This is a genomic window from Pseudomonas sp. Fl4BN1 (assembly GCF_009908285.1).
Taxonomy (GTDB): Bacteria; Pseudomonadota; Gammaproteobacteria; order Pseudomonadales; family Pseudomonadaceae; genus Aquipseudomonas.
In genome coordinates, this window is record NZ_JAAARM010000023.1 from 57672 (window position 1) to 111021 (window position 53350).

Here is a 53350-nt window from a genome sequence, read left to right on the forward strand (position 1 = left end):
CACTTCCTTCTGGAAAGCGAGGATTTCCTCGGCATGGGCCAGCTCATCGCCACGGTGGGCACGCCCACTCTGTTCGTGATGGAAGGCGGCTACATGGTGGATGAGATCGGCATCAACGCGGTCAATGTGCTGCACGGCCATGCCAACCGCTAGCGCGCGACCGGCGCGCTCCCACACAGTGTTCAACGTTCCGACCGAGAGGGAAATCAACATGACCTTGTTTATCGATGTGGATCAGGCCGCGGCGCTGTACTCGCGCCTAGGGGTCGCCCGGGCGATCCGTGAAATGGCCGGCTATATCCAGGCCGACTACCTGCGCTGGCAGGCCTTCGAAAAGTCCCCGCGCACCGCCAACCATTCGCCCACCGGGGTCATCGAACTGATGCCCGCCGACGATGGCCAGCAGTACGCGTTCAAGTACGTCAACGGCCACCCCGGCAACCCCGCCCAACAGTTGCTGACGGTCATGGCCTTCGGCGTGCTGGCCGAGGTGGACAGCGGCTACCCGGTGCTGCTCAGCGAACTGACCCTGACCACCGCGGTGCGCACCGCCGCCACCTCGGCCCTGGTGGCCCGGGCCCTGGCGCGCCCGGACAGCCGCAGCATGGCGCTGATCGGCAATGGCGCCCAGAGCGAGTTCCAGGCCATCGCCTTCCACGACATGCTCGGCATCGACGAGTTGCGGATCTTCGACATCGACCCGGCCGCCTCGCGCAAGCTGCAACACAACCTGCACGCCTGGCCGGGCCTCAAGGTGCGCATCGCCGAGTCGGTGGCCGATGCGGTCAAGGGTGCCGACATTGTCACCACAGTGACTGCGGACAAGGCCTACGCCACCATCCTCACCCCGGAGCTGATCGAGCCTGGCATGCACCTCAATGCCGTGGGCGGCGACTGCCCGGGCAAGACCGAACTGCACGCCGAGATCCTGCGCAACGCCCGGGTGATCGTCGAGTTCGAGCCACAGACGCGCATCGAGGGTGATATCCAGCAGTTGCCGGCAGACTTTGCGGTGAGCGAATACTTCCGCATCGCCCAGGGCCTGGAGCCGGGCCGCGAGCATGCCCGGCAAGTCACGGTGTTCGACTCGGTGGGCTTTGCCCTGGAGGACTTCTCGTCCCTGCGCTACCTGCACGACCTGGCGCGCGAACACGGGATTGGCGAGCAGATCCACCTGGTGCCGACCCCGGCCAACATCAAGGACCTGTTCCAACTGATCGACCAGAGCCCCGACGCCGCCACAGGCGCCCCGCGCCGCCTGGCCGCCGGCTGAGGCAACACCCCACCGACCGCTGCACAGGGAAACGCCTCGTGCCCCTGTGCAGCGGCCCAACCCGAACCGGTTGCGCCACCCCGACCTGTAACCACAGCGCGCAGCCCCAGCCACCTTCCACTGCCAAAACTCGACAACTATAAAATCAAGAGGTTTTGTGATGACTCCAGATACCCTCGGGGCCCCTGCGCGCCCCGCGCTGCAACGCACCCTGCATAACCGCCATATCCAGCTCATGGCCATGGGCGGCGCCATCGGCACCGGCCTGTTCATGGGCTCGGGCAAGATCATCGCCATGTCCGGCACCTCGATCATCCTGATCTACATGATCATCGGCCTGTTCGTGTACCTGGTGATGCGCGCCATGGGCGAACTGCTGCTGTCGAACCTGCAATTCAAGAGCTTCGCCGACTTTGCCGGCGCCTACCTGGGGCCGCGCGCGGCGTTCTTTCTCGGCTGGTCCTACTGGCTGAGCTGGAGCGTGGCGGTGGTGGGCGACGCGGTGGTGGTGGGCGGTTTCTTCCAGTACTGGTTCCCTGGGGTGCCGGCCTGGATGCCCGCCATCAGCATGATGCTGACCCTGTTCGCCCTCAACGTGCTGACGGTACGGCTGTTCGGCGAAGTGGAGTTCTGGTTCGCCATCATCAAGATCCTCGCCGTGCTCACCCTGATCGGCGTCAGCCTGGTGCTGATCGCCAGTTCCTTCGTCTCGCCCTCCGGCGTGACCGCCTCGCTGGGCCACCTGCTGGACCGGCAAGCGGCCTTTCCCAACGGCCTGTTGGGCTTCTTCGCCGGGTTCCAGATGGCGATCTTCTCCTTCGCCGGCACCGAGCTGATCGGCACTGCCGCCGCGGAAACCCGCGACCCCCACCACACCCTGCCCAAGGCCATCAACGCCATACCGCTGCGGATCATCCTGTTCTACGTACTGGCCCTGGCCAGCATCATCGCCGTGACCTCCTGGCAGCAGGTGTCGCCGAGCAAGAGCCCCTTCGTCGAACTGTTCCTGATTGCCGGCTTCCCGGCCGCGGCGGGCCTCGTCAATTTCGTGGTGCTGACCTCGGCGGCTTCCTCGGCCAACAGCGGCGTGTTCTCTGCCAGCCGCATGCTCTTCGGCCTGGCGGACCAGGGCAACGCCCCGCGTGTATTCAAGCGCCTGTCGGGCCACAGCGTGCCGGTCATCAGCCTGAGCTTCACCACCCTGCTGATGCTGCTGGGGGTCCTGCTGCTGTACATCGTTCCCGAGGTGATGACCGCCTTCACCCTGGTGTCGACGGTGTCGGCGATCCTGGTGATCTTCACCTGGTCGACCATCCTTGCGTCCTACATCGCCTACCGCAAAAAGCACCCGGAACTGCACGCTCGCTCGCACTACAAAATGCCCGGCGGCACGCCGATGGCCTGGTTCGCCCTGGCCTTCCTGCTGTTCGTCCTCGGCCTATTGGCCCTGCGCCCAGACACCCGCCTGGCGCTGTGCGTGATGCCGGCGTGGTTTGTCTGGCTGGCGATTGCCTATCGCCTGACTCACGGGCGCCAGGGTCAGCCCGCCGGACAAGCCGCGGCGCAATACCGCTGAGCGGAACACCTTGAGAAAGCGCCAGGGATAGGCGCTGTCGACAGACCAGGGCTCAGAACAGCGCAGAGTGCTGTCTTCAGGTCAACGCATCGTCACGTAGTGAACCCGATACTCGTCCTCACCATTGCCACTCTGAACCGTTTTACTGTCCTGTCGCTCGAAACGCGCGCCAGCTCGCACCAGTAATTCCCATTCATGCCTCAGGTGGTCTATTCCATCGGGCGCCTCGTCGTTCGAACGGCCGTCATAGACGAACACCGGCGCGGTGCAGGCTTCATCAACCGTGATCAGCCACACTTCCTTTTGCTCATCTTCGCGGGTTTCACAAACGGCAACCGACGCGCTCAGCGACAGCGACAGGGCCCGGTCGCTCGTCAGGCTATCCCCTTCGCAGGGCCATTGCCCGCCATGAAACAGCACCTGTCCGCCTGACAACGTGGGGCAGCCTTGCAATTGCGCATCCGTGGCCGCCACGACCGCCTCGCTGGTGTTGTTCTTGTACTGGTTCAACGGCGAGTCGGCCGGCTTCGCCGGCATGCTCCTGACCCATTGGTCGTACTCCGGAGAGTCTTCGAGCACACCCTCCAGGTGGTTGGACAGCCCGCCACACGCGCCGTTGGTGTCGATGGCATGCATGAGAAAGTCTTCCGCCGAGCCGGCAACCCGAGGCGCCGCCGGCGGAGTCTGGTGACTCATCATTGCTGGGGCAATTCGCCGTGCCTGCTCGAAGTCCGGACGTTGATCCCGCTCCTGAATAGGATAGGGATCGAAATAAGGCAACTTGTTCAATGATTGATCTCCAGATTCACGACCTGTCATAGGGCGCGCCGGCCAAAAAGGGCATTTCTTTCAGTCCCCTTCAGGGCACCGGGTTGACCAGCAACGATGGCGCCAGGTGGTCGTGGTTTTGTGAACCGGTAGCACAGGCAACAAAATCGTCCTTGCGCAGCACCACCAGGGCAAGCAACGACGCCACGCCGGTGGCTACGTAGAAGTACCAGGGCGCGGTGATGTCGCCGGTGAGCTTGATCAGCCAGGTGGAAATCAGCGGCGCGCTGCCCCCGAACACCGCCACCGGAATGTTGTAGGCCACGGCAATCCCGGTGGAACGGATGCGGGTTGGCAGCAGTTCGCTCATCAAGGCGTAGGTCGAGGAGGCGTAGAGCCCGAACAGGATCGCCACCGCCATCAGCGGCCAGAACAGCGTGGCCGGCGTGGCGTTGGGCGCCGCCTTGAAGAACCAGTACATGGCCAGGGTCGCCAGGGTGCCGATCACCATCAGAAACGGCTTGCGTCCGTAGCGGTCGGTGAAGGCCCCGCCCAGGGGCATGACCAGCGCCGCCGAGAGGCTGGCGACGAACACGTAAAGCAAGGTGGTGCCGCTGTCGAACTTGAGGGTGTTGGACATGTAGGTCGAGGCGAAGGTCAACACCAGGTAAAAGATCGAGCTGTGCAGCGTGATGATGAAAAACACCAGGGCAATCGAGCGTTTCCACTGCCAGACCTCCCGCAACGGGGCCTTGGAGGTCTGCCCGGCATGCACCAGGGCGAGAAACTCCGGGCTGTCTTCCAGCTTCAGGCGAATGTACAGCGAAATGAACCCCAGGGGCCCGGCAAGCAGGAACGGAATCCGCCAGCCCCAGTCCTGCATCAACTCGGCCCCCAGGGCCCAGGTCATGCCATTGGCCACCGCGCCGCCCAACAACAGGCCGAGCACCGCGGTGACCATCAGCCAGCAGGTGGCAAAGCCCCGGCGCCCGGGGCCGGCGTATTCGGCAATGAAGCTGGTGATGGTGCCGATCTCGCCTCCGGCAGAGAACCCCTGCACACAACGGATCAGCACCAGGGTGATCGGCGCGGCGATGCCAATGCTGGCGTAGGTCGGCAGCAGGCCCAGCAGGAAAGTCGAGCCGGCCATCAGCACCAGCACCGTGATCAGGGTCCGGCGCCGGCCGATCCGGTCCGCCAGCGGGCCGAAGAACAGACCGCCCAGGGGGCGGATGAAAAAGCTCAGGGCAAAGGCCGCGAAGCTCGCCAGCAGGCTGCTGGTGGGGTCATCGGAGACGAAGAACGCCTTGCCGATGTACAACGCCAGAAAACCGTAGACGCCATAGTCGTACCACTCGATCAAGTGGCCAGAGGTGGCGCCGATAAAGGCCCGGCGCCGCTGGCGCTGGGGATTGCAAGAGGACACGTCCATGTTTGGAGACTCCTGTCGTACTGCGGTCCATGGGAAAACGCGTTCAGCGGTAGGCGACGGACCCGGTGGGGTCCTGCAGCCACTGACGCAAGCGGGTCTTGAGAATCTTGCCGTAGCTGTTCTTCGGCAGCTCGGTGCAAAACAGGTATTTCCTGGGTTTCTTGAACGACGCCATGCGCGTCACGAACCACTGGTTGAGCACCTGCGGATCGAGGCTGTCGGGGCTGCGCGGGACCACAAAGGCCACCACCGACTCGCCCCACTCGGCATCCGCCTCGCCCACCACGCACACCTCGAACACCTCGGGATGCTGCATCAGCACTTCCTCCACTTCCCGCGGGTAGATGTTGCTGCCAGCGGAAATGATCACATCCTTGGAGCGGTCGGTCAGGGTCAGGAACCCGCGGCTGTCGAGGAAACCGATATCGCCAGTGTGCAACCAGCCGTCCACCAGGGTCGCCTGGGTGGCGGATGGGTTATCCCAGTAGCCGTGCATCACCGGAGCGCCGCGCACAGCGATTTCCCCGGGCTCGCCGGCTGGCAAGGGCTGCCCTTGAGCGTCAAGGATGCGCACCTCGACACCAGCATGCGGGCGTCCCACTGAAGCGGCGATAGCCGGCCAGTGCGGGTGCTGGCGGTGGGCAATCAGCTCCCGGGACAGGGCACTGATACTCATCGGGCACTCGCCCTGGCCGTAGATCTGTACCAACCGCGGGCCGAAGGTCTCCAGGGCCTGGGTCAGGTCCGCGAGGTACATCGGTGCCCCGCCGTACACGATGGTCTTGATCCCCGTGCCGTCATAGCCCTGCCGCCGGGCCTGCTCCACCATGCGCTTGACCATGGTCGGCGCGGCAAACAGGCTGACCTGCCCCAACGCCTGCGCCAACCCGAACAGTTCTGCCGCATCGAACCCCCGGGACTCTGGCACCACATGCCGGGCACCACAGCGGACGTGAATGAAGTTGTAGAGCCCGGCGCCGTGGGACATTGGCGCGGCATAAACCAGCGCATCGCCGGCCTGTACCGGATCAACATCCAGTGGGTAGCACAGCGACATCGCCGTCAGGTTGCCGTGGGACAGCATCACCCCCTTAGAGCGGCCGGTGGTGCCCGAGGTGTAGAACAGCCAGGCCAGTTCGCCGTCCGCGCAGGGCCAAGGCTCCAGCAGTTCGCCGTCAGGGGCGCCAACCGGCATGACCTCGGCAGGCAACTCGCGGCAATCGGCTGGCAAGTCCTGGCGTTCGAAGGTCCGGCCGCCGTCGGTGAAAATCAACCTTGCCCCGGCATTACCGACGATCCAGGCTGCCTCCCGCGGATGCAGTTTGCTGTTCACCGGCACCGCCACAGCACCGATCCACCAGATGGCGTAGAGCAGTTCCAGGTAGTCGCAACTGTTCTTCAGCAACAAGGCCACCCGGTCCCCCGCAGCGATGCTGTGGTCATGACGCAGGTGCAAGGCGCGGGCGCGGGCCCGCGCGGCGAAGCTCTGATAGTCGGCCACCTGGCGGCGGCCCTCGAACAGAGCGGGACGCTGCGGCCAGCGTTGGGCCGCGTCCAGCAACCAATGGGCGACGTTCATGTTCAGGCCCTGAGCGCTTGCAGGACCGAGGCGTAGTTGGCCACTGCCATCCCGCCCATGTTGAACAACAAGCCGAACTCGGCCCGGGGCACACCAAGGCCAATCGGCTCGCCGATCAATTGGCGAAAGCCTAGGGCATGCATCGATACGCCGGTGGCGCCCACCGGGTGGCCCTTGGCCTTGAGCCCGCCGGACAGGTTGACCGGCAAACGACCGCCGTGGCGCACGATGCCCTCATCCAGGGCCCGATGGCCTTCGCCCTTGGGGGCCAGGCCCATGGCTTCATAGATCAGCAGTTCGGCGATGGTGAAGCAGTCGTGAACCTCGGCGAAGCTCATGTCTCCCAGACTCACCCCAGCCTCGCGCAAAGCGCCATGAATGGCCCGCTGCGGACCGTCAAAGGCCAAGATGTCGCGGCGGGCCATCGGCAGCAGGTCATTGACCTGGCTCAGGGCGCGGATCGCCACTTCGCGCCGGAACGAGCGCGCGCGCTGCGGCGAAGCCAGGACAATCGCCGCCGCACCGTCACTGATCAGCGAGCAGTCGGTGAGGCGCAAGGACGGCGCAATCAGCGGATTGCTCTGGGACACATGGTTGCAATGTTCGAAGTCCATCGGACGGTGCATCTGCGCCAGCGGGTTGGCCATGGCATTGGCGTGGTTCTTTACCGCAATCGCCGCCATCGAGGCCAACGGGCTGTGGTAGCGCTCGGTGTACTGCTGCGCGACCTGGGCAAACAGCTGCGCAAAGCTCAGGCCGGCTTCCTGCGGATCGTTCTGGTAACCGGCACCGGCCAGGGCTTGGGTGACTTCGGCGGTGGAGTTGCCGGTCATCTTTTCCGCCCCCACCACCAGCACCAGTTCAGCGGCGCCACTGCGAATCGCATTGACCCCCGCCAGAATCGCCGCCGAGCCCGAGGCGCAGGCATTTTCACAACGGGTGGCCGGCTTGAAGCGCAACTGCGGGTCGGCCTGGAGCATCAGCGAAGCGGGAAAACCGTCCGGCACCAGGCCGGCGTTGAAGTGCCCGAGAAACAGTGCGTCGATCTCGGCGGCATCGATCGCGGCATCCGCCAGGGCTTCGCGGGTGACTTGGACAATCAGGTCCTCCAGGGTCAAACCCTGGAGACGACCGAAAGAACTGTGGGCGGCAGCGACAATGGATACGGAAGCATGATTCATGGTGATTTTCTTCTGTGCTTGAAGCGGGCATTCCTTACAATGGCGAGCGCCGGAATCAGACGCTAGTTGGGGCAACTACGTACAACAGTAAGTAGTGCCCCGCTCGCCAGAGCGGCGCAACGACTTCCACGAGGCAGGATGCCCAATGACCGTATATGCCCAGCAGCTCCAGGACCTCGAGCGCCTGGCCTTCCAGGTTTCACCCGCACCACAATTGATCACTGGGCATCGGCGCATGCTCGACTGCAACCAGGCCTTCCTGCGCCTGTTCGGCTATGAACGCGAGCAGTTGCTGGACCACCTGACCCTGTTGCTGTATCCCTCCCAGGCCGATTACCAGAGCATTGGCGAACGCAGCGAACATTGGCTGTGCAACGGCCAGGGCGGCTCCTACACTGACGAACGCTTTATGCAACACCGCAATGGCGAAGTGTTCTGGGCCCGGGCCCACGGTTTTTCCCTGACCCCGGACGACCCGTTCGGGCTGATGATCTGGCACTTCGAACGCCTCGACCGGCAGTTGGCGCCGACGGTGAGCCTGACCCCCCGCGAGCGGGAAATCTCACTGCACATCGTCAACGGCCTGACCTGCAAGGAAGTGGCGCGCAAACTGGCGATCTCCCACCGTACCGTGGAGGTGCACCGCGCCCGGCTGATGAAGAAGCTGCAGGCCAAGAACAGCGCCGAGCTGGTGTCGAAGATCATCTACATCAGTTGAGGCGGCGCGCAGGCGCCTGCAGCTAGGCCAGCACCTCGCTGGCGCTCAAGCGCAGCAGCTGCAACGCCCCCAACGTGGTGCCCTGCAGGGATTCGCCCGCAAACAGCACCTGGTTGGCAGCGTCCATTTCGGCGCTTCTGTTGGCGACGATTTCGTAGGTCTTGCGCGGCAGCACCTCGCTCCAGCCGTTTTCAAAGGTGTTGTAGGCCAGGGTCAGCGCGGCGGTGAAGTAGTGCTGGCTGGACACCGGAATCCGCACTTCCTCACCGGCCTCATCGAAGGCGACGAAGTGGTTGGGCAGGCGTTCCACCCCCAGGCGTTTGAGCACGATCCAGGCCAGGGCCGATGGCACGAAGGCATTGAGTTTTTCCGCGGCGATGGCCGAGTAGCCACGCTCCTGCAACTGCTGGACGACCTCATCCTCGCTGGCCTCGGGATGGCCGGCCATCAACTCCAGGGTGTCGAGCACGCCTTGATGGGCGCGGGTGTGATCCAGACAGCAGCTACAGTCTGGCGAATGTGAATCGTCATGCATGATCGGTCGATGATCCCTATCGGTAATTGAGGGGGCGCAGGATAAACCCTGCACCCAGTGCAAAACCAGCAGTTGCCGGCTACTTGATCACGATAGGATTGACCGGCGCGCCGCTGCCGCCAACGATCTTCAACGGCGCGGCGGTATAGAGGAAGGTCCACTGGCCGTCGGCGGCGCAATCTTCGGCCAGGTCCTCCAGCAGCACGATCTCGGTGAAGGCGATCCCCAGGTTGCGCATCAGCGCGCAGTGCAGCGGAATCTGCACCCCGGACACCGGGTCGGTGATCACTTCATTGGCGATGGTGTCGGTCACCAGGTTGGGGATTTCCATCTGGTTGAACCAGTCCACCAGTTCGCGGCTGTAGGTCAGCCCGGGCTCCACCAGGTCCTTGAAGAACTCGGTCTTGCCATACTCGTAGAAGGCGCCCATGGAACCGGTGCGGATGATCAGGATGTCGCGCTTCTCGATGGCCACGCCCTGGGCCTTGGCGGCGGCCAGCAGGTCCAGGTGGTTGAAGGTTTCGCCACGCCCCAGGTACTTCTTGCCGCGGTGCCGGGCCATGTCGATCAGCACCGCGCGGCCCACCACGCCACGCTCGGCAATCGGCAGTACGCTGGCCTTGGCCATGCCGCCGACGGTGCTGCTGGCGTCGTAGCCGTTCCACAACTGGTTGTCGTACCAGGCATGGCCCAGGGCGTCGTACTGGGTCGAGCCCTGCAACTGCATGAAGATCACGTCGTCGCAATACTCGGCGCCGCCGGTCATGGACGGCTGCTTGCCGGCCTGATAGTGGCTGCGATCCAGGGTGTTGAAGCGCATCGACGGGTTGCGCGCCGGCCACATAGGGTCGCCGCCGGGGTGGCCGATCTGCACTTGCAGGGTGAAGGTCTTGCCCTGGCGCACGGCGGCGACGCCGCGCAGCACCTCGGCCTGTTGCAGGTAGTTGAGGGCGCCGACCTCGTCGTCCGGGCCCCACTTGCCCCAGTTCTTGGGCAGGCCTTCGAGAAGCTGCTGGGTATTGGGGTGATTGTTGTCGTTGTCGATCCCACACATGTCGACTGCACTCCGTAGCTGGATTTGGATTTAGCCAAGGGGTTTCTACAGATCATCAGACGCAACGTCCACCATCCACTTCCAGGCAGGTGCCGGTAATGAACGCGGCTTCGTCAGAGGCCAGGTACAGGCAGGCGTTGGCCACGTCCTGGGGGGTGGAGAAACGCCCCAGAGGAATGCTCGCCATGAATTTCTGGCGGTTTTCCGGGGTGTCCGGCACCCCCATGAACTCACTGAGCAGGGCCGTGGCGCCGACGACCGGATTGACGCAGTTGACGCGGATATTGTCCGGCCCGAGCTCGGCGGCCATGGTCTTGCTCATCACCACCACCGCCCCCTTGCTGCCGTTGTACCAGACCAGCCCGGGGCGCGGCCGGATCGCCGCCGTGGAGGCGATGTTGATGAACGCCCCGCCGCCCTGGCCGCGAAAATGCGGCACGAAGTGCCTGGCGCTGAGGAAGATGCTTTTGACGTTGACCGCGAACACCCGGTCGAACTCGGCCTCGTCGACTTCCAGCATCGGCCGGTTGCGGTGGGTGGTGCCGGCGTTGTTCACCACGATGTCCAGGCCGCCGTATTGCTCCAGGGTATTGCGCAGCAATGCGGCGACGCTGGCGTCCTGGGCCACGTTGACTTCAATGAAGTGAGCCTGGCCGCCGGCGGTGCGGATTTCCTCCGCCACTCGCTGGCCGCCGGTGGCGTTCATGTCGGCGACAATGACTCTGGCGCCCTGCTGGGCGAAAGTCTTGGCGATCCCCTCGCCAAAGCCGGAACCGGCGCCGGTGACAATGGCAGTTTTATGGGCTAGACGCATGGAAGTGACTCCTGTTTTTGTTGTTATTGACCGCCCCGCGGGCAGCCTTCAGTCGTGACGAATGGCGATGGTCTTCAAGGTGGTGAAACCCAGCAGCGCTTCGAAGCCCTTCTCCCGGCCATAGCCGCTGGCCTTGACCCCGCCGAAGGGCAATTCAACACCGCCTCCGGCGCCGTAGTTGTTGATGAACACCTGGCCGCAGCGCAGCTTGTGGGCCATGCGCAACTGACGCGCGCCGTCCCGGGTCCAGACCCCCGCCACCAGGCCGAAGGCGCTGTCGTTGGCCAGGCGAATGGCCTCGGCCTCATCCTCGAAGGGCATCACTGCCAGCACCGGGCCGAACACTTCCTCGCGGGCCAGGCGGCTGTCTGGCGGCACATCGCGAAACAGCACCGCTTCCTGGAAGTAGCCGCCGCTGCCGGCCTCGGGCACCACCACCCCGCGGGCCGCCACCGGGATGCCGGCGGCTTCGGCTTCGCGAACGAATTCACGCACCTGGCGCAGCTGCTTCTGGTTGATCAGCGGGCCCATGTCCAGGTCCAACTCCGAGGGCCCGGCGCGCAGTTGGCTAAAGCACTGGGCCAGACGTTCCAGCAGCGGTTCATAGAGGCTGCGCTGCACCAGCAGGCGGCTGCCGGCGGAACAGGTTTGCCCGCCGTTCTGCACGATGGCGTTGATCAGCACCGGCAGCGCGCGTTCGACATCGGCGTCGGCAAAGACGATCTGCGGCGACTTGCCCCCCAGTTCCAGGGTCAGCGGACAATGCCGTTCGGCAGCCGCCTTGGCCACCCGGGCGCCGGTGCCGGTGGAGCCGGTGAAGGAAATATGCGCAATGCCAGGATGGGCGCACAGCGCCGCGCCGGCCTCGTGACCGTAGCCGCTGACCACATTCAGGGTGCCCGCCGGGAACCCGACCTGGGCCGCCAGTTCCGCCAGCCGCAGCAGCGACAGGCTGGCATCCTCGGCGGGCTTGACCACGCAGGCGTTGCCTGCCGCCAGGGCGGCGCCGACGCTGCGACCGAAGATCTGCATCGGATAGTTCCAGGGAATGATGTGCCCGGTCACGCCATGCGGTTCACGTACCGTGAGCACGGTGTAGCCGGCCTGATAGGGCAAGGTCTCGCCGTGGAGCTTGTCGGCGGCCCCGGCGTAGTACTCGAAATAACGCGCCAGGGCGGTGGCATCGGCGCGGGCCACCTTGAGTGCCTTGCCGGTATCCCGGGCCTCGATCTGTGCCAGCTCTTCGTGGTTTTCCAGCACCGCATTGCCCAGGCGCGCCAGCAGGCGCCCGCGTTCCAGGGCCGAGAGGCTGCCCCAGGGCCCGTCGAAATTGTCTCCCAGGGCGCATTGTGCAGCCTGCACTGCCAGATCGATGTCCGCGGCGGTACCCCGGGCGATGCGCGCATAACTGATGCCGGTGCTGGGGTCCTGCACTGGAATGTCTTCGGCCCAGGACGAGGCTTGCCATTGGTTGTCGATGTAGTGTTCGAGGGTCATTTCATCAGCTCCTGTTTCCAGCCAGACACTCAGCGATGGCCCGCCCGACTTCCACGGTGCTGGCGCTGCCGCCCATTTCCCGGGTGCGCGGACCTTCGGCGAGCACCGTCTCGATGCTCTCGACAATCGCTGCCGCAGCCCGTTGGTAAAGCTCATCGCCCTGCCCCAGGTGCTCGATCATCAGGGCCGCCGACCAGATCTGGCCGATCGGGTTGGCCACGCCGAGGCCGGCGATGTCCGGCGCCGAGCCGTGCACCGGCTCGAACAGCGAGGGGTACAGGCGCTCGGGGTTGAGGTTGGCCGAGGGCGCGATGCCGATGGTGCCGGTGCAGGCCGGGCCGAGGTCGGAGAGGATGTCGCCGAACAGGTTGGAGGCCACCACCACATCGAACCAGTCCGGGTGCTGGACGAAGTGCGCACAGAGAATGTCGATGTGGAACTTGCGGATGTCGACCTGGGGATAGGCCTTGGCCAGCGCTTCGATCCGCTCGTCCCAGAACGGCATGGTGATAGCAATGCCGTTGGACTTGGTGGCCGCCACCAGGTTGCGCCGGGGCCGGCGGCTCGCCAGTTCGAAGGCGTACTTCACCACCCGGTCGACACCGTGGCGGGAGAACACCGACTCCTGCAAGGCGATTTCCCGTGGGGTGCCCTCCCACATCCGCCCGCCAACGCTGGAATACTCGCCCTCGGTGTTTTCCCGCACCACGATGAAATCGATGTCGCCGGGCACCCGCCCGGCCAGCGGGCACGGCACCCCGGGCATCAGGCGCACCGGGCGGATATTCACGTACTGGTCGAACTGGCGGCGGATCTTCAGCAGCGAATCCCAGACCGCCACATGGTCGGGCACGATGTCCGGCGCGCCCACGGCGCCGAAGAAGATCGCCTCATGGTCGCCGATCTGCTCGGCCCAGTCGGCGGGCATCATGCTGCCGTGGGCCTGGTAGTGCTCACTGCACCAGTTGAAATGATCGAACTGCAACGGGATGCCGAAGCGCCGGCTGACGGCTTCCAGCACACGCAAGCCTTCGGGAACCACTTCGCGGCCGATGCCGTCACCGGCGATCACCGCGATGCGATGGGGAGGTTTTACAGCGGGATTGATCTTGGACAAGCCGTCTCTCCTGGTCTGACGTGTTGTTATGGAGGCAGGTCAAGCGTACGGGCGAGCCCATTCTGGCCACAGGGAAGCGCCAGAGTGAATTGCTCATTATGGAAACCGCCTTCGCAAAATTCGAAGGCGCTGGGGCATGCCTCGGCCAGAAGCGGTGCCTAGGGCGCCGCCAGCGGATTCTTTCCACCGCTGGCCAGGTAGTCGAACAGCGCACGGCTGGCCAGGGAGGGTTGTTCCTGGCGCCGGCAGAGGTACATCTGGCGGTCGGCCCAGGCGTCGTCGATTTCGATAAATCGCAAGGCCATCTCCTTGCGAAAGATCTGCACCGCGCCCTGGGGCAGCACCCCGACGCCCTGCCCGGCGGCGATCAGCCGGCACACTGCCTCGAAGCTGCGCACCTGCACCCGCAGGCGCAGGGGCATGCTCACCGCCGCGGCCGCCTCGCTGATCAGCGGGGTGATCGCGGCGTTGTCTTCCAGGCCGACGAAGTCGTAGCCCAACAGGTCCTGGAAGCGCGCATGGCTCATCTTGAACGGATGGTCCTGGGGCACGATCAGGCACAGCCGGTCACGGCAATAAGGAATGAAATGCAGGTCCTGGCCCTGAGGCTGGGTGGTGACGATGCCCACATCCGCCACGCCGTCACGCACCGCCAGGAGGATCTCGCGGCTGCGCTCCTCGCGGATGTCGATGCGGATACCCGGGTGCAGCTCGCTCCACTGGGTCAGTTGCCGGGGCAACTCCTGGCTCATGGCCGAGCTGTTGGCATACAGGCTGACCCGGCCGGTGGCGCCCTTGGCGAAGTCGGCCAGGTCGGCGTGCATCACATCCACCGCCCGCAGGATCAAACGGGCATGCTCGGCCAGGGCCTGCCCCGCCGCCGTCGGCAGCACCCCGGTGGAGGTACGCAGCAGCAGCGCCACCTTGAAATGCTGCTCCAGCAGCGACAGGCGCCGGCTCGCGGCGGACAGCGACAGGTGCGACTGCTCGGCCGCCCGGGACAGGTTGCCCAGGGTCAGGGCCTTTAGAAACAGCTCGATGGAAGTCAGGTCCGGGGCCATGGCAGGGTCCTTGTGCGCGGTCCGTGGAAACTACCCAGTTGAGCGGCCCCTGTCCAACCTGACGGCAGTGCCGCCAGGCTCCTGGAAAAGCTGCCCGGGGCGCCTGCCGGCATCGCTGTATCGGCCTCGCTACATTGTCCGACAATCCTCACGAAAGCCCCGCCTACACGGGACCAAACCGCCAATGATGGCAAACTGGAATTTCGCCAGAACTCGACAATACTAGGTCGCGGCAGGACGCCTGTGTCCGCCTTCAACCGAAAGGGAATTCAGCATGAAAGCTCAAGAACTCGAACTCGATGTCGCGGTGGTCGGTGGGGGGGCGTCCGGCACCTACAGCGCCTGGCGCCTGCAACATGAACAAGGTGAAAAACTGCGCATCGGCTTGTTTGAATACAGCGACCGCATCGGTGGCCGGCTGTTCAGTATCAACCTGCCGGGCCTGCCCAATGTGGTCGCTGAAGTCGGTGGCATGCGCTATATCCCCGGCCCCAAGGGCCATGTACTGGTGGATAACCTGGTCAAGCAACTGCGCCTGCCCAGCCAGCCATTCCCCATGGGCGCGCCGCCGCCGATCGGCTCGCAGAACAACCTGTTCTACCTGCGGGGCAAGCGCTTTCGCTATCGCGACTTCAAGGAAGCACCGCACAAGATCCCTTATGACCTGGCCTGGTCCGAGCGCGGCTTCGGCCCCGAGGACCTGCAGGTCAAGGTGATGAACTATGTGTACCCAGGCTTCGACCAGCTCAGCCTGTGCCAGCAGATGCAGGTCAAGGTGTTCGGCAAGGAGATCTGGAAATACGGCTTCTGGGACTTGCTGTACCGGGTCATGAGCAACGAGGGTTACCAGTTCATGAAAGACGCGGGCGGCTACGACGCCAACGTCGCCAACGCCAGCGCAGTCACCCAGCTACCCGCTACCGAATACAGCGACGACACCTCGTTCCTGACCCTGACCCAGGGTTTCCAGAGCCTGCCACTGACCCTGGAGGCGAAGTTCCGCAAGTTGCCGGGGATCTTGCCCGGCAACCAGCGGGTGCAGAAGAACCAGCGCCTGGTGAAGATCGCCTACGCCAAGGACCCAGACTTTCCCTATCGCCTGCATTTCCAAAGCACGCACACCCAGCACGGCAGCACCCGGGACGCCGAGGGCAGCCAAGTGATCAAGGCCAGGAAGATCATCCTGGCCATGCCGCGCCGCGCCCTGGAACTGATCGACGCGCCACTGTTCGACGACCCCTGGCTCAAGGAGAACCTCGGTTCAGTGCTGATGCAATCGGCCTTCAAGCTGTTCCTCGCCTATGAACAACCCTGGTGGCGCAGCCTCGGGCTGGTGGCCGGGCGCTCGGTCACCGACCTGCCGGTGCGGCAGGTCTACTACATGGGCACCGAGTGCGAGCAAGCCGGCGGCGAGCCGACCCTCAACTCGTTGCTGATGGCCTCCTACAACGACATCGGCACCGTGCCCTTCTGGAAAGGCCTGGAGGACGGCGCCCCCTTTGTCGGCCATCTGCCGGCCAGCCTCAACGGACGCCTGCAGGCTGCACAGGTGGTGCCGAAGACCGAGTTCCAGGTCAGCGACGAGATGGTCCGGGTGGCGCAGATGCAGGTCACCCAGGTGCACGACCAGGTGGAACTGCCACGGCCCTATTCGGCGGTCTACCACGCCTGGGACGCCGACCCATATGGCGGCGGCTGGCACGAATGGAAAGCCAATTACCGGATCGACCAGATCCTTTGCCGCATGCGCCATCCGGTGCCGGACCAGCAGATCCACATCGTCGGCGAGGCTTACTCCATGGGCCAGGGCTGGGTGGAGGGCGCGTTGACCGTGGCCGAGTCGACCCTGCAAGACTTTTTCGGCCTGACGCGCCCTGACTGGCTGCCGAAAAGCTATGCCCTGCTGCCCGTGCCGACCCCGAATGGCTGCGCCCTGCCCGGCGCCGAGCCGCTGCCGTGCCAGGACTGCGCACAGACCCTGGGCAAGGTCACCGCGTTCGCCTACGAGGGGATCGATCATGGCCAGCAGTAATGCCTTCAGCGTCGCCGACTACCTGCTGACCCGCCTGCAGCAACTGGGCCTGACCAAGGTGTTCCAGGTACCGGGCGACTACGTCTCGCACTTCATGGCAGCCCTGGACGACTTCGACGGCATCGACGCGGTGGGCGAGGTCAACGAAATGGCCGCGGCCTATGCTGCCGACGGCTACGCCCGCTATGCCGGGATCGGCGCGGTATCGCTGCAATACAGCGTCGGCACCTTCAGTGGCCTGAACGCCATTGCCGGCTCTTATGTCGAGCGCAATCCGGTGGTGCTGATCAGTGCCAGCCCCTCGGCGCAAAACCGGCAATTGATCTGGTCCCAGGACGTGCTGTTCCACCACTCCACCGGCGACCTGGACGTGGGCCGCAAGGTCTTCGAGCCGGTGACCGTGGCCAGCCTGATCCTCGATGACAGCCAGTGCGCTCCGGTGCTGATCGATGCGGCCCTGGTCAAGGCCATCAGCGAGCGTCGGCCGATCTACCTGGAAGCCTGGCAGAACGTCTGGGGCGAACCTTGCCTGCCACCCCAGGGCGAACTGCAAGCACTGGCCGCACGCTGTGACGAGGATTCGATGCGCGCGGCCATCGAGGCCAGCCTGCTGCGCCTGGGCAGCGCCCGCTCGCCGCTGATCATGCTCGGCATCGAGGTCGCCCGCTTCGGCCTGCAAGAGCAGGTCATGCGCCTGATCGAGGCCAGCGGCCTGCCCTTCACCACCAGCCTGGAAGCCAAGACCGTGGTCGACGAAAGTCACCCGCAGTTCATCGGCACCTACGCCGGCACCGCCTCGCGCCCGTGGACCCAGGCCTTCATGAAGGATGTGGACTGCATCCTCGCCCTGGGGGTGATCTTCACCGACGACTACCTGCAACTGCTGGCCAAGGACTTCAGCCGGATCATCCTGGTCAACACTCAAGTGGCTCGCACCGGCCTGCAGTACTACCCCCATGTGCCACTGCCGCAATACCTGCAAAGGCTGTTGGGGGCCATGGGCCTGGACAGCGAATTCCCCCTGCGCAACCACACCCGGGAACCCGCCGCCCGGCCTGCGCTGCTGAAACAGGGCAGTGCTGACGACCCGCTGGGTTATGAACTGTTCCTGGAGATCCTCGAGCGCTTCGCTTGCCAGCAGAACCTGTGGGCCGACAGCAGCCTGATCCTGGGTGAAAGCTCGGCGTTGTATGCCGCCAGCAACCTCAATGGCCTGCCCCGGGACAGCTTTGTCGCCGATGCCATCTGGGGCTCCCTGGGCCACGAAACCGGCTGCGCCCTGGGAGTGGCCATGGGCAGCGGCCGCCGGCCGATCGTGGTGGCCGGCGACGGCGGCTTCATGATGATCTGCCAGTCGCTGTCGACCCTGGCACGCAATCGCATCAATGCCCTGGTGTTTGTCATGAGCAACGAGGCCTACGCCATCGAGCAGGCCTTCGTCGACATCAATGCCTTCGAGCCGGGCGGCCAGTTCGCACCCTTCGACCTGCTGCCCACCTGGGACTACCTGGCCCTGGCCAAAGGCTTCGGCGCCGAAGGCTTCAAGGTCTCGACCCGCTCCGGACTGGAACAGCTGCTGCCGCAGTTGCTGCTGATCAAGGATCGCCCGGCGTTGATCCAGGTGGTGATCCCGCACCAGGACCTGGCGCCGCAAATCAAGCGCCTGGCCCAGCCGGACGGCCCGCTGTTCGTCGCTCGCCACAGCCACGCCAACGACTGAACCACGCCCTTTGCAGGAGCCGGCTGGCCGACTCCTGCAGCACTGCCCATGTTCCCCAAGGAGCAACGAATCATGGACGTTCCCTTCCTGCGCAACACCCTGGCCGTCGGCCTGTTGCTCGCCACCTGCGGTGCCCAGGCCCACAGCATGGGCCATGGTGCTGACGAACACGTCATCAGTTTCACCCCATTACCGGCGGACACGCCCTACCTGCAAGTGCTGCAGCAATGCGTCAGCCCTCAGGACACCGAGGCCGACCAACTGCTCTCGGGCCTTGGCGGCACCCGTTACCCGCTGGTCAGCCTCGAGCAGCCGGACCAGGTCCAGGCCTTCTATAGCCAGGGCATGGCCCTGCAATACGGCTTCAACTTCTCCGCGGCGATCCGCGCCTTCTACCAGGCCAGCCGTTTCGACGAAGGCTCGACAATGCCCTACTGGGGCATCGCCCTGTCGGCCAACTCGAACATCAACAGCATCGCCACCACCGGCTGCAACCAACTGGCCTACCGTTCAGCACTGATGGCCCTGGAACACGCCAATGCTCGCCTCCAGGCCCCGGCTGCCCAGGCAGCCTTCAGCCAGCGGCAACTGCAGCGTGAAGTGGACTACGCCAAGGCCTTCCTCGCCCTCTACAGCAAACAGGACGGCACAGTCCGCCTCGACGACGCCGGCAACAAGCGCTACGCCGCCGCGATGAAGGCCCTGGCGGAAAACTACTTCGACGACCTCGATGCCGCCACCCTGTATGCCGACGCCCTGCTCAGCCTCAGCCCCTGGAAGTGGTGGGAAGGCACCGAGGCGATTTCCGATCAGGTGCAGCCGACCTCGGCCGCCTACGAGGCGCTGCAAGTGCTGAACCGGGTGCTGGTCCAGGACAATCAGCACACCGGGGCCAATCACTTCTATATCCACGCCATCGAAGAGTCGCCGTTCCCCGACAGCGGCCTGCCCATGGCCGATCGTTTCCGCGATCAGAACCCGGCCATCGGCCACCTGGTGCACATGGCATCGCACATCTACCAGCGCACCGGCAACAACGCACTCGCCAGCACCGCCAACTACACCGCGGTCTCGGTGGACCGTGCCTACACCCACCAGGTCCAACCACAAAGCCCCTACGCCCTGCACTACCTGGGGCACAACATCCACTTCCTGACCTGGACCCTGTCCATCGAGGGGCGCCAGAACGAAGCCCTGAACATGGCCGAGGAGCTGGTGGAGAACACCACGCAATACTCGACGGTGCCCTTCCTCTGCCAGCGATACCCCGCGGAGATCAGGACCAAGAGCGACTACTTCTACGCGGTGCCCTACTACTTCGCCGTGCGCTTCGAGGATTGGGACGCCCTGGCGCGGATTGAGCCGAAGATCGACGCCGGCCTGGCGAACATCAACCAGACCTGCAAGGACGCCAACCAGAACACCCCGGACAACTGGACCGAGCTGAAAGCGCCCTACACCCGGCTGATGAAGGCCTATGCCCAGGCCTATCGGCAACTGAGCGCCAAGCAGCTGACCCAGGACCGCGCGCGCGACGCTCTCAAAGGGTTCTGGCAAACCGCCGCCGCAGCCCCGCTGACAGGCGAACAGGCCCTGCAATACGGCAACAACCCGGCGCTGCAACTGCTGCGCATCGCCAACCTGACCCTGATCAACCGAGCCCAGTCCAGCACTGCCGGCCCACTGGACCTGGCGGCACTCAAGCGCCTGGGCAACGAGGTCTTCAACAACCAGCAGGACGGCCTCAACGGCGACCTGCAGGCCCTGGATGGCGACTCCGGCCAACAACAGATCGCCGCCTGGCGCAAGGCCGTAGAAGTGCAGGACGCCCTCGCCTACAACGAACCGCCGGACTGGTACTACACCCTGCACGAATCCCTGGGTTATGCGTTGCTGGCGCAAAAGCGCTATGCCGAGGCCGAACAGGTATTCCGTGAGGACCTGGCCGGTAACCGCCTGAGCGGCCGCTCCCTCAATGGACTGAAGCTGAGCCTGAAAAGCCAGCCCGACAAAAGCGTGCCGGCGCTGCTGGACGAGCAGTTGCAAACCGCCTGGCGCAACGCCACGGTGAGCCCGGTGCCGAAGCTGTAGCGGCGGTCCCAGGCGGCGCTCGGCCCGCAAGAAGCCCTGGACCGGGCGCCGCACAGGATCAGCAGCGACGCTCAGGAACGCCAGCGCACTGCCAGCGGCCAGTACCAGCGTACTGGTCGCGCCTGTAGCAGGCGTTCGTACAGCATCCACACCATGCACAGCAGCATCAGCACCACATGCCCCTGCTGCGCCAGCATCGGCAACAGCATCAGGGGCCAGCAAGAACCCACGCACCAACCTCCGGTGGATACCCCAAAGCCCAGGCAGTCACCAATGAAGTCCATGCCAAAAGCCGAGATCCGCGGTTGACGATGACACTGGTTAAGGCAGTGCTGCTTGACCGGCGAGGCCTGCCACAACAGGCTCAAGATCACCGCACCGGTCACGCTCTGAGTGGCCGACAGACCGAGCCAGACCTGTGCGCCCACCACCAGGCTCATCAGCAACAGCCCGACCAAGGTCCAGACTGCGACAAAGCCCAATACAAACAACAGCACTGCCTGCCAGCGCCGGCGCCGCAGGCTGCGCTGGCAGATGTACACCAGTGGCCGCACCAGCAACAGCGGAGTCATCGCCAACAGCATCAGGAGCCAAGCCAACAACAGTTGCCCCGGTGGATTGAACAGCAGCGCCTGCTCGATCCCTTGCCATCCCAGAGCGTACCCGGCCAATGGCAAGCTGCCGCAGAACGCCGGGATCGAGAGCATCGCGCTCGACCCCAGCAACCACCCCCAGCCGCTCAGGCTGGCCAGCAGCAACCAGGGGACCAGACCGCGCCCCAGCAGCTGCAGGTAGGTGCCCATGACTTTCAGCCTCCCAACCGAGTGATGCTGACCCGTGACACCGTCACCTGATCCTCTGGGCGAACCGGCGTCTTGGAGATGAAACGGATATTCAGCTGATCCGCAGAGGTGATTCCGTTCAAGTGCAAGGTATCGATGATGTCGGTGATTTCGAACACTTCGGTGATGCCGTGACCACCGTGATCATCATCCGCGCGGCTGGCCTGGCACAGGCCGAACAACGACAGCACGCCTGCACGCAGTTCCGGATGCAGGGCCGGATCGGCACCTGGCGGCAAATTGATGTAGACCTGCAGCACGATCGAATCACGTTTACCGCGGATGTTTTCCAGATTGAGGAACACCCGGTCCGGCGGCGTCAGGTTGGCGACAAGCAGGTTCGACTTCAAGCTGTTGAAAACCTTCTGTGAGCTGCTCTTGTCCAGTACCACGCTGGTCTGTACCGAATTGCCAACGAGATCGAGGGGCGCGTGGTTGGCACCGATCAACTCACTGTTCTGGTCATTGCTCATCAGTAACCCCTGGCTGGAGAACTGCCGCACTTGATCCGCCGCCAGCCCCAAGCGCGTCAGGCGCCGCAACAGCGGATGCACGACAGGTTGCTGCGCAGCGCTGGTGTCATAGCGATAGTCGAGTTGGGGCGCCAGGGTATCGAGCATTTGCGCCACCTTGAATTTCCACGGATGACCGCTGACGGTGGGTACGACAAAGTCCCTGTTCAAACCGGTCGGGCCGTTATACCAATCGGCTACATCTGGGTTCTGGTGATCTGCGCTGCTGTCCAGCCAGACCTGCCACAGGCGATCGATATTGGCATGGTGCAACCAGAAGATCGGATCCAGGGCCGCCGTCTCCGGAAAACTCATCAGGCCCTGGGCCGGTTCTGTACCGGGAGGCACAGGAGTGACCTGATCCTCGCCGCCCACCTCGGTATGGACGATATTGTGCGGACGCGCCTCCAGGCCACCGCGAATGCCACTCTTATGCCCTGAAAATGTGCTGGGGGTGCCTCCAAATCCCGGCGGGTTGCCCATGTAACCGCCTTCGAACACCGCGTCCTCCAGGCACCCGAGCTGGATCAGGTCGGCAACCAGCACGACCTTGCCGTCGCCATCGGGACCATAGCGACGCTCGACATAGAGTGGGTTGGGGCCTCCTCCCTGGGGCAAGGTCCTGGCAGCAAAACAGGCTGGCAACTGCAAGGATTGCGGCCCCTCGTTGTAGTTCCAGTAAGGCAGTGCCCAATCCTGCGGGCCACCCAGCTTGACGATCGCGTCCCGGACAATTTTCTCGAAGGAGACAACGTAGCCGCGATGCCAGGGCACAAAGAACCAGTTGGAATGTTGGCACTGCTTCCAATACAGCTTGCGCTCGACATAACTGGGCAGCTTTTCGCCTTTCTTCAGGTAACCGGCATCTCTCCACATCTGCTCGTTGAAACCGTGGATCGCCGCGAGAAATCGCCAACTGGTGGGATCGGTAATCGGTCGTTGCTGCAACACCCCGACTGCCTTGGCGTACCACAGCAAGGTGTCGTCCCAATCGCCGGTTAACTTCCAGACATCACGCCGAACATGAACCATGGCCTATCTCCCTGATAAAACCGCGTTACGGAGGAAGCATTTCCTCCGCTGGCAACGCTAGATCAGGTGATATCAATCTGCCTGTTGCGCCCCAATAAAAGCGGACCGGCGGCAAGACTTTCAGCAGCACCATTCAGCGCCCGGAAAAGCGCAGGCGCGACAATTGGCGTAGATCCCCCTCAAGGTAGTAATCGTTGCTCCAACTGTCGTCCACCGCCAGCGGCTGCACCTGCTTCAAGGCCAGTTGCTTGGCGAAATAGCGGAACCGGTAGTGCTCGTAGAAACGCAGCAGTTCCAGGCCGTAGCGGTCCGCCAGATCAATATCGCCACGAATGATCAGGAAATTCTCGTCATTGCTCTGGCTGGCGCCGACGCTGAGGTTGTGGCTGCCGCTGATGATCACCGGAGCCTCGCTGGTGAAATCGGTGACGATGGCCTTGGTGTGCACCAACAGGTTGCCCTTCTGGCCCTTGAGCCCCTCCTTGAGCCAGCCTTCCAGGCCGTTGTTGAGCAAGGCGGTGGCGGCAAACTCGGCCGTGCGGTCGGCGTGGAAACCGGTGATGCGGCTGGCGGTGTTTTGCAGGCCATAGCGCAACACATCGTCATGAGGCTGGCCGAGCAAGGCATTGAGAATGCTGTCGGGCAAGGCAAAGGCAGTGACGAACAGCAGGTCGCGACGGGCACCGTTGATGATCTCGACAAATTCGCTGAGATCGCCCTGGCCGCTGCGCGGGGAGAACCCGGCGAACAATGCGACATCCGGCTGCATGGGGTTGTTTTGGGTCAGCCATTGGCGGGTGCTGCCCACATCCGTCGGGTTGGCCCAGACCTGCTCGAACACCTGCAGGTAGCGCGCGGCAAGCGCGGGATTGTCGAGGCTGTGGACGACGTTGGCCTGGCGGTAGACCCCATTGGCGGTGAAGTTGGTGCTGCCGCACAGCACCGCCGCAGGCTGGCGTTGGCCGCTGGCATCGAGGCGGCTGAGGACGATGAACTTGTCATGGAAGATCGCATGGGTCACCCGCCCGCGTTTATTGGCCTCGGGCAGGTGCTGCAGGCTGGCCTGGTTGAGGGTGGTGTCCGCGTCCCCGGGGGCGGCATGGTACAGCACCCGCACCTGGACGCCGCGATCGAAGGCGGCGTTGACCGCATCGATGATCGCCTGCAGCTGGTACTCGTAGATGGCAATGTCCAGGCTCCAACTGGCGTCCGTGGCGCGCTGGATAAACCCCAGCAGTTGCTCCAACAAGCCGTTTTCCAGCCACTGCCGGGGCGCCTCCGGCCAGGACTCGATAGGCAGGTCCTTGTTGGCACTGAGCAACGCGTCCAGCTCGGGAAACTTGCGCGAGAACGCCTGGCTGGCGGCCACCGCGCGATTGAAGATCACGTGCTGCCCAACCGGCAGTCCGTTGTCGGTGGTGATGCTCAGTTGCAACGACTCGGTCAGTTGCGGCGCATCGCTGCTGCCATAGACCAGGTGCACCCGATAGTTGAGGGTGGTGCCGGGGTCAACCGCGTAGTCGGCCCAGCGAAACTTCTGCAACGGCGCCAGATCGCTGGGGGTGGCGTTGTACTGGGGAAAGGTGTGGGCCTTGCCAGGGAAGGTCAGGCTGTTGAACAGAAACAACCAGGGCTTGCTGTCGACCTGCTTCTCGATGGCAAACCCCAGCAGGCCCTGGCGCCGGCTGGCATCCAGGTCCATGGCCAGCAGTACGCCGTTGGTCCCGGCATAGGCCTTGACCCGGAAATCGTCCTTGTCGTTACGCACCAGTACGCGCATGAAGTCACTCCTGTGAAAGACAGCGCAAAGCGTAGTCGCTTCCCGCCCCGGCATGCCAAGGCAAATCCCTGTAGGAGCCGGCTTGCCGGCGAAGAGCCCCTTGAGACTTGCACCGCCAGGCCGGACGCTTTCGCTGGCAAGCCAGCTCCTACGGGGGATGTGCGGTGTGTCGGGGAGGTAGTCAGGGCGTATGGACGTCGAGGTGCTGGTAGGCGGCGTTGAGGAGAGTCGCCAGTTCCCGGGCGCGGCCCAGGCGGATCGGCCCGCGCTCGATATCGATCAACAAGGTCGGAGCGCTCAGCGCCGCCAGGGCTGGCAGGGTTTTCAAGCGGCCATCGGTGATCAGCAACACCCGCTGCTGCTCGGCCGGCAGGCGTCGTTGGCGCTGTTCCAGCCACTGCGCCGCCTCATTCAGGGCCTGTGGCAGCGGCGTGCCACCGCCGGCACCAAGGCCGTCGAGCCAGTGCCGCAGGTCCTTGGAAGCCTTCAGGCCTTGCACTTGCCAGTGCGGCGCGCGACCACTGGCGGTGAGCAGGGCCAGACGCGCACGCTGGCGGTATGCATCATCGAACAGTTGCGCCAGCAGACCCTTGGCGTCGCTCAGGGCGCTGTGCCGGCGGGTCGAGGCCGAGGCGTCGACGATCACCAGCCACAGCTCATGAGGGGCGCGACTGCGCAGGTGAAACAGCAAGTCTTCGCGCTGCCGTGGCCGGCCATTGAGCAAGGTACCTGGCCAGTTGATCCGGCCTTGGCGTGCTGCACGGCTTTTGCCTTGTCTACCGTGATCCAGCTGCCCCGCCCGGGGCTTGGCATCCACCCCCGCGGCTGCTCGGGGGCGAATGCCTAAGGCTTTTTTGGCCAGCTGGGCACTTCACGGCGGGCACCGATGGGCAGGGCCTGGGCCGGCATCTCGCCCCACTGGCCCTGGCCTTCTCCCGGGTTGGCGTTCGACGAGGCTGGCGCCTGCGGGCTCTGCCCCGACGATGGGGCGCTGGGCGGCGTCTCGCGACGGCGATGGCGCAAGGCGAATTCGGCCACCGCCTCGATATCTTCCTCGGCAATGGCCACTGCCCCACGCCAGGCGGCATGGGCTCGGGCGGCTCGCAACCAAACCAGGTCGGCACGCAGACCGTCGACTCCGGCGGCGAAGCAGCGCTCGGTGATCAGGGCCAGGCTCTGATCGTCCAGCGGGATATGTACCAGGGCGCCACGTGCCTGCTGGCAACGCTCACGCAGCGCAGCCTGGGCGTCGGCCCACTGAGCGCAGAACCCTTCAGGGTCGCTGTCGAAATCCAGGCGCCGGCGGATGATCTGCCCACGTTCCACAGGGGCCGTCTGACCACTGAGGGCGACGTTGAGGCCGAAGCGGTCCAGCAGCTGCGGACGCAGTTCGCCCTCTTCCGGGTTCATGGTGCCGATCAGTACGAATTTCGCCGAGTGGCGGTGGGAAATGCCGTCGCGCTCAATCAGGTTGGTGCCGCTGGCGGCCACGTCCAGCAGCAGGTCCACCAAGTGATCCGGCAGCAGGTTGACCTCATCGACGTAGAGCACGCCGCCGTCGGCTTTGGCCAGTACCCCCGGGGAGAACTGCGCCCGGCCCTCGCCCAGGGCGGCATCCAGATCCAGGGTGCCGACCAGGCGCTCTTCCGTGGCGCCCAGGGGCAAGGTGACAAACTGCCCGCTGGCCAGCAAGTCCGCCAGGCCCCGGGCCAGGGTCGATTTGGCCATGCCACGCGGGCCTTCGATCAGCACGCCGCCGATCTTCGGATCGATGGCCGTCAGGCACAGGGCCAGTTTCAAGGCATCGGCGCCGACCACGGCGGACAGCGGGAAATGTGGGGTGTCGCTCATGTCGGGGTCTCGCTTGGGTCGGGTCGGGGGTGTCCGGGAGGACGTTTTCGCGAGCAAGCTCGCTCCTACAACAGCAATGCAGGCCCTGTAGGAGCGAGCTTGCTCGCGATCGAGTGCGCAGCACTCGCCGCCTCAGGAATCTTCTTCAATATCCAGCAACAGGTTTTCCAGGGCCTCGCGGTAGTCGCCAGGCTCTTGCCACAAGCCGCGCTGCTGAGCCTCCAGCAAACGCTCGGTCATGTCCCGCAAGGCGTGGGGATTATGCTGGCGGACGAACTCGCGGGTCGAGTCGTCCAGCAGATAAGCATCCGCCAGCAAGGCGTACTGGTGATCATCGATCAGCTCGGTGGTGGCGTCGAAGGCGAACAGGTTGTCCAGGGTCGCGGCCATTTCGAAGGCGCCCTTGTAGCCGTGGCGCTTGACCCCTTCGATCCACTTCGGATTGGCCGCCCGGGAACGGATCACCCGGTTCAACTCTTCCTTGAGGCTGCGAATCTTCGGCAGGTCAGGCTGGCTGTGATCGCCATGGTAGCTGGCGGCCTTGGCGCCGCTGAGGCTTTCCACCGCCGCCAGCATGCCGCCCTGGAATTGGTAGTAGTCGTTGGAGTCCAGCAGGTCGTGTTCGCGGTTGTCCTGGTTCTGCAGCACCGCCTGCACCTGGCTCAGGCGCGTGGCGAACTGCTCGCGGGCGGCGGTGCCTTCGTCGCTGCCGCCATAGGCGTAGCCGCCCCAGTTGAGGTAGACCTCGGCCAGGTCTTCACGGCTCTGCCACAGGCGGCCGTCAATCGCGCCCTGGACCCCGGCGCCATAGGCACCGGGCTTGGCGCCGAAGATTCGCCAGCCGGCCTGACGGCCCGCGGCTTCTGGGTCCAGACCGGAGGCGATCAGGGTTTCACGCTCGGCGCGGACCCGAGCGGCCAGAGGGTTGAGTTCCTCGGGTTCGTCCAGGGCCGCGACTGCCTGCACTGCCGCATCGAACAGGCGGATCAGGTTGGCGAAGGCGTCGCGAAAGAATCCGGAGACCCGCAGGGTCACGTCGACCCGGGGCCGGTCCAGCAGGCTCAGGGGCAGAATCTCGAAATCATCCACGCGCTGGCTGCCGGTGGCCCAGACCGGGCGCACGCCCATCAGCGCCATGGCCTGGGCGATGTCGTCGCCGCCCGTGCGCATGGTGGCAGTGCCCCAGACCGACAGGCCCAGCTGCAACAGGTGATCGCCGTGGTCCTGCAGGTGGCGCTCGAGAATCAGGCTGGCCGACTGGAAGCCGATGCGCCAGGCGGTGGTGGTGGGCAGGTTGCGCACATCCACCGAGTAGAAGTTGCGCCCGGTGGGCAGCACGTCCAGGCGCCCACGGCTCGGTGCGCCGCTGGGGCCGGCGGGGACGAAACGCCCGCTCAGGGCGTCCAGCAGACCGCGCATCTCCGCCGGGCCGCAGGCGTCCAGGCGCGGCGCCACGACTTCGCGCAACGCGTCGATGATGATTTGCACCGGCTCCCAGCCAGGTTCGTCCAGTTGCACTACCGGGCCCTGGAGCGCCGTCTCGATCAACTGCGCGGCGTACAGTTCCAGGCGTTCACGCACGTCGCCGGCAGTGCGCCACAGGGCATCGCTGAGCGCTTGCAACGGCAGCGGACGGCGTCCGGTCCAGGGTTCGGCGAGAGCACAGTCCAGGGGGTCGAAGCCCAGCTCGAAAGCCTTGGCCAGGGCCCGCAACAGGCTTGCATGCTGGCCCTTGCCATCGCCCCGGGGAATCCGCAGCAAGGCCAGCAAGGTGTCGATGCGCAAGCGCTCAGTGGGGGATTCGCCGAACACATGCAGGCCATCGCGGATCTGCGATTCCTTGAGGTCGCACAGGTAGGTGTCCAGGCGCGGCAGCCAGATGGCTGCGTCGGCGTCGCTGTCGAGTTGCTCGTCGAGCTGCAACTCGCGGTCGATATGGGTCTCGCGCACCAGTTGCAGGATGTCCCGCTGCAGCTCCCGGGCACGCCGCGGATCAAGCAGCTGGGCTTCGTAGTATTCGTCCGCCAACAGCTCCAGGTTGCGCAACGGGCCGTAGGTTTCGGCCCGGGTCAACGGCGGCATCAAGTGGTCGATGATCACCGCCTGGGTCCGGCGCTTGGCCTGGGCGCCCTCCCCCGGATCGTTGACGATGAACGGGTAGACATTCGGCAGCGGGCCCAGCAGCGCATCCGGCCAGCAGGTTTGCGAAAGGCCGACGCCCTTGCCCGGCAGCCACTCCAGATTGCCGTGCTTGCCAACGTGGATCAGCCCGTGGGCGCCGTAGGTCTGGCGCAGCCAGAAGTAGAACGCCAGGTAAGCGTGGGGCGGCACCAGGTCCGGATCGTGGTAGACCGCGCTGGGGTCCACCTGGTAGCCCCGGGCCGGCTGGATGCCGACGAAGGTCAGGCCAAAACGCAGCCCGGCGATCATCATCCGTCCGTTGCGGAACATCGGGTCCTGCTGCGGCGCGCCCCAGCGCTCCAGCACCGCCTGCCGGTTGGCCTCGGGCAGCGCCTGGAACATTGCCTGATAGGCGTCCAGTGCCAGGCTTTGCTGGCACGGGCGCTGATCGAGGCTGTCCAGGTCGTTGCTGACGCCACCGAGCAATTGCTGAATCAGCTCGGTGCCGCTGCCGGGCAGCTCGTCCGGCAGCGGGTAACCCTCGGCGTGCAGGGCCTTGAGGATATTCAGCGCGGCCGCTGGAGTATCCAGGCCGACGCCATTGCCGATCCGCCCGTCCCGGGTCGGGTAGTTGGCCAAGATCAGGGCGATGCGCTTTTGCCCATTGTCCAGGCGCCCCAGCTCAACCCAGCGACGGGCTAGTTGGGCGACGAAATCCATGCGCTCGGGCTGGCCCCGATAGCAGACCACATCCGACTGACTGCGCTCGCTGCGCCAGGCCAGGTCCTTGAAGCTGATGGGCCGGCTGATGATCCGTCCGTCCAGTTCCGGCAAGGCGATGTGCATGGCCAGGTCCCGCGGGCCCAGGCCCTGCTCGCTGTCACGCCAGCCCGGCTCGTTATCCTGAGCGCAGATGGCCTGGATCACCGGGATATTGCGCCGGAACGGCCGCAAGTGCGGGGCTTCGGGGCTGGACTGGGCAAAGCCGGTGGTGTTGAGGATCACCCCGGCAGCGGCTTGATCCAGCCACGCCTCGACCTGGCTCAGGCAGCCCGCTTCCTTGAGGCTGGCCACGGCCAGCGGCAAAGGGTTGAGTCCCGCCGCCTGCAAGCGCTGGCAGAACAGGTCGATGAAGCCGGTGTTGGCCGCTTGCAGGTGCGAGCGGTAGAACAGCACCGCCGCCACCGCGTGTCCGGGCTGCCAATCGGCTTGCCAGTCGTCCAGGGTGGCGTGGCTCTTGTGCGGGTGGTAGATCGCCGTGCGTGGCAGGGTTTGCGGCTCGCTCCAGGAGTAGTCGCGCCCCGGCAGGCCGCTGGCCAGGCAACGGTAGAAATTCAAGGCATTGTCGCGCCCGCCCTGGCGCAGGTAATGCCAGAGGCGGTCACGTTCAATGGCCGGCACTGTGCTCAGGTCGCTGAGTTCCGGGTCCGGGCGGTCGTCTCCCGGCACCAGGATCAGTTGCACCCCGCGCTGGGACAGCGCCACCAACCGCTCGACGCCGTAGCGCCAGTAGGCGATGCCGCCATGCAGGGAAATCAGGATGATCTTGGCGTGCTGCAGCACCTGCTCGACATACAGGTCCACCGAGGCGTGGTTCTGCACCTGCATCGGGTTGGCCAGGCGGAAACTGGGGAAATCCTCGGGCAGCTGCTCGGCGGCATCCGCCAGCAGCGCCAGACTGGAATCGCCACTGCAGAGGATCACCAGCTCGGCGGGGGTTTGGCCAAGGTCGGCAATGTTGTCATCCGAGACGAATCCGCCGGGCTGGGTCCTGAGCAGGTGCATGGCTTAGACGCTAAGGGCAGCGCGCAGTTGCGCTTCCAGCTGGACGGCATCCAGTTCCTGGCCGATCAGCACCAGGCGCGTGGTCCGGGCTTCGTCGGCACCCCACTTGCGATCGAAGTGCTTGTCGAAACGCGTGCCCACACCCTGGATCAGCAAGCGCATCGGCTTGTTGGGGATCGCGGCAAAACCTTTGACCCGGAGGATGCCGTGCTTGACCACCAGCTGGGTCAGAGCATCCAGCAGCAGGCTTTCGTCGGCCTGGGGCAGCTCGATGGAGATCGAGTCGAAGGCATCGTGATCGTGGTCGTCATGATCGTCGTCGCCATCATGGTGGTGATCGTGGTGGCTGTGGCGGCTGTCGATGTGCTCCTCGGAGCCAACACCCAGGCCCAGCAACACATCCAGTGGCAGGCGGCCGCTGCTGGCTTCGATGACCTTGACCGCCGGCGGCAGCTCTTCAGCGACTTCCAGGCGCACCCGGGCCAGGTCTTCAGGGTTGATCAGGTCGGTCTTGTTGAGGATCACCAGGTCGGCGCTGGACAGTTGGTCGGCGAACAGCTCGTGCAGTGGCGACTCGTGGTCCAGGTTCGGGTCCAGCTTGCGTTGGGCATCCACTTGATCAGGGAAGGCGGCGAAGGTGCCAGCGGCCACGGCCGGGCTGTCGACCACGGTGATCACCGCGTCCACGGTGCAGGCACTGCGGATTTCCGGCCACTGGAAGGCTTGTACCAGGGGCTTGGGCAGGGCCAGGCCGGAGGTTTCGATGAGGATGTGGTCCAGATCGCCACGGCGCGCCACCAGTTCACGCATGACCGGGAAGAATTCTTCCTGCACGGTGCAGCACAGGCAACCGTTGGCCAGTTCGTAGACTCGGCCGCTGGCCTCTTCCTCGGTGCAACCGATGGCGCACTGCTTGAGGATCTCGCCGTCGATGCCCAGCTCGCCGAACTCGTTGACGATCACCGCGATGCGCCGACCCTGGGCGTTGTCCAGCATGTGCCGCAGCAAGGTGGTCTTACCCGAACCAAGGAAGCCGGTGACGATGGTGACGGGAAGTTTGGCCAGTGTTTTCATCGGATGCCCCTTGGCAAAGGTGGCGGGCATACGGGACGAGGACCGCAGCATCGGGCGCGCGGAGAATTCGCCACCGGATCACCCCGCCCGGTTGTAGTGAGAATCTTGGGTCGAGGCAGGTCTCCTGGCTGAGGGTCTGCCGGTGCCTGTCCTTGGACTGGCGACCGACGCTTGCTGCGCCTTCCCGCAAGCGTCCAGAACGCCCATGCAGTGGCCTTGCAGCAATCAAACCCTTCACAGTTGCGGGGGCAGCCGCGGCATCGACCGCGTTCCCTTCTTAGCTTCGACCGCTGGCCGAAGAACCTCGAACGCGCAAGGCTACGCAGAGCGCGGGGGGCGGTCAATCGACAATGCACAGGCAAATACCCGCGGCCCTTGTGGGCCGGGGCATGGCAGGAGCCGACTGGCTGGCGTCGACAATCTCCCGGCGCCTTTGGCTGGCCAGCCAGTGTCTGCACCCGCGGCACAACTGAGAAAGACTGGCAATTGACGACGCTCCCCCGCCCATGATCTCCTACACAACTTGTTACGGGTGCCCTTTACAGGGTGAAACGGGAAACCGGTGAATCACGTGCTTTACTCCAAAGTCGTGACCAGTCCGGTGCTGCCCCCGCAACGGTAAGCGAGCGAAGTGTCAGATCCACTGTGCCCTGGGCATGGGAAGGCGACACTTGCAGGCAAGGCCCAGGCCCTGCCCCTCGCCAGCCCGGAGACCGGCCCGCGACACACAAATAACAAACCCGCGGTGGGCGGGCGCTGTTGCAAACCCTGCGTGGCTGTCACGCGGGGTTTTGCTGCGCAACTCCCCCGCTGACACTCCAAAGGGAAGCGCCATGTCGATCATCAGCAGCACCAGCAGCCATTCCGCCAGCAGCACCGCCACTCTGAGCCAGCGCCTGGTGGCCGCCATCGGGGCCTCGATTCTCGGTGCCTGCCTGGTGTATTTCGCCGGTTTCTCGCATATCGAAGCGGTGCACAACGCCGCTCACGATACCCGTCACAGCGCCGCTTTCCCTTGCCACTGAGACCCGCCGAAATGATCAAGCGTATTGCGCAAACCGCAGGTTTCACCGGGCTCCTGGCCGCCCTGCTGCTGACCCTGCTGCAAAGCTTCTGGGTCGCCCCGTTGATCCTGCAGGCGGAAACCTTTGAGAAGGCCCCAGCCGCCGAAGTCCATGAACACGCCGAGGGCGCCATGGCCGGCCACACCCACGATGCCCAAGCCTGGGAGCCGGAAGATGGCTGGCAGCGCGTGCTGTCCACCACCGGTGGCAACCTGGTGGTAGCCGTCGGCTTCGCCCTGATGCTCGCCGGCCTCTACACCCTGCGTGCGCCCAACCGCACATCCCAGGGGCTGCTCTGGGGCCTGGCCGGCTACGCGACCTTCTGCCTGGCGCCAACCCTGGGCCTGCCACCGGAGTTGCCAGGGACTGCCGCCGCCGATCTGGTGCAGCGCCAGGTCTGGTGGGTCGGCACTGCCGCGTCCACCGCCGCCGGTATCGCGCTGATCGTGTTTGCCCAGAACTGGCTGCTGAAGCTGTTGGGCGCGGCCATCATCGCCGTGCCTCACGTGATTGGTGCGCCCCAGCCTGAAGTGCACTCGATGCTCGCGCCAGAAGCCCTGGAGGCGCAGTTCAAGATCGCCTCGCAATTGACCAACGCCGCATTCTGGCTGGCCCTGGGCCTGATCAGCGCCTGGTTGTTCCGGCGCAAGAACAAGGATCAATACTCGGCATGATCGAGATGCGCGCAGCGCCGACCCTGCTGGTGGTCGGCCTGGGTTGCCAGAAAGGCTGCCCGGCGACCACGCTGCGCGCGCTGCTCGATCAGGTACTGCAGGCCCATCGCATCGACTCGCAGCAAGTCCTCGCCCTGGCCAGCATCGACCTGAAACAGGCCGAGCCCGGCCTGCTAGAACTGGCCGCACAGTTGGAACTGCCGCTGACCTGCTTCAGCAGCACGCAACTGGCACCTTATGCCCTGCGCCTGAGCCATCGTTCGCAGATCGCCTTCGAGCGTACCGGCTGCTACGGCGTTGCCGAAAGCGCAGCCCTGGCCCTGGCCGAACAACTGCATCCAGGCACGGCAAAACTGTTGATCCCCCGACAAAAATACGCCCAGGCCACCCTGGCATTGGCCGCTTGCCAGTAAAATCCCCGATAATCCCCGCCCTTGATCATGAGCAATCTTCATCTGAAGCCGTGCTCCCGCCCTTTTTTCACAGGACACAGCCATGACTGTCTATTTCATCGGTGCCGGTCCCGGCGATCCGGAACTGATCACCGTCAAGGGCCAGCGTCTGATCCATCGCTGCCCGGTGATCATCTATGCCGGCTCCCTGGTGCCCGAGGCGGTACTCGAAGGCCACTGTGCGCAGCGACTGATCAACAGCGCCGAACTGCACCTTGAACAGATCATCGAAGCGATCAAGGAGGCTCACGCCCAAGGCCAGGATGTGGCCCGGGTGCACTCCGGCGACCCAAGCCTGTACGGCGCCATCGGCGAGCAGATCCGTTACCTGCGGGAGCTGGACATTCCCTTCGAAGTCATTCCCGGGGTCACCGCCACTGCCGCCTGCGCCGCACTGCTGGGGGCCGAGCTGACATTGCCGGACGTGTCCCAGAGCGTGATTCTCACCCGCTATGCCGACAAGACCGCGATGCCCGCCGGCGAAGAATTCGCCAGCCTCGCAGCCCATGGAGCGACCATGGCGATTCATCTTGGGGTCAACCATCTGCAGAAGATCGTTGCCGAACTGCTGCCCCACTACGGCGCCGACTGCCCGATTGCGGTGGTGCACCGCGCTACCTGGCCCGACCAGGATTGGGTGCTGGGCACCCTCGCGGACATTGTCGAGAGGGTCGCCGCCAAGGGCTTCCGGCGTACGGCACTGATTCTGGTGGGCCGGGTCTTGGCCACCGATGCATTTAGCGAATCCTCCCTGTACCGCGCCGGGCATGCGCACCTCTATCGCCCCTGAGCCCACCTGACCTCCCGTAGGAGCTGGCTTGCCAGCGAAGGCGATCTCGATATTGGCGTACGTCTCAGGGGCCCTTTCGCCGGCAAGCCGGCTCCTACAGGGTTGGATGCCTTCCCGGTAACGCCCTGCAGGAGCTGGCTTGCTAGCGAACGCGTTCTCACCGGCAGCACAAGGCTCAAGGGCCCTTTCGCCGGCAAGCCGGCTCCTAGGCCGATTTGTTGGGCACAGCAGGCATAAAAAAACGGCGCTCACGGGGCGCCGTTTTTTATCTCGCAGCGAACGCCTTAGTAGTAGGCGTTTTCTTTCTGCGTGTGGTCGGTGACGTCGCGGACGCCCTTGAGCTCGGGAATACGCTCGAGCAGGGTGCGCTCGATGCCTTCCTTCAAGGTCACATCCGCCTGGCCGCAGCCCTGGCAACCGCCACCGAACTGCAGAACGGCAATGCCGTCCTCGACGACGTCGATCAGGCTGACCTGGCCGCCGTGGCTGGCCAGCCCCGGGTTGATCTCGGTTTGCAGGTAGTAGTTGATGCGCTCGTTGACCGGGCTGTCGGCGTTGACCATCGGCACTTTGGCGTTGGGCGCCTTGATGGTCAGCTGGCCGCCCATACGGTCGGTGGCGTAGTCGACCACCGCGTCATCGAGAAAACCCTCACTGAAGGCATCGATGTAGGCGGTGAAGCTTTTCAGACCCAGGGCCTTGTCTTCGGGTTTTTCTTCGCCCGGCTTGCAATAGGCGATGCAGGTCTCGGCGTACTGAGTCCCTGGCTGGGTGATAAAAACGCGGATGCCAATCCCCGGGGTGTTCTGCTTGGATAGCAGATCAGCCAGATAATCGTGGGCGGCGTCGGTAATGGTTATGGCGCTCATGGTGGTTCCTCGCAGACGTGGGCGCAGTTTACGCCAATCGACGCCGCTGACAAAGTCCTAGTATTTTTGTCGGGATAGACCTTGGTATAGAGCGTCCCCGGGCCCTGCCGAGGCGCGGGCCGAGGACGGATAACGGCTCTATATCAAAGGTTCTCGTAACGGTTCATGTCCATGACCCCGGCTTCCACCGGGTCGGTTTCCTGCAAGTAGCGGGTCTGGTCGTGGAAGTACTGCCAAAACTGCGGATGACTGCGACGGATGCCCCAGCGCTCGACGATTTTCTCGAAGCTCGCCGGATCCCTGGCCTCTTGCATGGCCTGGACAAAATCCGGCACTTGCTCGGCCGGCACATTGAACATGAAGTTCGGGTAGCTGCTGAGGATGCCCGGGAAGATGGTCAGGGTGTCCAGGCCCGGCTGGTAACGCAGTGACTCGCCAAGCAGGAAGGCCACGTTACTGTGGGCGCGATTGCGCAGCATGCTGTAGAACTCGCGCTTGCCGCTCGCGGCCTGGACCCGCAGCACGGTCGCTTCCGGTAACTGCTCGATGACCTTGAGCCCCGCCGCCGGGCGCGAGGTCAGGCGGCTCAGGGCCTGTTCGGCATCCTGCAGCGCCGGGTCGATATTGGGCCGCGAGCAGTAGGCACCGGTACAGCGGTTGATCGGATCCGGCTTGGCGTTGAGGTCGCCATAGCGGGCCAGCAACTGATTGGCAAAGTCCCTCTTCGGGTCCTTGAGGTCGAGTTTCAGGGCGCTGCGCTTGTCGTCGTCGATGGACTCGTAATCCAGCCACATCTTGAACTTGCCGCTGTTCTGGTACCAATCGTCGAGGAAGTCTTCGCGGGTACCGGCCGGCATCAGGCGCAGGAAGTTCTGCTCCGCGCCGTTGCGGATCAGGTCGAAATACAAACGGGTCTGGGCCTGGTGGGAAACGTTGCCGAACACGTCGAAGTTCACCGCCAACTGATAGTAGGTGCGCTCCAGCAACGGGTAGTCGAACAGCCACATCGTCTGCGGCACTTCGCCGATCAGGCCCTTGGTCACCGAGGCGCTGTCGAAGTGGCGGAAGATACTCAGCAATGCGTTGTCGTTGCCGGCCCACAGGGACGACCAGCTGGGTGCCGGAGAGTCGGCATAGAAGTCGCGGCGCAGGGCCTCGTACTCATTGCGCTTGTCACGATAGGACAGCCACAGGCTGAGCACACTGCCGACATCATCGTTTTGCCCGGGCATCGCCAGCAACGGCGTGGCCTGGCCGCGATACGCCGGGTCGGTGATGTACAGGTCGTGCTCCGGCGCCTGGAACAGTGCCCAGAAGTTGTCACGAATCACATCGGTAGCGATCTGCCCGCGGCACACCGGGCCACGGATAAAGGTGCGCACGAAATACTCGGCGTTATCCAGCATGAACTGGTAGCGGGCCTTGGCCGGAATCGCCTCGAACGTCTCGAACGGGTTGGCCCGGCGCGCCGGCCCGTAGCCCGGCAAGGCGTTGACCTGCCAGTCGCCGCTGTAGAACAGGGTCTTGACCCGGGCCATCTTCGCCGCGCTCAGCGCATAGGTGATGTGGGTCTTGTGCACGATCACCCCTTGCACCGGCCACAGGCGGTAATACACCTGGGTGCCCGGGTCATCGTTGGGGCGCCGGGTGTTGATCAGGTCAATCGGCTGGCCGCTGGGGGTACGCGAACGCACCCACTGGAAGAAGTGCCCCGGCTCGCCGCCTTCAAAATAGATATGGGCGAGGAACAAATGCTCGAAGAGCCAGCGCGCCACCAGGCTTTCCCGGGCACCGGGAGCGTTGAGCAGGTTTTCCCACTGGGCCACTTGCAGGCTTTCCCGGGCACTGGGGGCCAGGGCCTGTTCGTCGATCGGCGCACCCGAGGCCAACCAGCGTTGCAGGGTCTGGTACTGCTGGTCGGTAAGACCGGTCACGGCCAGGGGCATGCCTTCTTTCGGATGGGCGCTGGCGTAGCCATCGAATTCCGCCGGCTGTGCGCACATGTTCTCCCGGCTCAGGCCCAGGGCGATCTCACTCGGCAGCTTGGCGTTGGGCTGCAGCGGCGTGCGGTGCCCCAACTCGAGCATCCGCGCCATCAGCGCGGCCTGGCTACCCTGGGCATCGAGTACCGAATAGAAGTCCTTGTGCTGCCAGGCAGCCTTGCCGAAGGCGTCGTAGAACAACCGGGTCGGCGCCTGGGCTTTGCTGCGCTCGCCGTCGTAGACCGGGATCTTCGAAGCGCCGCGACCGGCACCCTCGCCGCTGCCCAGGTTGAGCTGACAGGCGGAGTCGTAGCAGGCATGACAGGCCACGCATTTCTCGGTGAAGATCGGCTGGATATCGCGGGTGTAGGAAATAGCCGGCGCCGGACCTTGGGCCATGCACAGTGAACTCAATAGCAGCAGCACGCTGCTGACGACAAAACGATACGGCATGTCCCTGTCCCGAAAGTAAAAAACGCCGCGATTCTACCGGTCTCGCCCGCCAACCAACATGAGCGATATTCATGAAAAACCCCCGCATGCTACAAAAGCATGCAGGTTTGCTATGATCCACGCCCTTCGTAATGGCCCTACCAGGTAGTTCTCATGTCTGACCGCAGTGCTCGCCTCAACGCTCTCCAGCAAGCCCTCAAAGAGCGCATTCTGATTCTTGATGGCGGCATGGGCACCATGATCCAGAGCTACAAGCTCGAAGAACAGGACTACCGTGGCAAGCGTTTCGCCGATTGGCCCAGCGACGTCAAGGGCAACAACGACCTGTTGGTGATCACCCGTCCGGACGTGATCGGTGGCATCGAAAAAGCCTACCTGGATGCCGGCGCCGATATCCTGGAAACCAACACCTTCAACGCCACGCGCATTTCCATGGCCGATTACGGCATGGAAGAACTGGCCTACGAATTAAACGTAGAGGGCGCACGACTGGCGCGCAAGGTGGCCGACGCCAAGACCCTGGAGAACCCGGACAAGCCACGTTTCGTCGCCGGTGTACTGGGCCCGACCAGCCGTACCTGCTCGCTGTCGCCGGACGTCAACAACCCCGGCTACCGCAACGTCACCTTTGATCAACTGGTGGAAAACTACACCGAGGCCACCAAGGGCCTGATCGAGGGCGGCGCCGACCTAATCCTGATCGAAACCATCTTCGACACCCTCAACGCCAAGGCGGCGATCTTTGCCGTGCAGGGCGTGTTCGAGGAACTGGGCGTCGAGCTGCCGATCATGATTTCCGGGACCATCACCGACGCCTCCGGCCGCACCCTGTCCGGGCAGACCACCGAGGCGTTCTGGAACTCCGTGGCCCACGCCAAGCCGATTTCGGTAGGCCTGAACTGCGCCCTCGGCGCCAGCGAACTGCGCCCTTACCTGGAAGAGCTGTCGAACAAGGCCAGCACCCACGTCTCGGCGCACCCCAACGCCGGCCTGCCCAACGAATTCGGCGAATACGACGAACTGCCGGAACAAACCGCCAAGGTCATCGAAGAATTCGCCCAGAGCGGCTTCCTCAACATCGTCGGCGGTTGCTGCGGCACCACGCCGGGGCACATCGGGGCAATCGCCAAGGCTGTGGCCGGCTATGCGCCACGGCAGATTCCCGATATCCCCAAGGCCTGCCGCCTGTCGGGCCTGGAGCCCTTCACCATCGATCGCAGTTCATTGTTCGTCAACGTCGGCGAACGGACGAACATTACCGGTTCCGCACGCTTTGCCCGACTGATCCGCGAGGACAACTACACCGAGGCCCTGGAAGTCGCCCTGCAGCAGGTGGAAGCTGGCGCCCAGGTCATCGACATCAACATGGACGAAGGGATGCTGGATTCGAAGAAGGCCATGGTGACCTTCCTCAATCTGATCGCCGGTGAACCGGACATCTCTCGCGTGCCGATCATGATCGACTCCTCCAAGTGGGAAGTGATCGAAGCCGGCCTGAAATGCATCCAGGGCAAGGGCATCGTCAACTCCATCAGCATGAAGGAAGGTGTCGAGCAGTTCATTCATCACGCCAAACTGTGCAAGCGCTATGGCGCCGCCGTGGTGGTGATGGCCTTTGACGAAAGCGGACAGGCCGACACCGAGGCGCGCAAGAAGGAAATCTGCAAGCGTTCCTACGACATCCTGGTCAACGAAGTGGGCTTCCCACCGGAAGACATCATCTTCGACCCGAACATCTTCGCCGTGGCCACCGGGATCGAGGAACACAACAACTACGCCGTGGATTTCATCAATGCCTGCGCCTACATCCGCGATGAACTGCCCTATGCGCTGACCTCCGGTGGCGTGTCCAACGTGTCGTTCTCGTTCCGCGGCAACAACCCGGTGCGCGAGGCGATCCACTCGGTGTTCCTGCTGTATGCGATCCGCAACGGCCTGACCATGGGCATCGTCAACGCCGGCCAGCTGGAGATCTACGACCAGATCCCGCAGGAACTGCGTGACGCCGTGGAGGACGTGATCCTCAACCGCACCCCGGAAGGCACCGATGCCCTCCTCGCCATCGCCGACAAGTACAAGGGCGATGGCAGCGTCAAGGAAGCCGAGACCGAAGAGTGGCGCAGCTGGGAGGTCAACAAGCGCCTCGAGCACGCCCTGGTCAAAGGCATCACCACGCATATCGTCGAAGACACCGAAGAGTCACGCCAGTCGTTCGCCCGTCCGATCGAGGTGATCGAAGGCCCGCTGATGTCTGGCATGAACATCGTTGGCGACCTGTTCGGCGCCGGCAAAATGTTCCTGCCCCAGGTGGTGAAATCCGCCCGGGTCATGAAGCAGGCCGTGGCCCACCTGATCCCGTTCATCGAGCTGGAAAAAGGCGACAAGCCGGAAGCCAAGGGCAAGATCCTCATGGCCACGGTCAAGGGCGACGTGCACGACATCGGCAAGAACATCGTCGGCGTGGTGCTGGGCTGTAACGGCTACGACATCGTCGACCTGGGGGTGATGGTGCCGGCAGAGAAGATCCTGCAGGTCGCCAAGGAGCAGAAATGCGACATCATCGGCCTTTCCGGGCTGATCACCCCGTCTTTGGACGAAATGGTCCACGTCGCCCGTGAAATGCAGCGCCAGGATTTCCACCTGCCGCTGATGATCGGTGGCGCCACCACCTCCAAAGCCCACACCGCAGTGAAGATCGAGCCCAAGTACAGCAACGACGCGGTGATCTACGTCACCGACGCCTCCCGCGCCGTGGGTGTGGCCACGCAGCTGCTGTCCAAGGAACTCAAGGCCGGTTTCGTCGAGAAAACCCGCCTGGAATACATCGAGGTGCGCGAGCGTACCGCCAATCGCAGCGCCCGTACCGAGCGCCTGAGCTACCCCGCGGCCATCGCCAAGAAGCCACAGTTCGACTGGAGCACCTACGCGCCAGTCAAACCGACCTTCACCGGGGCCAAGGTGCTGGACAACATCGACCTCAAGGTCCTGGCCGAATACATCGACTGGACGCCGTTCTTCATCTCCTGGGACCTGGCCGGCAAGTTCCCGCGCATTCTCGAAGACGAAGTGGTGGGTGAAGCGGCTACGGCGCTGTACCAGGACGCTCGGGAAATGCTCGACAAGCTGATCAATGAAAAACTCATCAGCGCCCGCGCAGTCTTCGGTTTCTGGCCAGCCAACCAGGTGCAGGACGACGACCTGGAAGTCTACGGCGAGGACGGCCAGCCACTGGCGCGCCTGCATCACCTGCGCCAGCAGATCATCAAGACCGACGGCAAGCCGAACTTCTCCCTGGCTGACTTCGTGGCCCCCAAGGACAGCGGCATCACCGACTACGTGGGTGGCTTTATCACCACCGCCGGGATCGGCGCCGAGGAAGTGGCCAAGGCCTACCAGGACGCCGGCGACGACTACAACTCGATCATGGTCAAGGCCCTGGCCGACCGCTTGGCCGAAGCCTGCGCCGAGTGGCTGCACCAGCAGGTACGTAAAGATTACTGGGGTTATGCCAAGGACGAGACGCTGGACAACGAAGCGCTGATCAAGGAGCAGTACAGCGGCATCCGCCCAGCCCCAGGCTATCCGGCCTGCCCTGATCACACCGAAAAGAGCACCTTGTTCACCCTGCTCGACCCTGAAGCCAGCGAATACAAAGCCGGGCGCAGCGGCGTATTCCTGACCGAGCACTACGCCATGTTCCCGGCGGCGGCGGTCAGCGGCTGGTACTTCGCCCATCCGCAGGCGCAGTACTTTGCCGTAGGCAAGGTCGACAAGGACCAGGTGCAGAGCTACACCGAGCGCAAAGGCCAGGACCTGGCCGTGAGCGAACGCTGGCTGGCTCCGAACCTGGGCTACGACAACTGATGACAGAAAGCGCCGTACCGCCGGTCGCGCCGCTGTAGGTGCGGGAGCCGGCTTGCCGACGAAGGTGATCTCAAGGCACCTTCGCTGGCAAGCCAACCGCCCCTGGCGGCATTGTCTATGCTCTGTTGACACTCAACCGTGTCGAGGGATTTATGGACGATCCAAGCAAGGACAATCAACCTCCGACCTTCCTGCAGATGCTGCAAAGCGTGCTGGCTGCAGCCTTCGGCGTGCAAAGCGGGAAAAACCGCGCCCGCGACTTCAGCCACGGCAAGCCCAGCCACTTCATTGTGCTGGGCATTCTGTTTACCACCCTGTTCGTCCTGGTCCTGCTGGGCATTGCCAATCTGGCGATGCACCTGGCCGGGGTCTGAGTCGGCCTTATCGCAGCAGCAGCTGCAGACCGAAGGGATAACGATAGCTGTCTGGCTTGCCTTGGGCGGACAGCTTGCGAAAATCGACCTTGGCGCCCACCTGATCGCCCATCCGCAGCAGTTGCTGCGCCTGGGTGAGGGTCAACGATTGGAACAACGACAACTGCCAATCCGGGCCGCCCAAACGCTTGGCATCCAGCCCCTGAGCATCATCGTGGAGCGCCACCATGGCCCAGCCACCCAGGGTGAAATGCCCCGCGACCAGCACCGATAACTGCCCATCGATCAATGCCTGCAAAGCCTCGGGCGAGCTGTTGACCCCGCTGAACAGCAGGTCCACGCCAGGCTTGCGTCCCAACTCCCGGGCCGCACGCATGGCCCCCAAGGCCATTTCATCGTTGGCCGACCAGACCAGTTGGGTTTGCGGATAACGCCGGAGCAATTGTTCCGCCTGCCGGTAAGCGCGTTCACGACTCCACTCGCCATAGACCAACTGACGCAAATGCACTTGCGGGTGCTCGGCCAAGGCACGGCGCAGGCCCTGCTCGCGCAACTGCGCCGAGGGCGTGACCTTGAGGCCGGAGAACGCCAGCAAGTCGATTGACTGGCCTTCGGGCACCGGTCCGTGCTTGCGCAGCAACTCCTTGAGCATCCGATAACCGGCCTCTTCGTCGTTACCCACCATGCTGCCCATCCAGTCGGAATAGCTGTGCTGGCTCTGCCCGATCAACTCACGCTGGTCCTCGGTCAAAGGGCTGTTGACGATAAACAGCTTGATCCCGGAGCCTTGGGACAATCGCAGGATTTGCGGCGCGATATATTGCTCGTTCACCAAGATCAGGTAATCGGGCTTCGTGGCCGCCTGGAATAGCTCCCGAGCCTGGTCAAGGGTATTTTGCGGATTGCGCTCGGCATACAGAATATGCAGGTCCATTCCCAGATCCCGGGCCGCGGCCTGCATGAATTGCGAATAACTGACCCAGAAAATTTCCGTCGAATTGCCCGGGTTGAGAAACACCACCGACGTCGCCTGAGCTGTCGCCCAAAACGGCAGGCTGAGCCACAACAGACACTTGCACAGAACCTTGAACATCACGAAAAGAGCCCCAGAATTATCCCGGGTAGTATAACTGGCAAAATACTGGCCAACGGCGTCAAATTGTCAGGATTGTCCGACAATCCAGGCTCTTTTTATCCCGGGACTACTGGTGGCTGACCCAAAACACGGCCGTACCCACGACCAGTATGATCAGAAAGAGAATGGCCCAAGCATCAACACTGCTGTCACTTTTCCTAACCTTGGTTGGATGACTCATAGCATCGCCTCTAATAGATTTTGTGGGTGACTGCTCAAAGACAGATCACAGTTAAGCCCAGGATTGCCCTCATCACAAATGTGGGTACTCACAACCCCCTACCGTTAGTCGTTTTGGTTCTTTGCATATACTCAAACATCACTTTTGCGCATAACCGCAAACTGGTATCGTTCGGCGGCTCCGATGGGAGTGCGCGGCCGTGCGCGCAGATTTGCTTACATGGGTGGGGTTGAGCGTGAACCAAGGCAGGACGAGGTGAAACCGGCAACAAGCCGCGATTGACTGCAGTTCAAACGCCCTGAAGAACCTGTTCACCGCAGTATTTGCCAAGTGCGCTCTTGTGCCACCTGTAGCCTGAGAACTGGACCTATATGTACGTATACGACGAGTACGATCAGCGGATCATCGAGGACCGCGTCAAGCAGTTCCGTGATCAGACCCGACGCTATCTGGCAGGCGAGCTGAGCGAAGAAGAATTCCGCCCCCTGCGCCTGCAGAATGGCCTCTATATCCAACGTTTTGCCCCGATGCTGCGGGTCGCCGTGCCCTATGGCCAGCTGACTTCGCGCCAAGCGCGGATGATGGCCAAGATCGCCCGCGACTACGACAAGGGCTATGCGCACATCAGCACCCGGCAGAACGTACAGTTCAACTGGCCGGCCCTGGAAGACGTGCCGGACATCCTCGCCGAACTGGCCACCGTGCAGATGCACGCGATCCAGACCAGCGGCAACTGCCTGCGCAACGTCACCACTGATCAGTTCGCCGGTGTTGCTGCGGACGAACTGATCGACCCGCGACCCTGGTGCGAGATCGTCCGCCAGTGGACCACCTTCCACCCCGAGTTCGCCTATCTGCCGCGCAAGTTCAAGATCGCCATCAACGGCTCGACCTCTGACCGTGCGGCCATCGAAGTCCACGACATTGGCCTGGAGCCGGTGTACAACGCCGCCGGCGAGCTGGGTTTCCGTGTGCTGGTCGGTGGCGGCCTGGGCCGTACCCCGGTGGTCGGTGCCTTCATCAACGAGTTCCTGCCGTGGCAGGACCTGTTGAGCTACCTCGATGCGATCCTGCGGGTCTACAACCGCTACGGCCGTCGTGACAACAAGTACAAGGCGCGGATCAAGATCCTGGTCAAGGCCCTGACCCCCGAAGTGTTCGCCGAGAAGGTCGACGCCGAGATGGTCCACCTGAAGGGCGGCCAGACCACCCTGACCGAGGCCGAAGTGCATCGCGTGGCCAAGCATTTCGTCGATCCGGACTACCAGTCCCTGAGCAATCAGGACGCCGAGCTTGCGACTCTTGACCAGGAGCACCCGGGTTTTGCCCGCTGGCGCGTACGCAACACCCTGGCCCACAAGAAGCCGGGTTATGTTGCCGTGACCCTGTCGCTCAAGCCTACCGGCGTAGCACCGGGGGATGCCACCGACAAACAGTTCGACGCCATCGCCGACCTGGCCGAGCGCTACAGTTTTGGCCAGCTGCGCACCTCCCATGAACAGAACGTGATTCTCGCCGACGTCGAGCAAAGCCAACTGTTCACCCTCTGGGGCGAGTTGCGTGAAAACGGCTTCGCTACGCCGAACATCGGCTTGCTGACCGACATCATCTGCTGCCCGGGGGGCGACTTCTGCTCCCTGGCCAACGCCAAGTCGATCCCGATTGCCGAGTCCATCCAACGTCGCTTCGACGACCTGGACTACCTGTTCGACATCGGCGAACTGGACTTGAACATCTCCGGCTGCATGAATGCCTGTGGTCACCACCACGTCGGCCACATCGGCATCCTCGGTGTCGACAAGAAAGGCGAGGAGTTCTATCAAGTGTCCCTGGGCGGCAGTGCCAGCCGTGATGCCAGCCTGGGCAAGATCCTCGGCCCGTCCTTCGCCCAGGACGCCATGCCCGACGTAATCTCCAAGCTGATCGATGTGTACGTCGAACAACGCACTGAAGACGAGCGCTTCATCGACACCTACCAACGTATTGGCATCGACCTCTTCAAGGAGCGCGTCTATGCAGCGAATCATTAAGAACAACGAGGTCATCGACGAAACCTGGCACCTGCTGCCCAAGGATTCGACCCTCGACGGCATCTCCAACTGCGACGACCTGATCGTGCCGCTGGCCCTGTGGCGCGAGCATGCTCACGCCCTCAAGGCCCGCGACGGCGGCCTGGGTGTGTGGCTGGATGCGGATGAAGAAGCGGAAGAGATCGGCGACGACGTTGACCAGTTCCAGGTCATTGCCCTGAACTTCCCGGCCTTCACCGATGGCCGCAACTACTCCAACGCCCGCCTGCTGCGCGACCGTTATCGCTACAAAGGCGAATTGCGGGCAATTGGCGACGTGCTGCGCGACCAACTGTTCTACCTGCACCGCTGCGGCTTCGACGCCTATGCCTTGCGAGCCGACAAGGACCCGTACGAAGCCCTGGAAAGCCTCAAGGACTTCTCGGTGACTTACCAGGCCGCCACCGACGAACCGCTGCCGCTGTTCCGTCGTCGCTAATTCCAAGCGCCAACAAAAAGCCCTGAACCGGTCTCCCGGTTCAGGGCTTTTTTGTATCCGCCTCTCCCTCCGACCGTAGGAGCCGGCTTGCCGGCGAAGAGGCCTTTAAGCCTTGTACAAACCTTGCGGGCGCCTTCGCTGGCAAGCCAGCTCCTACACAGCCAGCTTCTACAAGGCCGGCGCGGGTTACCAGAAGCGCTGCTGGGTCAGGCGACTCCACCAGGTCAGCAGCACACGGTCGATGGACCCGCTGGCCGCCAGCCCCACGCGCTCCTGCAGGCTCTTGCGCTCGGCATAGTGCAAGTGGAAGACCTCGGCGCTCTTGGCCTTGTCCGCCAGGTATTCGTCGCTGGTCTGCAACTCGTCCACCAGCAGTTTTTCCTGCGCCGCCACACCCAGCCAGACTTCACCGGTAGCCACTTCATCAATGGCCAGTTGCGGGCGATAACGCGATACGAAGTTCTTGAACAATTGATGGGTCACGTCCAGGTCTTCCTGGAACTTCTCCCGGCCCTTCTCGGTGTTTTCGCCAAACACCGTCAGGGTGCGCTTGTACTCGCCGGCGGTGAGCACTTCGAAATCGATATCGTGCTTCTTCAGCAGGCGATTGACGTTGGGCAGCTGCGCCACCACACCGATGGAGCCGAGGATGGCAAACGGCGCACTGATAATTTTCTCGCCGATACAGGCCATCATGTAGCCGCCGCTGGCCGCGACCTTATCGATACACACCGTCAGCGGCACCCCGGCCTGGCGGATACGCGCCAGTTGCGACGACGCCAGACCATAGCTGTGGACCATGCCGCCACCGCTTTCCAGGCGCAGCACTACCTCATCCTTGGGTGTGGCCAGGCTCAGCAAGGCGGTAATCTCATGGCGCAAGCCTTCCGTCGCCGAAGCCTTGATATCGCCATTGAAGTCCAATACGAACACTCGGGACTTGACCTCGGCGGGTTGCTTCTTCTGCTTCTTCTCGCTCTTGCCCTGGGCCTTGCGCAAGGCCTTGAGTTGATCCTTGTCCAGCAGGCTCTGCTCCAGGCGCTCGCGCAGGTCTTTGTAGAAATCATTCAGCTTGCTGACTTGAAGCTGCCCGGTACCCTTGCGCCGGCCCTTGCTGCGCAGCGCAGCGGCGGTGATCAGCACCACCAGGATGGCGGCCACCAAGGTCACGGTCTTGGCCAGGAAACTGGCGTATTCGGCAAAAAACTCCACAGGGACTCCTCAAACATGGACCGCTGCCAACCAGCAGCGCAATGGGCTCAAGCATACCGGCGCGACCGGTCGGCCACCAGTCGCGAAACCTTGTGTAACCATGCTCCAAGAATCATTTCAAACAAGCGTATGTTTTTTCATTGACAGCTCACCGGCATCCTCATAACCTCGCAAAACTTTCAACGTACCGGGATGATGCGGACGTGGGCAGCATCTACTTGATTCGACATGGCCAGGCCTCTTTCGGTACAGACGATTATGACGTGCTGTCACCCACCGGCGTGCGTCAAGCCGCAGTGCTCGGTGAGCATCTGGCAGCCCTCGGAGTCAATTTCGATCGTTGCCTGTCCGGTGACTTGCGCCGTCAGCAGCACACCGCGCAGACCACCATGGAACAGATGGGCGCTGCCGGCATGACCAGCCCCAAGCTGGAAATCGACCCGGCCTTCAACGAATTCGATGCCGACGCCATCATCCGTGGCCTGCTGCCCGACCTGCTACCGCAGGAGCCCGAAGCCCTTAACATCTTGCGCAACGCCGCGCAGCACCGCGCCGAGTTCCAACGCATCTTCGCCCTGATCATCCAGCGCTGGCTGGCCGGCACCTACGATCCACCGGGCCTGGAAAGCTGGCTGGGCTTCGTCGAGCGGGTCCAGGGTGGCCTGCAACGGATTCTCGAAGCAGCGGACAATCAGCAGAAAATTGCGGTATTCACCTCGGGTGGCACCATCACCGCCCTGCTCCACCTGATCACCCGGATGCCTGCCCAGCAGGCCTTCGAATTGAACTGGCAAATCGTCAACACCTCGCTCAACCAGCTGAAATTCCGCGGTCGCGAGGTGTCCCTGGCTTCCTTCAACGGTCATGCGCATCTGCAACTGTTGAAGGCCCCGGAGCTCATCACCTTTCGTTGAGCCCGGCTTACTGTGACCCTTGTGTAATCACCCCATAAAAGGATCGAACCATGACCTCCGTAGCAGACGCCGTACAAGCCATGCAAGCCAAGTTCAACCCAGCTGCCGCTGCCGGCCTGGACCTGGTTTTCGGTTTCCGCATCGATGACTCCAAGCATTTCTCGCTGGTAGTCAAGGACAGCACCTGCGAACTCAAAGAAGGCGAGAACCCAGACGCCCAAGTCACCCTGGTGATGGATGGCGAGACCCTGGACGGCATCGTCAGCGGCGAAACCGACGGCATGCAAGCCTTCATGGGCGGCAAACTGCGCGCCGAAGGCGACATGATGCTGGCGATGAAACTCAGCGAGCTGTTCCCAGCCTAAGACCCCTCCGGTCAGGCTGCACCCGAATCCCGCCCCTGTGGCGGGATTCGTCGTTTCTGCAGGTCATGTTTTTGCTCCTGCTCCCTCGGCCACCCTGCGGCGGAAAACCGGGACACGGCAGTGCGGCAGACCCGCTGCCAATACCAGGTCGGGGGCTTGCTGCGCAGAGATCCCTTACCGCAAAACTGCCAAATAGAGCCGTTGAGCGCCTGATCCGCACGTCGACTCGCTTGATTGATCTCGGTCAGGTATTGCTCGTCAACACCCCTCTACTCTTGCGCCTTCATCGCGGCCAGGGACGGCTCAGTCGAAACCTGTGGCACCCCGCGCTCACTCACGGAAGAGTCTGTTTATGCGATCCCTGAAGATCATCCTGCTATCCACCGCCTTCAACGGCCTGACCCAACGCGCCTGGCTTGACCTGCGCCAGGCCGGGCACCGCCCCAGCGTAGTGCTGTTCACCAACGAGGAAGAAGTCTGCCGGCAGATCGAAGAGGCCGAAGCCGACCTGGTGATCTGCCCCTTCCTCAAGGACCGCGTACCGCAACAGCTGTGGAGCCACCCCAAACGCCCGGTGGTGATCATCCACCCGGGTATTGTCGGCGACCGCGGCGCCAGTGCCCTGGACTGGGCCATCAGCAAGGAACTCAAGCGCTGGGGCGTCACCGCGTTGCAGGCAGTAGAGGAAATGGACGCCGGGCCGATCTGGTCGACCCACGAATTCAACCTGCCCGCCGGGCTGCGCAAATCCGAGCTGTACAACGGCCTGGTGAGCGACGCCGCAATCCACTGCATCCGCGACGTAGTGGAGAAATTCCGTAGCGGCTTCACCCCCGTCCCTCTGGACTACAGCAAACCCTCGGTACTCGGGTGCCTGCAACCGAACATGAAACAATGCGACCGTACCTTCAGCTGGCACGATTGCGCGCACTTCATCAAGCGCAGCATCGACGCCGCCGACGGTCAGCCCGGGGTCCTCGCCAGCCTCGCCGGCGGCCAGTACTACGTGTACGACGCCCACCTGGATTCACGCAGCGGCCTACCGGGACAACTGCTGGCGGTACACGATGACGCGGTCCTGGTGGCCTGCGGCGATCACAGTTTGTGGATCGGTGCCCTGCGGCTCAAACCCCAGCCCGGTGAAGAAACCTTCAAGCGTCCCGCCCGCCACGTGCTGGCCGAACGCCTGAACGAGGTGCCGGTACTCGACTGGTCGGTGGCCAGCACCCCGTTCAGCACCGAGGCCTATCAGCCGATCCGCTACCGTGAGTCCGGCAAGGTCGGCGAGCTGACCTTCGAGTTCTACAACGGCGCGATGAGCACCGAACAATGCCAGCGACTGGTCGAGGCCCTGCGCTGGGTCAAGGCCCGCGACACCGAAGTACTGCTGGTGCGCGGCGGTCGCGGCGCATTCTGCAATGGCGTGCACCTCAACGTGATCCAGGCCGCCGAAGTGCCAGGCCTGGAAGCCTGGGCCAACATCCAGGCGATCGACGATGTCTGCCTGGAACTTCTGACGGCGCGCCAATTGGTGGTCAGCGGCCTGACCGGCAATGCCGGGGCCGGCGGGCTGATGCTTGGCCTGGCGGCGGACGTGGTCCTGGCCCGTGCCGACACCGTGTTCAACCCCCACTACAAGAGCATGGGCCTGTACGGCTCGGAATATTGGACCTACAGCCTGCCCCGCGCCGTCGGCCAGCCAATGGCCCTGGAGTTGACCGAAGCCTGCCTGCCGGTCAGCGCCCTCCAGGCCTTGCAGATGGGCATGGTGCAAGAGATCGGCCCACGTGACCCGGACGAATTCGGCCTGTGGTTGCTACAACGGGCCAACGCAGTGATCAACGATCCGAGCTACCAGCACCTGCGCCAGCGCAAGCTCGACGCCGATCCGCAGCTGATGCAGCACTGCCGCAATGCCGAGCTGGAGGAAATGCACATGGACATGGTGCAGAACCGCAAGGGCTTCGCCGAGAAATGCCATAACTTCGTCTACAAGCGCAAAACCTGCCGCACCCCGGAGCGGCTGATCGAGGACTGGGCCAAATCCCGGGAAGTGGCCCTGGTAGACTGATCCCGCTCGACTGCCCAACCTGATCACCGCCCGGCTTGACCGGGCGGTTTCATTGGCCCGGCTGCAACAGCAACGCCACCAGCGCGGTCCAGCCGGTCTGGTGGCTAGCCCCCAGGCCGCGCCCGGTTTCACCATGAAAATACTCATGGAACAGCACCAGCTCGCGATCCTCGACATCCACCTGCAATTGCGGGTAGCCACTCATGGACGGCCGTCGCCCCTCCTCATCCCGCAGAAACAGGCGCGTCAAACGCTGACTCAGCCCGTCAGCCACTTCCTCCAGGGACGCCAGATAACCGGAACCGCGCGGGTACTCCACCGAGAAGTTGACGTCGTAGTAACGATGAAACTCCCGCAGGGATTCAATCAGCAGGTAATTGATCGGCATCCACAACGGCCCGCGCCAGTTGGAGTTGCCGCCATACAGCCGTGAATCGGATTCCGCCGGTTCATAGCGAGCACACAACTGCTTGCCGTCCACCTGCATGATGAACGGCTGCTCGAAGGCCTTGGACAGGGAACGGATACCGAACGCCGAGAGGAACTCGCTTTCATCGAGCATGCGTTTGAGCAGGTCCTTGGTACGCTCACCCCGCAGCAGTGCCAGGAGCATGCGATTGCCCTTGCCGGGCTCGTACCAGCGCGACACCAGGCTCGCCAGGTCCGGACGGTGGTGCAGGAAGCCCAGCAGGCGCTGGGCCAGCCCCGGCAAATTTTCGTGCTCATGCTGCTCCAGAACCTGCACCGCAAACAGCGGCATCAGGCCGACGATGGAGCGCAGCCGCAGCGGCTCGTTCTGCCCATCGGGGCGATGCAGCACGTCATAAAAGAACTGGTCCTGCTCATCCCACAAGCCCTCGGCACTTTCATCCACGCGGTTGATGGCCCCGGCGATATAGAGGAAGTGCTCGAAGAACTTCACCGCGATGTCCACGTACACACCGTTGCGCTTGGCCAGTTCCAGGGCTATGCGCATCAGGTCCAGGGCATAGGCCGCGACCCAGGCGGTGCCGTCGGCCTGATCCAGGCTGAAACCTTCAGGCAAGGCGGCGGAACGATCGAACAGGGCGATATTGTCCAGCCCCAGAAAGCCGCCCTGGAACAGGTTGCGGCCCTCGGCGTCCTTGCGGTTGACCCACCAGGAAAAATTCAACAGCAGCTTGTGGAAGATCCGTTCGAGAAAGTCCAGGTCGCCCTCGCCGCTCAGGGCCTTCTCCTGCTGGTAGACCCGCCAGCAGGCCCAGGCATGCACCGGCGGATTGGCATCGTCGAAGCGCCACTCGTAGGCCGGTAGTTGGCCATTGGGATGCATGAAGCGATCCTTCACCAGCAACAGCAGTTGCTGCTTGGCGAAGGCAGGGTCGATCAGGGCGAAGGCCACGGCCTGGAAACCCAGGTCCCAGGAAGCGTACCAGGGGTACTCCCAGGTATCGGGCATGGAGACGATGTCGCAGTTGGACAGGTGCCGCCAATGGGTGTTGCGCAGGTGCTCGCGCTCGCTGGGGGGCGCCGGCTGACCGGGGTCGCCGTCCAGCCACTGGTTGACGTCGAAGTAGTACAGCTGCTTGGACCACAGCAGCCCAGCCAGGGCCTGACGCTGGACATTGCGCGCATCGGCGCTGGTGATGCCCTGCTGCAACGCCGCGTAGAATTCATCAGCCTCGCGCCGACGCTGCTCGAACAGATTGCGGGCGCTGACCGGCTCACTGCCCGCCGGAGCAAAGCGCAAGAACAGGCGCTGGCTCTCGCCGCCCGCCAGTTCCAGGACAAAGTGCGCCGCCACCCGAGTACCACCATCGAAGCTCACAGCACTGGCCTGACCGTCCACCAGGTAGTCGTTGATGCCGTCCTTGAACGGCCCCGGTGACGCCAGCCCGTCCAGCTTGGGGAAGTTGCTGTCGTTATTGCAGAACAGCCACTGGCAGGGTTTGGCGCCCCAGGCGGTGATCTGCCGATCGGGCAGTTGCCCGTGTCGCGCCAGCACCTTGTCACCCTCCAGGCGCAGGCTTGGCCGCGGCTCGTCGCCGCCCCAGCTCCAGGTGTTGCGCGCCCAGACCTGGGGCAGCACCCGCAGCCGCGCCGGCTGGTGGAAACGGTTGTGCACGGTGATGTGCATGAAAATGTCATCGGCCGTGTGCTTGGCGTACTCCACCGTCACGTCGAAGTAGCGGTTGTCCTCGAAGACCCCGGTATCGAGGATCTCGTACTCGGTGTCGTTCAGGCCGCGACGGGCGTTTTCCGCCACCAGGTCGGCGTAGGGAAAAGCGGCGTGGGGGTACTTGTAGAGCATGCGCATGTAGGCATGGCTGGGCACCCCGTCGAGGTAGAAATACAGCTCCTTGACGTCCTCGCCGTGGTTGCCCTCGGCGTTGTTCAGGCCGAACAGGCGCTCCTTGAGAATGCTGTCGTGTTCATTCCACAATGCCAGCCCCAGGCACCAGTGCTGGGCCTTGTCGGAAAACCCCGCCAGCCCGTCCTCGCCCCAGCGATAGGCACGGCTGCGGGCATGTTCATGGGGGAAGTAGTTCCAGGCATCGCCATCGGCACTGTAGTCTTCGCGCACCGTGCCCCACTGCCGCTCGCTGAGGTAGGGGCCCCACTGGCGCCAGTGCTCGGCCTCGCTGCCTTGCAGGCGCCGGCCTTCAACGGTACCGAGAATGCTGGTGGTGGATTTTGCCGGCATGGGAGGTGTCCTTGGCCATGGAGGTGACCTGCAGTGTAGGAGCGGCCTGGCGCACCGCCCCATGACAAATGTTTCACGGTGCGAAGGCCCGAGGCCGTGAAAAACCCACGACACACACGGGCCAGAGCCGTTACGGCTAAATTTTCCGCCCCAGGCTCGTTATAATCGGCAACCCTTTTATGGCAATGCGGATTCAATGATGTTCAGTTGCAAAGCGTTTTTTCCGGGAGTGCTGCTGGTGGCCGCCTTCTCGGCCCAGGCCGAAGGCCTTGATCTGAGCTACCCGCAGCCCCCGTTGCCGGCCACCCCCAGCC

40 protein-coding genes and 2 riboswitches (1 of these 42 running past the window's edge) are annotated in these 53350 nt (G+C 63.7%); of the genes, 18 read left to right on the top strand and 22 right to left on the bottom strand.

All coding sequences use genetic code 11. From position 1 onward, the window contains the following. The 3 genes from GV818_RS23085 to GV818_RS23095 form a co-directional block, all read left to right on the top strand. Positions 1-153 carry the 3' portion of a histone deacetylase family protein gene (locus GV818_RS23085; protein ID WP_178125078.1) on the top strand. It extends 876 nt beyond the left edge of the window, so the window shows 153 of its 1029 coding nt (coding positions 877-1029); the start codon falls outside the window, past its left edge; it ends in the stop codon at positions 151-153. A gap of 58 nt (positions 154-211) precedes the next feature. Beyond that, positions 212-1273, top strand: coding sequence for an ornithine cyclodeaminase (locus GV818_RS23090; RefSeq protein WP_161777627.1), 1062 nt, complete (start codon positions 212-214; stop codon positions 1271-1273). A 160-nt stretch (positions 1274-1433) separates the two neighbouring features. Continuing rightward, complete coding sequence (locus tag GV818_RS23095; RefSeq protein ID WP_161777628.1) at positions 1434-2849, top strand: amino acid permease; 1416 nt, start codon at positions 1434-1436, stop codon at positions 2847-2849. An 81-nt stretch (positions 2850-2930) separates the two neighbouring features. Here GV818_RS23095 and GV818_RS23100 read toward each other — a convergent pair whose 3' ends face one another. From GV818_RS23100 to GV818_RS23115, 4 genes are all read right to left on the bottom strand, one after another. Further along, the gene (locus tag GV818_RS23100) at positions 2931-3638 is read right to left on the bottom strand and encodes a hypothetical protein (protein ID WP_161777629.1); all 708 of its coding nucleotides are present in this window, start codon (positions 3636-3638) and stop codon (positions 2931-2933) included. Positions 3639-3708: 70 nt separating this feature from the next. Beyond that, entirely contained in the window at positions 3709-5049 is a 1341-nt protein-coding gene (locus GV818_RS23105; protein ID WP_161777630.1) for an MFS transporter, read from the bottom strand. Between the two features lie 43 nt (positions 5050-5092). Then, positions 5093-6628, bottom strand: coding sequence for a class I adenylate-forming enzyme family protein (locus GV818_RS23110; RefSeq protein ID WP_161777631.1), 1536 nt, complete (start codon positions 6626-6628; stop codon positions 5093-5095). Between the two features lie 2 nt (positions 6629-6630). Continuing rightward, the gene (locus GV818_RS23115; RefSeq protein ID WP_161777632.1) at positions 6631-7809 is read right to left on the bottom strand and encodes an acetyl-CoA acetyltransferase; all 1179 of its coding nucleotides are present in this window, start codon (positions 7807-7809) and stop codon (positions 6631-6633) included. 145 nt (positions 7810-7954) lie between these two features. Between GV818_RS23115 and GV818_RS23120 the strand changes: the two genes are divergently transcribed. Continuing rightward, the gene (locus GV818_RS23120; RefSeq protein WP_161777633.1) at positions 7955-8527 is read left to right on the top strand and encodes a LuxR C-terminal-related transcriptional regulator; all 573 of its coding nucleotides are present in this window, start codon (positions 7955-7957) and stop codon (positions 8525-8527) included. A 22-nt stretch (positions 8528-8549) separates the two neighbouring features. On the opposite strand, the gene GV818_RS23125 is transcribed toward GV818_RS23120, so the two are convergent. From GV818_RS23125 to GV818_RS23150, 6 genes are all read right to left on the bottom strand, one after another. After that, positions 8550-9062, bottom strand: a complete 513-nt coding sequence (locus GV818_RS23125) for a hypothetical protein (RefSeq protein ID WP_161777634.1) — start codon at positions 9060-9062, stop codon at positions 8550-8552. Between the two features lie 79 nt (positions 9063-9141). Then, positions 9142-10116, bottom strand: coding sequence for a cyclase family protein (locus GV818_RS23130; protein WP_159892960.1), 975 nt, complete (start codon positions 10114-10116; stop codon positions 9142-9144). 55 nt (positions 10117-10171) lie between these two features. After that, positions 10172-10930, bottom strand: coding sequence for an SDR family oxidoreductase (locus tag GV818_RS23135; RefSeq protein WP_161777635.1), 759 nt, complete (start codon positions 10928-10930; stop codon positions 10172-10174). A gap of 48 nt (positions 10931-10978) precedes the next feature. Further along, complete coding sequence (locus tag GV818_RS23140) at positions 10979-12427, bottom strand: aldehyde dehydrogenase family protein (RefSeq protein ID WP_161777636.1); 1449 nt, start codon at positions 12425-12427, stop codon at positions 10979-10981. 4 nt (positions 12428-12431) lie between these two features. Then, entirely contained in the window at positions 12432-13544 is a 1113-nt protein-coding gene (locus tag GV818_RS23145) for a tartrate dehydrogenase (RefSeq protein WP_161777637.1), read from the bottom strand. A 158-nt stretch (positions 13545-13702) separates the two neighbouring features. Next, positions 13703-14605, bottom strand: a complete 903-nt coding sequence (locus tag GV818_RS23150; protein ID WP_161777638.1) for a LysR family transcriptional regulator — start codon at positions 14603-14605, stop codon at positions 13703-13705. Between the two features lie 274 nt (positions 14606-14879). On the opposite strand from GV818_RS23150, the gene GV818_RS23155 reads away from it, so the two are divergent. From GV818_RS23155 to GV818_RS23165, 3 genes are all read left to right on the top strand, one after another. Beyond that, on the top strand, positions 14880-16637 hold the full coding sequence (locus GV818_RS23155) for a flavin monoamine oxidase family protein (RefSeq protein WP_161777639.1): 1758 nt from the start codon (positions 14880-14882) through the stop codon (positions 16635-16637). Further along, a complete protein-coding gene (locus tag GV818_RS23160; RefSeq protein WP_161777640.1) occupies positions 16624-18357 on the top strand; it encodes a thiamine pyrophosphate-binding protein in 1734 nt (577 codons plus the stop codon). The genes GV818_RS23155 and GV818_RS23160 overlap by 14 nt, the downstream gene beginning before the upstream one ends. Positions 18358-18429: 72 nt before the next feature. Beyond that, positions 18430-20448 (top strand): hypothetical protein, encoded by a 2019-nt coding sequence (locus GV818_RS23165; protein ID WP_256679516.1) that lies wholly within the window; start codon positions 18430-18432, stop codon positions 20446-20448. A gap of 71 nt (positions 20449-20519) precedes the next feature. Here the strand turns inward: GV818_RS23165 and GV818_RS23170 are convergent, their stop codons facing one another. The 7 genes from GV818_RS23170 to cobW all read right to left on the bottom strand — a co-directional run bounded on the left by GV818_RS23170 (position 20520) and on the right by cobW (position 31445). Beyond that, entirely contained in the window at positions 20520-21251 is a 732-nt protein-coding gene (locus tag GV818_RS23170) for a DUF2182 domain-containing protein (RefSeq protein ID WP_161777641.1), read from the bottom strand. Between the two features lie 5 nt (positions 21252-21256). After that, on the bottom strand, positions 21257-22834 hold the full coding sequence (locus GV818_RS23175; protein WP_161757788.1) for a tyrosinase family protein: 1578 nt from the start codon (positions 22832-22834) through the stop codon (positions 21257-21259). A gap of 133 nt (positions 22835-22967) precedes the next feature. Further along, positions 22968-24614 (bottom strand): phospholipase D-like domain-containing protein, encoded by a 1647-nt coding sequence (locus GV818_RS23180; RefSeq protein ID WP_161757789.1) that lies wholly within the window; start codon positions 24612-24614, stop codon positions 22968-22970. Between the two features lie 181 nt (positions 24615-24795). Then, positions 24796-25404: a vWA domain-containing protein gene (locus tag GV818_RS23185; RefSeq protein WP_161777649.1), complete on the bottom strand. Its 609-nt coding sequence runs from the start codon at positions 25402-25404 to the stop codon at positions 24796-24798. Positions 25405-25457: 53 nt separating this feature from the next. Next, on the bottom strand, positions 25458-26465 hold the full coding sequence (locus tag GV818_RS23190) for an ATP-binding protein (RefSeq protein ID WP_161777642.1): 1008 nt from the start codon (positions 26463-26465) through the stop codon (positions 25458-25460). A 132-nt stretch (positions 26466-26597) separates the two neighbouring features. Further along, positions 26598-30371, bottom strand: coding sequence for a cobaltochelatase subunit CobN (cobN, locus tag GV818_RS23195; RefSeq protein WP_161777643.1), 3774 nt, complete (start codon positions 30369-30371; stop codon positions 26598-26600). A 3-nt stretch (positions 30372-30374) separates the two neighbouring features. Further along, entirely contained in the window at positions 30375-31445 is a 1071-nt protein-coding gene (gene cobW / locus GV818_RS23200; protein ID WP_161757792.1) for a cobalamin biosynthesis protein CobW, read from the bottom strand. Positions 31446-31542: 97 nt separating this feature from the next. Then, a riboswitch (cobalamin riboswitch) is annotated at positions 31543-31767 on the bottom strand. A 191-nt stretch (positions 31768-31958) separates the two neighbouring features. Then, positions 31959-32181, top strand: a riboswitch (cobalamin riboswitch). A gap of 97 nt (positions 32182-32278) precedes the next feature. Between cobW and GV818_RS23205 the strand changes: the two genes are divergently transcribed. From GV818_RS23205 to cobM, 4 genes are all read left to right on the top strand, one after another. Beyond that, a complete protein-coding gene (locus tag GV818_RS23205; protein WP_161757793.1) occupies positions 32279-32470 on the top strand; it encodes a CbtB domain-containing protein in 192 nt (63 codons plus the stop codon). Positions 32471-32481: 11 nt separating this feature from the next. After that, positions 32482-33183 carry a CbtA family protein gene (locus GV818_RS23210; RefSeq protein WP_161777644.1) on the top strand — a complete coding sequence of 234 codons (702 nt, stop codon included), beginning with the start codon at positions 32482-32484 and terminating at the stop codon, positions 33181-33183. Beyond that, the gene (locus GV818_RS23215; protein ID WP_161757795.1) at positions 33180-33596 is read left to right on the top strand and encodes a cobalamin biosynthesis protein; all 417 of its coding nucleotides are present in this window, start codon (positions 33180-33182) and stop codon (positions 33594-33596) included. The genes GV818_RS23210 and GV818_RS23215 overlap by 4 nt, the downstream gene beginning before the upstream one ends. Before the next feature lie 82 nt (positions 33597-33678). Beyond that, positions 33679-34425, top strand: a complete 747-nt coding sequence (cobM, locus tag GV818_RS23220; RefSeq protein WP_161757796.1) for a precorrin-4 C(11)-methyltransferase — start codon at positions 33679-33681, stop codon at positions 34423-34425. Between the two features lie 284 nt (positions 34426-34709). Here cobM and nfuA read toward each other — a convergent pair whose 3' ends face one another. Both nfuA and GV818_RS23230 read right to left on the bottom strand, forming a co-directional pair. Beyond that, a complete protein-coding gene (nfuA, locus tag GV818_RS23225) occupies positions 34710-35294 on the bottom strand; it encodes a Fe-S biogenesis protein NfuA (protein WP_161757797.1) in 585 nt (194 codons plus the stop codon). A gap of 143 nt (positions 35295-35437) precedes the next feature. Beyond that, a complete protein-coding gene (locus tag GV818_RS23230; protein ID WP_161757798.1) occupies positions 35438-37729 on the bottom strand; it encodes a fatty acid cis/trans isomerase in 2292 nt (763 codons plus the stop codon). Between the two features lie 153 nt (positions 37730-37882). Between GV818_RS23230 and metH the strand changes: the two genes are divergently transcribed. Continuing rightward, the gene (metH, locus tag GV818_RS23235) at positions 37883-41593 is read left to right on the top strand and encodes a methionine synthase (RefSeq protein ID WP_161757799.1); all 3711 of its coding nucleotides are present in this window, start codon (positions 37883-37885) and stop codon (positions 41591-41593) included. 152 nt (positions 41594-41745) lie between these two features. Continuing rightward, positions 41746-41967, top strand: coding sequence for a DUF2970 domain-containing protein (locus GV818_RS23240; RefSeq protein ID WP_015636084.1), 222 nt, complete (start codon positions 41746-41748; stop codon positions 41965-41967). Positions 41968-41974: 7 nt separating this feature from the next. Here GV818_RS23240 and GV818_RS23245 read toward each other — a convergent pair whose 3' ends face one another. After that, a complete protein-coding gene (locus GV818_RS23245; protein ID WP_161777650.1) occupies positions 41975-43060 on the bottom strand; it encodes an ABC transporter substrate-binding protein in 1086 nt (361 codons plus the stop codon). A 594-nt stretch (positions 43061-43654) separates the two neighbouring features. On the opposite strand from GV818_RS23245, the gene GV818_RS23250 reads away from it, so the two are divergent. Both GV818_RS23250 and GV818_RS23255 read left to right on the top strand, forming a co-directional pair. After that, a complete protein-coding gene (locus GV818_RS23250) occupies positions 43655-45313 on the top strand; it encodes a nitrite/sulfite reductase (protein ID WP_161757800.1) in 1659 nt (552 codons plus the stop codon). Further along, complete coding sequence (locus GV818_RS23255) at positions 45297-45791, top strand: DUF934 domain-containing protein (protein ID WP_161757801.1); 495 nt, start codon at positions 45297-45299, stop codon at positions 45789-45791. Before GV818_RS23250 ends, GV818_RS23255 begins: the two co-directional genes overlap by 17 nt. A gap of 186 nt (positions 45792-45977) precedes the next feature. Here the strand turns inward: GV818_RS23255 and sohB are convergent, their stop codons facing one another. Then, positions 45978-47003 carry a protease SohB gene (gene sohB, locus GV818_RS23260; protein WP_161757802.1) on the bottom strand — a complete coding sequence of 342 codons (1026 nt, stop codon included), beginning with the start codon at positions 47001-47003 and terminating at the stop codon, positions 45978-45980. A 203-nt stretch (positions 47004-47206) separates the two neighbouring features. Between sohB and GV818_RS23265 the strand changes: the two genes are divergently transcribed. From GV818_RS23265 to GV818_RS23275, 3 genes are all read left to right on the top strand, one after another. Next, positions 47207-47917: a histidine phosphatase family protein gene (locus tag GV818_RS23265; RefSeq protein WP_161757803.1), complete on the top strand. Its 711-nt coding sequence runs from the start codon at positions 47207-47209 to the stop codon at positions 47915-47917. A 50-nt stretch (positions 47918-47967) separates the two neighbouring features. Then, complete coding sequence (locus GV818_RS23270; RefSeq protein WP_011061945.1) at positions 47968-48282, top strand: SCP2 sterol-binding domain-containing protein; 315 nt, start codon at positions 47968-47970, stop codon at positions 48280-48282. 352 nt (positions 48283-48634) lie between these two features. Then, a complete protein-coding gene (locus GV818_RS23275; RefSeq protein WP_161777645.1) occupies positions 48635-50353 on the top strand; it encodes a hydrogenase maturation protein in 1719 nt (572 codons plus the stop codon). Between the two features lie 49 nt (positions 50354-50402). On the opposite strand, the gene GV818_RS23280 is transcribed toward GV818_RS23275, so the two are convergent. Beyond that, positions 50403-53036 (bottom strand): MGH1-like glycoside hydrolase domain-containing protein, encoded by a 2634-nt coding sequence (locus GV818_RS23280; RefSeq protein ID WP_161777646.1) that lies wholly within the window; start codon positions 53034-53036, stop codon positions 50403-50405. Between the last annotated feature and the right edge of the window lie 314 nt (positions 53037-53350).

Coding starts and splice junctions, on each gene's coding strand:
- GV818_RS23090 (WP_161777627.1), top strand. CDS start 212: ATGACCTTGTTTATCGATGTGGATCAGGCCGCGGCGCTGTACTCGCGC.
- GV818_RS23095 (WP_161777628.1), top strand. CDS start 1,434: ATGACTCCAGATACCCTCGGGGCCCCTGCGCGCCCCGCGCTGCAACGC.
- GV818_RS23105 (WP_161777630.1), bottom strand. CDS start 5,049: ATGGACGTGTCCTCTTGCAATCCCCAGCGCCAGCGGCGCCGGGCCTTT.
- GV818_RS23110 (WP_161777631.1), bottom strand. CDS start 6,628: ATGAACGTCGCCCATTGGTTGCTGGACGCGGCCCAACGCTGGCCGCAG.
- GV818_RS23115 (WP_161777632.1), bottom strand. CDS start 7,809: ATGAATCATGCTTCCGTATCCATTGTCGCTGCCGCCCACAGTTCTTTC.
- GV818_RS23120 (WP_161777633.1), top strand. CDS start 7,955: ATGACCGTATATGCCCAGCAGCTCCAGGACCTCGAGCGCCTGGCCTTC.
- GV818_RS23125 (WP_161777634.1), bottom strand. CDS start 9,062: ATGCATGACGATTCACATTCGCCAGACTGTAGCTGCTGTCTGGATCAC.
- GV818_RS23130 (WP_159892960.1), bottom strand. CDS start 10,116: ATGTGTGGGATCGACAACGACAACAATCACCCCAATACCCAGCAGCTT.
- GV818_RS23135 (WP_161777635.1), bottom strand. CDS start 10,930: ATGCGTCTAGCCCATAAAACTGCCATTGTCACCGGCGCCGGTTCCGGC.
- GV818_RS23140 (WP_161777636.1), bottom strand. CDS start 12,427: ATGACCCTCGAACACTACATCGACAACCAATGGCAAGCCTCGTCCTGG.
- GV818_RS23150 (WP_161777638.1), bottom strand. CDS start 14,605: ATGGCCCCGGACCTGACTTCCATCGAGCTGTTTCTAAAGGCCCTGACC.
- GV818_RS23155 (WP_161777639.1), top strand. CDS start 14,880: ATGAAAGCTCAAGAACTCGAACTCGATGTCGCGGTGGTCGGTGGGGGG.
- GV818_RS23160 (WP_161777640.1), top strand. CDS start 16,624: ATGGCCAGCAGTAATGCCTTCAGCGTCGCCGACTACCTGCTGACCCGC.
- GV818_RS23165 (WP_256679516.1), top strand. CDS start 18,430: ATGGACGTTCCCTTCCTGCGCAACACCCTGGCCGTCGGCCTGTTGCTC.
- GV818_RS23170 (WP_161777641.1), bottom strand. CDS start 21,251: ATGGGCACCTACCTGCAGCTGCTGGGGCGCGGTCTGGTCCCCTGGTTG.
- GV818_RS23175 (WP_161757788.1), bottom strand. CDS start 22,834: ATGGTTCATGTTCGGCGTGATGTCTGGAAGTTAACCGGCGATTGGGAC.
- GV818_RS23180 (WP_161757789.1), bottom strand. CDS start 24,614: ATGCGCGTACTGGTGCGTAACGACAAGGACGATTTCCGGGTCAAGGCC.
- GV818_RS23190 (WP_161777642.1), bottom strand. CDS start 26,465: ATGAGCGACACCCCACATTTCCCGCTGTCCGCCGTGGTCGGCGCCGAT.
- cobN (WP_161777643.1), bottom strand. CDS start 30,371: ATGCACCTGCTCAGGACCCAGCCCGGCGGATTCGTCTCGGATGACAAC.
- cobW (WP_161757792.1), bottom strand. CDS start 31,445: ATGAAAACACTGGCCAAACTTCCCGTCACCATCGTCACCGGCTTCCTT.
- GV818_RS23205 (WP_161757793.1), top strand. CDS start 32,279: ATGTCGATCATCAGCAGCACCAGCAGCCATTCCGCCAGCAGCACCGCC.
- GV818_RS23210 (WP_161777644.1), top strand. CDS start 32,482: ATGATCAAGCGTATTGCGCAAACCGCAGGTTTCACCGGGCTCCTGGCC.
- GV818_RS23215 (WP_161757795.1), top strand. CDS start 33,180: ATGATCGAGATGCGCGCAGCGCCGACCCTGCTGGTGGTCGGCCTGGGT.
- cobM (WP_161757796.1), top strand. CDS start 33,679: ATGACTGTCTATTTCATCGGTGCCGGTCCCGGCGATCCGGAACTGATC.
- nfuA (WP_161757797.1), bottom strand. CDS start 35,294: ATGAGCGCCATAACCATTACCGACGCCGCCCACGATTATCTGGCTGAT.
- GV818_RS23230 (WP_161757798.1), bottom strand. CDS start 37,729: ATGCCGTATCGTTTTGTCGTCAGCAGCGTGCTGCTGCTATTGAGTTCA.
- metH (WP_161757799.1), top strand. CDS start 37,883: ATGTCTGACCGCAGTGCTCGCCTCAACGCTCTCCAGCAAGCCCTCAAA.
- GV818_RS23240 (WP_015636084.1), top strand. CDS start 41,746: ATGGACGATCCAAGCAAGGACAATCAACCTCCGACCTTCCTGCAGATG.
- GV818_RS23245 (WP_161777650.1), bottom strand. CDS start 43,060: ATGTTCAAGGTTCTGTGCAAGTGTCTGTTGTGGCTCAGCCTGCCGTTT.
- GV818_RS23250 (WP_161757800.1), top strand. CDS start 43,655: ATGTACGTATACGACGAGTACGATCAGCGGATCATCGAGGACCGCGTC.
- GV818_RS23255 (WP_161757801.1), top strand. CDS start 45,297: ATGCAGCGAATCATTAAGAACAACGAGGTCATCGACGAAACCTGGCAC.
- GV818_RS23270 (WP_011061945.1), top strand. CDS start 47,968: ATGACCTCCGTAGCAGACGCCGTACAAGCCATGCAAGCCAAGTTCAAC.
- GV818_RS23275 (WP_161777645.1), top strand. CDS start 48,635: ATGCGATCCCTGAAGATCATCCTGCTATCCACCGCCTTCAACGGCCTG.
- GV818_RS23280 (WP_161777646.1), bottom strand. CDS start 53,036: ATGCCGGCAAAATCCACCACCAGCATTCTCGGTACCGTTGAAGGCCGG.